We start from the raw sequence: 44,595 nt of genomic DNA, 5'->3' as shown, positions 1-44,595 counted from the left end.
GAGGACCGCCCGTCGTACCCGCGCCGCGACGACCGCGGTGAGCGTCCGTCCTTCCGCCGCGACGACCGCGGTGAGCGGCCCTCGTACCCGCGCCGCGACGACGAGCGCGGTGGCTTCCGCCGCGACGACCGTGGCGAGCGTCCCTCGTACCCGCGTCGTGACGACCGTGGCGAGCGTCCGTCCTTCCGCCGCGACGACCGCGGTGAGCGGCCCTCGTACCCGCGCCGCGACGACCGTGGCGAGCGTCCCTCGTACGGGCGTCGGGACGACGAGCGCGGTGGGTTCCGGCGTGACGACCGCGGTGACCGCGGCGAGCGTGGCGGCTACCGCCGTGACGACCGCGGTGAGCGTCCCTCGTACGGGCGTCGTGACGACCGCGACCGTGGCGGGTACCGCGGGCGCGACGACCGCGGCGGCTACCGCGGCGACCGCGACCGCGACGGCGGCCGGCCGGACCGCGACCGGGACCGCGACCGTGAGCCCGTCAAGCGGCTGCCGATCGACGAGGACGTCACCGGCATGGAGATCGACGCCGACGTCCGCCAGGAACTCCTGAGCCTGCCCAAGGGACTGGCCGAAGAGGTCGCCCGGAACCTGGTCATGGTCGCCCGCCTGATCGACGAGGAGCCGGAGCGGGCGTACGCGTACTCGCGGATCGCCCTGCGGCTGGCCTCCCGCGTCGCCGCCGTCCGCGAGGCCGCCGGCTTCGCCGCGTACGCCGTGCAGAAGTACAGCGAGGCGCTCGCGGAGTTCCGTGCCGCCCGGCGCATGACCGGCTCCGTCGAACTGTGGCCGATCATGGCCGACTGCGAGCGCGGCCTCGGCCGTCCGGAGCGGGCGCTGGCCATGGCCGGCGAGCCCGAGGTGCAGAAGCTCGACAAGGCCGGCCAGGTCGAGATGCGCCTGGTCGCCGCCGGCGCGCGGCGTGACATGGGGCAGCTCGAAGCCGCCATCGTCACCCTGCAGAGCCCGGAGCTGGCCTCGAACGCCGTGCACCCGTGGACCGCGCGCCTGCGGTACGCGTACGCCGACGCCCTGCTCGCCGCCGGCCGTGAGGACGAGGCCCGCGAGTGGTTCGCCAAGGCGCTGGAGTCGGACCGGGACGGGGCCACGGACGCCTCCGACCGGCTCGCCGAGCTGGACGGCGTCGAGTTCGTCGACGCGATGGACTCCGACGAGGACGGCGCCCGGGACGAGGACGAGTTCGACGGGCAGGACCCCGCCGAGGTGGCCCGCGCCGAGCGCGCCTCCGACCAGACCGAGTACTACGACGAGGACGACGACGAGTACGAGCCGATCGAGCAGTCCGAGGCGGACGCGGACGCGGACGTCGACGTCGCTGACGAAGGCGACGACGTCGTCGACGTCGCTGACGAAGCCGTGGCCGTCGAGGACGAGGACCGGGACGGCGACAAAGCCTGAGCGGTGAAGTGAAGGAGGGCGGCACCCCCGAGGGGGTGCCGCCCTCCGCCGTGTCCGGCGTCAGCCCGTGCCAGGCGTTCAGCCCAGGCTGCGCAGGACCAGGCCCGTCGCCGGCTTCGGTCCGAACGAGGTCGACTTGCGGGGCATCGTCACGCCCTGGCGGGCCAGCTCCCGCACGACCTCCTCGCGTACGGGGTGCAGCAGGACCGCGGTGCCGCCGTGCCGCTCGGCCATGGCGACGGTGGCCGCCGCGTCGTGGATGTACGTGATCTGGTCGGGGGTGTCCGGGATCCGCCACAGCGCGTCGAGGAGCGTCGCGTGCAACACGGTCGCGTCCAGCCGGCGCCAGGCCTCGGGACGGTCGCGGCGCACGGTCCGGTGCAGGAGCTCCGGGTCAGGGTCCGTGACCAGGTGGAAGGTGCCGTCCCCGGTCAGGAGGAAGGCGTTGCCGCGCTCCGCGGCGTCCGCCAGGGCCTCCAGGGCCAGCGGCAGCGGGCCCTCGACCGGGCGGACCCGGAAGGTCCCCTCGACGGCGGCCAGGGCGTCGGCGAGCGGAAGGCGGTGCAGCATGCGGTGGATGGCCCGGACCTGGAGCGGGTAGCGGGCCGTGTCCACGAGGAGCACGAGGCCGAAGTCCCACGGCGTCGGCGACTGGTGCTCCTGCAGGGACCGGTGCTCCTGCTGGAGGCGCAGGTAGGTCGCCCAGCGGTGGTGGCCGTCGGCGATCAGTGCCTGGCGGTGGTGGAGGTCGGAGGTGATGGCGGCCTGGTCGGCGGGGTCGGTGACGGCCCACAGCCGGTGCTGGACGCCGTCCTCGGTCGTCGTCGCCAACAGGGGGGCGCGCCCGGCGGTCCGCTCGACGACCGCGGCTGCGCCGGCCGCGGCGTCGCCGCCCCGGTAGGTGAGGAGGAGCGGCTCCAGGTTCGCGGACGTGGCCCGCATCAGCCCCGCCCGGTCCGTGACCACGTGCGGCATGACGTCCTCGTGCGGGAGCACGATGCCGGCGTCCGCCGCCGAGAGGGCCAGTGCCCCGATGATGCCGCGCTGGATCAGGCGTCCCTTGCGCTGCTCGTAGACGTACAGCGCAGGTTCCGGGTCCGTGCTCAGGACGCCCTTGGCCAGCCAGTCCTGCAGGGTCTGCGCGGCCTGCTCGTTGCGGGCGTCCGGCGTTTCGGCCTGGGGGAGGATCAGGCGGACGATGTTGTGCGGGTCGGCGGACTCCAGGTAGTCGACGCCGTCGGGACGCACCACCACGTCGTACGGCGGTGATGTGACGGCGGCAAGGCTGCCGACGCGCTCCGGGACGTAGCGCAGGCCATGGAAGGGGATCAGGCGCAGCCCGTCGTGCGTGGTGCCAATAGTGGTCATTGGTGCATGGTAAGGCGCGTCTCGCGATGCGGGATGATCGAGTGAAGAAGACCTCGGCGGGCAATTGGTTGAGATCGTTCGAAGATCGAGTGGATCGGGCCGACAGGGAGTGCACAGGATGACCCGGCAGAGCAGGACCAGTCCGGCGGGCAGCGATCTCGCCCTGCACCAGGCGTACGACACGGCCCTGCTGGATCTCGACGGCGTCGTGTACGCGGGCGGCGCGGCCATCGGGCACGCCGTGGAGTCGCTGGCCGCCGCCCGGGCCGGGGGCATGCACCTGGCGTACGTCACGAACAACGCGCTGCGGACGCCGGACGCCGTCGCCGCCCACCTGGGCGAGCTGGGCATCCCCACCGAGGCCGCCGAGGTGATCACCTCGGCGCAGGCGGTGGCCCGGCTGATCTCGGAGCAGGTGGCGCTGGGTTCGAAGGTGCTGGTGATCGGCGGGGAGGGACTGCGGGTCGCGCTGCGCGAGCGCGGACTGGTGCCGGTCGACTCGGCCGACGAGGAGGGCCTCGCCGCGGTCGTCCAGGGGTACGGGGGACCCGACCTGCCGTGGGGGCGGCTCACGGAGGCCTCGTACGCGGTCAACCGGGGGGTGCCGTGGTACGCGTCCAACACCGATCTGACCATCCCGACCGGGCGGGGCATCGGCCCCGGCAACGGGGCGGCGGTGGAGGTCGTACGGATCGCCACGGGTGCCGAGCCGCAGGTGGCGGGCAAGCCGCTGCCCCCGATGCACCGGGAGACGGTGCTGCGGACCGGAGCACGGCGGCCGCTGGTGGTCGGGGACCGGCTGGACACCGACATCGAGGGGGCGTTCCACGGCGAGGTGGACTCGCTGCTGGTGCTGACCGGCATCGCGGACGGGGCGCAGCTGCTGCGCGCCGAGCCCCGGCACCGGCCGACGTACGTGGACCGGGACCTGCGCGGGCTGCTGACCGGGCAGCCGGAGGTCGAGCCGGCCGGGGAGGGCTTCCGCTGCGGCGGCTGGACCGCGGCCGCCGGGGACGGCGTACTCGAACTGCGCGGTGCGGGCGACCAGGTCGACGGGCTGCGGGCGCTGTGCGCGGCCGCGTGGACCTGGGCGGGGGAAGGGGCCTGCACGCTGGACGCGGGGAAGGCGCTGGCCAGGACCGGGTTGTAGGCGTCAGAATCGGGGAACGCAGGATCAAGGAAACGCCCAGGGTAGGCTAACCTAACCTCCGTGTTGGTCGAGAGTCCCCCTGAACAGAGCGCTGCGCCGGTCGCCGCCCCGCGCGCGCGACACGCGGCGCGCGCCGCCGGCCTGCTGGGCGCCTTCGTGTTGCTGGCCCTCGTCGTGGTGGCTAGCATCGCGGTCGGCGCCAAGCAGATGCCCCTCGACGAGGTCTGGCACGGCCTGTTCCACTACGCGGGGACGCCCTCCGACGTGGTGGTGCGCGATCTGCGCATCCCGCGCACCCTCCTCGGGCTGATGGTGGGCATCGGGCTCGGGCTGTCCGGCGCCGTGATGCAGGCGCTGACCCGTAACCCGCTCGCGGAGCCCGGCATCCTCGGCGTCAACGCCGGGGCGGCCGCCGCCGTGGTGTCGGCCATCAGCTTCCTCGGGGCCTCCAGCCTGACCGCGTTCGTGTGGTGGGCCCTGCTCGGGGCCGCCGTCGTCTCGGTCGTCGTGTACGTGCTCGGCGGCAGCCGCAGCGCGACGCCGGTGCGCCTCGCGCTCGCGGGTACGGCGGCCAGTGCCGCCCTCGTCGGCTACATCAACGCCGTACAGCTGATGGACAGCAAGGCGCTGGACAAGCTCCGTTTCTGGACGGTGGGCTCGCTGGCCTCGGCCAACATGGACACCGTCCGGCAAGTGGCCCCGTTCCTGGTCGTCGGCGCGGTCCTCGCGCTGGCCCTGGGGCGGCCGCTCAACGCGATGGCCATGGGCGACGACACGGCGCGGGCGCTCGGCGCGCACCTGACGCGGACCCGGACCGGGGCCATGCTCGCCGTCACCCTGTTGTGCGGGGCCGCGACCGCCGCCTGCGGGCCGATCGTCTTCCTCGGGCTGATGATCCCGCACCTGGCCCGCATCATCACCGGGCCCGACATGCGGTGGGTGCTCGCCTACTCGGCGGTCCTGTCGCCCGTCCTGCTGCTCGGCGCGGACGTCATCGGCCGGGTCGTCACCCGGCCCGCCGAGCTCCAGGTCGGCATCGTCACCGCCCTCATCGGCGGACCCGTCTTCATCTACCTCGTCCGGCGCAAGAGGATGGCCCAGCTGTGACCGTCGAACTCCGAGCGGGCCGAACCCGGTTCGGCTCCCCGACCCGGACGCTGCGCGGCCCCGCCGGGCTGTCGCTGCGCGTGGAACCGCGGGCGCTGGCGGTCGGCCTGGTGCTCACCGCCGCCGTGGCGGGGCTGGCCGTCCTCCTGATCGGCACCGGCGACTTCGAGATCGCGCCGGGGGACGTCGTACGCACCCTGCTGGGCAACGGCTCGCCCGCGCACGACTTCATCGTCAACGACCTGCGGCTGCCCCGGGTCCTCGTCGCCCTGCTCGTCGGCGCAGCCCTCGGCATGGCCGGGTCGGTCTTCCAGTCCCTGTCCCGCAACCCGCTCGGCTCCCCGGACCTCCTCGGCTTCCACTACGGCTCGGCGGTCGGCGCGCTCCTCGTGATCGTCCTGTTCAAGGGTGACGCGAACGCGGTGGCGGCGGGGGCACTCGCCGGCGGCTTGCTGACGGGCGTCTTCGTCTACCTGGTCTCGTACAAGCGCGGCATCAACGGCTACCGGCTGGTCCTCGTCGGCATCGGCACCTCCGCCATGCTCGTCGCGGCGATCCAGTACCTCCTGACCAAGGCCCAGCTCGTCGACGCCACCCGGGCCATGGTTTGGCTGACCGGCTCGCTGGCCGGTCGGGACTGGAGCCAGGTGTGGCCGCTGCTGGCGACCTGCGCGGTGCTGTTCCCCCTGGTCCTCGGGCAGGGCCGGGCCCTGCGGATGACCGAGATGGGCGACGACGCCGCGTACGCCCTCGGGGTGCGGGTCGAGCGCGTGCGGATGCTGCTCATGCTGGCGGCGGTCCTGCTCACCACCGCGTCCGCCGCCGCGGCCGGACCGATCACCTTCGTCGCGCTCGCCGCGCCCCAGCTGGCCCGGCGCCTGACCCGCTCGCCCGGGTCGAACCTGCTCACCGGCGCCCTGATGGGCTCCGTCCTGCTGCTGCTGTCCGACTGGGCCTCGCAGCGGGCGTTCGGCGCCGACCAGCTGCCCGTGGGCGTGCTGACCGGGCTCGTCGGCGGTGTCTATCTGCTCTGGCTGCTCGTCACGGAGCGCAGGGCGGGACGTATATGAACGACTCAAGGAGTACGCAGGTGCAGCAGCGGCTGACCGCGCAGAACGTGACCCTCGGCTACGAGCAGCGGGTCATCGCCGAGAACCTGTCCGTGGAGATCCCCGACAACTCCTTCACGGTGATCGTCGGACCCAACGCGTGCGGCAAGTCCACGCTGCTGCGCGCCCTCTCCCGGATGCTGAAGCCGGCCGCCGGACAGGTGCTGCTCGACGGGCAGGCCATCGGCTCCATGCCGGCGAAGAAGGTCGCGAAGACCCTGGGCCTGCTGCCGCAGTCCTCGGTCGCCCCGGACGGGATCACCGTCGCCGACCTCGTCGCCCGCGGCCGGTACCCCCACCAGGGGCTGCTGCGGCAGTGGTCGAAGGAGGACGAACGGATCGTTGGGGAGTCGATGGCCTCCACCGGGGTCGCCGAGCTCGCCGACCGGAGCGTGGACGAGCTGTCGGGCGGACAGCGCCAGCGCGTGTGGATCGCCATGGCGCTGGCCCAGCAGACGCCGCTGTTGCTGCTGGACGAGCCGACCACCTACCTGGACATCCAGCACCAGATCGACGTGCTGGACCTGTGCGCCGAGCTCCACGAGAACCAGGGGCGGACCCTGGTCGCCGTCCTGCACGACCTCAACCACGCGGCACGGTACGCCACGCACCTGATCGCCATGCGGGGCGGGAAGGTCGTCGCGGAGGGGCCGCCGGCCGAGGTGGTCACCGCCGAGCTGGTGCAGGAGGTCTTCGGACTGCGCTGCCGGATCATCGACGACCCCGAGACGGGGACCCCGCTGGTGATCCCGGCCGCGCGCACCTCCGCACGCACGGGCCGGGCCGAGGCCGTCACCGCCTGAGGGCCGCGGGCGCACGGCGCCGCCGCCTGAGGGCCGCGGGCGCCGTGCGGGGGCGCCCTGGACCCGGGCTACAGGAGGTTCCGGAGCCGGAACAGGTCCCGTACCCCCGCCTCCAGCCGGACCCGACCGGCGGCCCAGGCCTTGGCGAACGCGAGCTCGCCCGTGACCAGAGCGACCAGGTCGTCGCCGGTCATCGCGAGCCGGATCTGCGCCTTGGCGGCGGGCGGGCCCGGGGCGACCGCGTCGACCCTGATCCGGCCGCCGTCGAGGCGGCCCGTGAAGGTCCGGTCGAGATCGGTGATGTGGCAGCTCAGGGAGCGGTCGAGGGCGGCCGCGCCGCGCACGTCGCCGTCGGCCCGCGCCAGGTTGTCGGAGAGTCGGTCCAGTGCCGCTCGGCACTCCGCGATCGTAGCCATCGTGATCTCGACCGTACCGCAGAGCCAAGGGTGGCCGCTCGCGCGCTTCGGGGTAGCGTCGGGGCATGAGCGACCGAGCGCCCGACGCCTCCGAAACCTCCGCGGTGCCCGAGCCCTCCGCGGGGACCGGGACCTCCACCGGACCTGACGGACTCGACGTGGCCCCCGGCGACGCGCCCGCGGAGGCTGAGCGGGCCGCGAGCGCCGGCGTGCAGGCCGCCGACGAAGCCGCAGCCGGGCCCGTCGGGGCCGCGCCGCTGGACCTCGTCCGCACCCCCACCGGGCACGCCGCGGTCGACGCGCACTTGGAGCGGCTGGCCGAAGCCGACCACCTCACGGCGGACCGGCACGTCGCGGTGTACGAGGATGTGCACAGGGGCTTGCGCGAGGTGCTGACCGCGCTGGACGCACCGCCCCTCCCCGGACCGTACGAAAACAGGAGCTGAACCGAACGTGGCAGGAGTGGCACGCCGCCGCCTGGACGCCGAACTGGTACGCCGCAGCATGGCCCGCTCGCGGGAGCACGCCGCGCAGCTGATCGCCGCGGGTCGGGTCACCGTCGGCGGGACCACCGCGACCAAGCCGGCCACCCAGGTCGAGACCAGCGCGGCGCTCGTCGTCCTCAAGGACGACACCGACCCCGACTACGTCTCCCGGGGCGGCCACAAGCTGGCGGGCGCGCTCGCCGCCTTCCAGCCGCGGGGCCTCGTCGTCGAGGGCCGGCGCGCACTGGACGCCGGCGCCTCGACCGGCGGCTTCACGGACGTGCTGCTGCGCGCCGGCGCTGACCACGTGATGGCCGTCGACGTCGGCTACGGGCAGCTCGCCTGGTCGCTGCAGAGCGACGACCGGGTCACCGTGAAGGACCGCACGAACGTCCGCGAGCTCACCCTGGAGCAGATCGACGGGATCCCCGTCGACCTCGTCGTCGGTGACCTGTCCTTCATCTCGATCGGCCTGGTGCTGCCGGCGCTCGTCGCCTGCTGCGCGCCGGACGCGGACCTGGTGCTGATGGTGAAGCCGCAGTTCGAGGTGGGCAAGGAGAGGCTCGGCAGCGGCGGCGTGGTGCGCAGCCCCGAGCTGCGGGCGGAGGCCGTGCGGGGGGTCGCCGCGCAGGCTGCGGCGCTGGGGCTGGGGGTGCTCGGGGTGACGGCGAGTCCGCTTCCCGGTCCGTCGGGCAACGTCGAGTACTTTCTGTGGCTGAGGGCGGGGGCTCCGGCACTCGACCCGGAGGATGTCGACCGTGCAGTGGCGGAGGGGCCGCAGTGACAGATTCAGCGGGATCGAACGGTTCAACAGCTTCAACGGGTTACACGGGTTACACGGGCTACACGGGTTCGGGGGGCGCGGCGGCTGCGACCGCCGCGGAGCGCGGAGCGCGCCCGGCGATCGGGCGGACCGTGTTCCTGGTCGCGCACACCGGGCGGCCCGCGGCCATCCGCAGCGCCGAGCTGGTCGTGCAGGGGCTGCTCAGGAGCGGACTGGGCGTACGGGTCCTGGAGCACGAGGCGCGGGACCTTCCGCTGCCGCCCGAGGTGGAGCTCGTGGCCGAGGGCACCCCGGAGGCGCTGGAGGGCTGTGAACTGCTGGTCGTCCTGGGCGGCGACGGGACCCTGCTGCGCGGCGCGGAGTTCGCGCGCGGGTCGGGGGTGCCGATGCTGGGCGTCAACCTGGGGCACGTGGGGTTCCTCGCCGAGGCCGAGCGGGACGACCTGGACAAGGTCGTCGACCGGGTGGTGACGCGGGCGTACGAGGTCGAGGACCGGATGACCCTCGACGTGCTGGTGCGGACCAACGGCGACGTGGTCCACCGCGACTGGGCGCTGAACGAGGCCGCGGTCCAGAAGGCGGCCCCCGAGCGGATGCTGGAGGTGGTCCTGGAGATCGACGGGCGCCCGGTGTCCGGCTTCGGTTGCGACGGGATCGTCTGCGCGACCCCGACGGGTTCGACGGCGTACGCCTTCTCGGCGGGCGGGCCGGTGGTCTGGCCGGAGGTGGAGGCGCTGCTGATGGTGCCGATCAGCGCGCACGCGCTGTTCGCGAAGCCGCTGGTGACCTCGCCGGACTCGGTGCTGGCCGTGGAGGTGCAGGCCGGCGTCCCGCACGGGGTGCTGTGGTGCGACGGCCGGCGCATGATGGAGCTGCCTGCCGGGGCCCGCGTGGAGGTCCGCCGCGGGGCGGTGCCGGTACGACTCGCGCGGCTGCACCACGCGTCCTTCACCGACCGGCTCGTCGCCAAGTTCGCGCTGCCCGTGGCGGGTTGGCGCGGCGCCCCGCACTAGTGCCGGAGGGGCACCCGGCGCGTGAGCCCGCCGGGTGTCGTTAATAGCACATCCGTTCGGAGAACTCTCGACGGGTGACGTCACATGCCACCGGTCAAACCTCGGTATGGTCGTCCCGTGCTTGAGGAGATGCGGATACGGTCGCTCGGGGTCATCGACGACGCTGTGGTCGAGCTGTCGCCCGGTTTCACCGCGGTGACCGGCGAGACCGGCGCGGGCAAGACGATGGTCGTCACCAGCCTCGGGCTGCTGCTCGGCGGGCGCGCGGACCCGGCCCTCGTACGGATCGGCGCCAAGGCGGCGGTCGTGGAGGGCCGGATCGTCATGCGCCCCGGCGCGCCCGCGGCCGTACGGGCCGAGGAGGCCGGAGCCGAGCTCGACGACGGCACCCTGCTGATCAGCCGGACCGTGTCCGCCGAAGGGCGCTCCCGCGCCCACGTCGGCGGCCGGGCCGTGCCCGTCGGCCTGCTCGGCGAGCTCGCCGACGACCTGATCGCCGTCCACGGCCAGACCGACCAGCAGGGGCTGCTGCGGCCCGCCCGGCAGCGGCAGGCCCTCGACCGGTACGCCGGGGACGCCGTCGCGGTCCCCCTGGAGAAGTACGCGGCCGCGTACCGGCGGCTGCGCGCCGTCGCCGCCGAGCTCGACGAGATCACCACCCGGGCCCGGGAGCGGGCCCAGGAAGCCGATCTGCTCCGGTTCGGGCTGGAGGAGATCGCGGCCGTGGAGCCGCTGGCCGGTGAGGACGCGGAGCTGGCCGCGGAGGCCGAACGGCTCGGCCACGCCGAAGCGCTGGCCTCGGCGGCCCAGATCGCGCACGCGGCGCTGGCCGGCGACGTTGAGGACCCGGAGGGCGTCGACGCGAACACGCTCGTCGCGGGCGCGCACCGGGCCCTGGAGGTCGTACGGTCCCACGACCCGGTGCTCGGGTCGCTCGCCGAACGGATCGGGGAGATCCAGATCCTGCTGTCCGACGTGGCCGGCGAGCTCGCCGGTTACGCCGACGACCTGGACGCCGATCCCCTGCGGCTCGCCGCGGTGGAGGAGCGCCGGGCGGCCCTGACCCAGCTGACGCGCAAGTACGGCGACTCCGTCGACGCCGTGCTGGACTGGGCCGAGAAGGGCTCCGCCCGCCTGCTGGAGCTCGACGGCGACGACGAGCGGATCACGGAGCTCACCGCCGAGCGGGACGGGCTCGCCGCCGAACTCTCCCAGCTCGCGCAGGCCCTGACGGACGCCCGGACGGAGGCGGCGACGCGGTTCGCCTCCGCCGTGACGGAGGAGCTGGCCTCGCTGGCGATGCCGCACGCCCGGGTGACCATCGACGTCCGCCAGGTGGAGGACGCGGACGGTGTCGAGGTCGGCGGCCGGCGCGTCGCCTACGGGCCCTCCGGCGCCGACGAGGTCGAGCTGCTGCTCGCGCCGCACCCGGGTGCGCAGCCGCGACCGATCGCCAAGGGCGCGTCCGGCGGTGAGCTGTCGCGCGTCATGCTGGCCGTGGAGGTCGTCTTCGCGGGCTCCGACCCCGTGCCGACGTACCTCTTCGACGAGGTCGACGCGGGCGTCGGCGGCAAGGCGGCCGTCGAGATCGGCCGGCGCCTGGCGAAGCTCGCCAAGTCGGCGCAGGTCGTCGTCGTCACCCACCTGCCGCAGGTGGCGGCCTTCGCGGACCGGCAGCTGCTGGTCGAGAAGACCAACGACGGCTCGGTGACCCGCAGCGGCGTCACCGTCCTGGAGGGCGAGGACCGCGTCCGCGAGCTGTCGCGCATGCTGGCGGGCCACGAGGACTCGGTCTCCGCGCGGGCGCACGCCGAGGAACTGCTGGCGGCGGCACGCGCCGACGCGTAGCGGAGCGGCCGCGAGGGCCCGGGGCGCACGGCGCTCCGGGCCCTCGGCATGGGTACCCCTGTCCCTCAGCCCCGTAAGCCCCCGTGCGCTCGCGCGCTCCCCCTCCGCTCGGGCGCGCACGCGGGCGCCGCCGGGAAGGCGTCGGCGCAGGCGGTGGCGCAGGGCGGCGGGGGTGGCGAGGGGGGAGGCGTGGGGTGGCGCGAAGGTGGCGCCGGGATGACGAGGCGCTACGCCGTGTGGGTGAGGCTCGGGGGCGTGTGACGGTATCTCGTGCGGGATCCGCACCCGTATGGTCCCGGTACGCGCGTGCGGGCTGGCATCCTGGGCGGCGTCCTCTGCCCCCTCATCCAGGAGCCGGCCCGTGAGCAGCTCCCCGGTCCCGTTCCCGGCCCCCGCACAGCCGTACGGTCGGCCGCCCCTGCGCACCGTCCAGGTGCTCGACGGTGCCGGCGCGGACAGCAGCGCGCACGTACGGTCCCTCGCGACCGGACTCGCCGCACGCGGGGTGCGCGTCACGGTGTGCGCCCCCGTCGAGGCGGAGGGAGAGTACGACTTCACCGGCGCCGGAGCACAGTTCGCGCCCGACGCGGTGAGCGCGATGCGGGCCGCCTGCGCCGGGGCGGACGTCGTGCACGCTCACGGCGTACGGGCGGCCGTACGGGCCCTGCTCGCACTGCGCGGGCGCCGCGTACCGCTGGTGGTGACCTGGCAGAGCGGGGGGCCGGCGGCCGAAGGCCCGCTCGGGCGGCTGGGCCGGCTGCTGGAACGGCAGGTCGCCCGGGCCGCGGCCGTGGTGCTGGGCGCCTCCTCCGACCAGGTGGACCTGGCGCGGGCCCGCGGCGCCCGGGACGCCCGGCTGGCCCGGCCCGCCGCCCCGACGGGACCCGACGGCGCCGCCCCGGGCGCCGACCCGGGCAAGGCGCGGGCCGAGCTCGGCGCGGTCGGGCGGCCGCTCGTGATCGCGATCGGGAGCCTCGTCCCGCACCGGGGCTACTCCGTCCTGCTGGACGCGGCCCGCGCCTGGCGGGAGCTGGAACCGGTACCGCTGGTGGTGGTCGCGGGGGAGGGGCCGCAGCGGGCCGAACTGTCCCGCCGGATCGAGGCCGAGGGGCTGCCGGTACGGCTGCTGGGGCGGCGCCGGGACGCCGTGCAGCTGCTCGCCGCGGCCGATGTGGCGGTGTTGCCCAGCCGGTGGGAGGCACGGTCGCTGCTGGCGCAGGAGGCGCTGCGGCTCGGCGTGCCGCTGGTGGCGACCGCGGTCGGGGGCGTGCCGGAGCTGGTCGGGGACGCGGGGGTGCTGGTCCCCTACGGCGACGCGGCCGCCCTGGCGACGGCGGTGTCACGGCTCCTGGCGGACCCGGACCGCCGGTCGGAGCTGGCGGCGGCGGGCCGGGCCCAGGCGGCGACGTGGCCGTCGGAGGACGACACGGTCGCCCAGGTCCTGTCCGTCTACGACGAACTGACGGAACGCCGCCGCTGAGCGGAGGAAGCGTGCCGGTCGGCGCGCCCTGGTGAACGGCGCGGGCGGAGTCCCACACCGCGTGTCCGAAGGCCCTCGAACGGTTCGACGCCGCCCACCCCGGGACGACGACGCCCAGCACCGCCGGCTGCGGCCTGCGGCAGCTCCCGCGACGCTTCGACCGAGCCCCGGCAGCGGCGACCCCGCGGGCGCGGCTCCTCGCCGGGCGGGCCGCCGCGGTGGAAGCGGCCCCCTCGATCCGGGGACCGGACCACCGCGCGGACCCGGAGCGCGTCAGGAAGGCCCGGCGTGGCGGCGGGCGCGCAGGGCCAGACTGAGGGAGAGGACCGTCTCCGGGTCGTCGAGGTCCGTGCCCAGGAGTTCCGAGATGCGGGCCAGGCGGTTGTACAGCGTCTGCCGGTTCAGGTGCAGCTCCCGCGCCGTCTCCGCCTTCCGCCCCGCATGCGCCAGGTACGTCTCCAGCGTGGGCAGCAGCGGAGGCCGGGACGTGGCGTCGTGGGCCCTCAGCGCCCCAATCGCCCGGTCCACGAAGGCCGCCAGGTCGGGATGCTCCCGCAGCCGCCACAGCAGCAGGTCGATGTCGAGGCGCCGGGCGTCGTACCAGGGCCGGGCGGGCAGCCCGTGGGCGGCGGTGGCGGTCTCGGCCGCGTGCCGCAGCCCGGCGGAGACGGCCGCCCAGCCGCCCGCGACGCCGACCACCACGGCCGGCGGGGCCGCGGCCCGGCCCAGGCCGGCCCGTTCCACCCCGGCCCGCAGGGCGGCGGCGACCCGGTCCGCGACGGCGGTCCGCTCGGACTCGGCCCGCAGCGACACCAGCAGCGGCACCCGGCCCTCGACCGGCCGGACCCCGAGCAGCACCGGCACGCCGACCGCGGACAGCTCCTCCAGGACGGCACGGGCCAGCACGGCCCAGTTCCCCGCCGGGCCCAGGTCGGCCGACAGGCGCATCACGACGGGCAGCAGCGGCCCGGGTCCCGGCCGGAAGCCGAGGACACGGGCCTGCGCGGGGGCGTCCTCGGCGGAGATCCGCCCTTCGGCCAGGTCGGTGAGGAAGTCGCCGCGGCCGCGGGCGGCGAGTTCCTCCTCCTGCCGGGCCTGCATCAGGACGACGGCCAGCACGCCGGCCGTCCGCTCGGCCGCCATGCGGTGCACGGGCATCAGCGGCGCCGAGACCCCGAGGAGCACGAGCCGCGCCCGTACCGAGCCGGCGCCGTGGCCGCCGCCGGGCACGTCGACGACGACGGTGTGGCCGGAGGGCCCGGCCTCCCGCTGGCCGCGCAGCCCCTCCCAGACCTGGAGCGGATCCGCGGCGGCCTCCCCGGACCCCGGTCCGGCCCCGTAGAGGAGTTGGCCGTCGACGGTCTCCAGGAACACCGGGTTCGCGGTGAAGTCGGCCAGGACGTGCAGCACCTGGGGGATTCCGCCGCTGCTGAGCAGGGCCTCCGTGCACCGGCGGTGCACTTCTTCGGCGCGCTGGAGCAGTGCGTAGTGGCCGTTGACGATCTCGGTGTGGACCTCCTCCGTCACCGCCACGAACGGGACCTCGCGGTGCAGTTGGACCAGCGGCAGCCCGGCGGCCCGCGCCGTGTCCACGAGGGTCGCCGGGAGCCGGGTGAAGCGCGGGCCGAGCTCGACCACCAGGGCGGCGATGCCGCGTTCCGCGAGGCGGCGGACGAAGGCCCGCTGCTCGGCGGGCCGGGTGCCCAGGCCCAGACCCGTGGTCAGCAGCAACTCCCCGCCCTTGAGCAGGGACGCGATGTTGGGCACCTCGCCCGCGTGCACCCAGCGCACGGTCCGGCCGAGGCGGTCGGCGCAGGCGACCACCTCCGGCAGTCCGCTGCGCAGCCCGGGCAGCTCCAGTGCCCGCTGAACGGTGATCCCGCCCTGGTCGTCCATAGCGCGGGACGCTACCGTCCGGCCCGGGCCGTCGCTACAGCGGCTTGATGTTGTGGTTGAAGCGGAAGACGTTGTCCGGGTCGTACTGCCGCTTCACCTCGCCCAGCCTGCGCAGGTTCTCCGTGCCGAGGCCCGCCGCGACCCGCTCCGGGCCCTCGTCGCCGGTGAAGTTCAGGTACACCGCGCCCGTGCTCCACGGCTGTGCGTCGGCCCGTACGTTCCTGACCCACCGCACGGCGCGCTCGTCGTCCGCGGGGTCCTCCCAGATCCCGAACGGGTGCACCACCCACGGCGCGTCCCGGTACGGCACCGGCCACTGGGGCGGGCCGGAGGCGATCGCACCGCCCTGCGGGAACAGCACGTGCTGGCAGCCCGACGGCACCGGCATGTCGTACGCGCGGGCGCAGAACACGTCGAGCATCTCGTCCGGGAAGCCGGTCAGGTACTCGGCGGACCAGTAGTTGCGCAGGTCCGGCGGGTCGTCGAGCAGGCACTGGAAGTCGGCGTACGGGGTCGCCGTCACGATCTCCACCTCGTGAGGGACCGCCAGCAGCGGCGCCGCGACCTTGCGGATCCCCTCCTCGGGGCCCGCGTACGTCACCACCGCGGCGGCCAGCAGCGTGCCGACGAGGTGCGGCGGCATGAACTCGTCCGGCGATCCCGTCAGGTAGAGGATGCCGCCGCCCACCTCGTCGGGGCCGCCCTCGATGACCTCCCGGAAGGCGCGGGTCAGGGCCGGCCCGTGCTCCGGCAGGGCCAGCAGCAGGGCGAAGGAGAACGCCGGCAGCTCGTGCAGCCGCAGGGTGAGGGAGGTGGCGATGCCGAAGTTCCCGCCGCCGCCGTGCAGCGCCCAGAACAGCTCCGGGTTCTCCTGGGCCGTGGCCTCCACCACCATGCCGTCGGCGGTCACCAGCTCCACGCCCAGCAGGTTGTCGACGGCCAGCCCGAACTTCCGGTCCAGCCAGCCGCTGCCGCCGCCCAGCACGTAGCCGCCGAGGCCCGTGGTGGAGGCCCGGCCGCCCGTCGTGGCCAGGCCGTACGGCTGGCAGGCCCGGTCCAGGTGGCTCATGGTGGCCCCGCCCTCCACGCGGACCGCCCGGGCCGCCGGGTGCACGGTCGCCTCGTGCATGCGGCGCAGGTCCACGACCACCCCGCCGTCGTTGAGGGCCATCCCGGCGACGCTGTGGCCGCCGCCGCGCACCCCGACGTGGAGGTCCAGGTCCCGGGCGAAACGCACGGCGGTGACCACGTCGGCGACGCTCTCGCACTGCGCGATGACGGCCGGCCTGCGGTCGATCATCGCGTTGAAGACGCGCCGGGCCTCGTCGTAGCCCGAGTCGCCGGGTGCGAACACGTCGCCGGCCAGATCCTCGCGGAGCGCGGCAAGCGCCGTGCCCGCCTTCGACAGGGGAGCCATGGCCGCCCCTTTCCGCCGGGGGGCAAAGGACCCTTCCAGCGTAGGCGGGCCCCCAGGGCCCCACCTCCCGGGCGCGGCGGACCCCGCCGCCGGCGGGTCAGCCGCCGTACGCGCCGCTCGCCGTCAGGCGCAGGGCCGTGTCGATCAGGGGAACGTGGCTGAAGGCCTGCGGGAAGTTGCCGACCTGCCGCTGCAGTCGGGGGTCCCACTCCTCGGCCAGCAGCCCCAGGTCGTTGCGCAGGGCCAGCAGTTTCTCGAACAGGTGGCGGGCCTCGTCGACCCGTCCGATCATCGCCAGGTCGTCGGCCATCCAGAACGAGCAGGCCAGGAAGGCCCCCTCGTCGCCCTCCAGGCCGTCCACGCCGGCCTCCTCGCCGGCGGTGGGGTAGCGCAGGATGAACCCGTCGGGCGTGGACAGCTCGCGCTGGATCGCCTCGATGGTGCCGATGACCCGCTTGTCGTCCGGCGGGAGGAAGCCCATCTGCGGGATCAGCAGCAGGGAGGCGTCCAGTTCCTTCGACCCGTACGACTGGGTGAACGTGTTGCGCTCCTTGTCGTAGCCCTTCTCGCACACGTCCTGGTGGATCTCGTCGCGCAGTTCGCGCCACCGCTCCAGCGGGCCGTCCGCGTCCCCGCTCTCGATCAGCTTGATCGTCCGGTCCACGGCCACCCAGGCCATCACCTTCGAGTGCACGAAGTGCCGGCGCGGTCCGCGCACCTCCCAGATGCCCTCGTCCGGCTGGTCCCAGTGCGTCTCCAGGTAGCGGATCAGCTTCAGCTGGAGCCCCTGGGCGTAGTCGCTGCGGGCCAGGCCGGTCATGTGGCCCAGGTGCAGGGCCTCGGTGACCTCGCCGTAGACGTCCAGCTGGAGCTGGTGCGCGGCCCCGTTGCCGACCCGGACCGGGCGGGAGTCCTCGTAGCCCGGCAGCCAGTCCAGCTCGGTCTCGCCGAGCTCCCGCTCGCCCGCGATCCCGTACATGATCTGCAGGTTCTCCGGGTCCCCGGCCACCGCGCGGAGCAGCCACTCGCGCCAGGCCTGGGCTTCCTCGCGGTAGCCGGTGCGCAGCAGCGAGGAGAGGGTGATCGCCGCGTCCCGGAGCCAGGTGTAGCGGTAGTCCCAGTTCCGGACGCCGCCGATCTCCTCGGGCAGCGAGGTGGTGGGCGCGGCGACGATGCCGCCGGTGGGCCCGTACGTCAGCGCCTTGAGCGTGATCAGGGAGCGGATCACGGCCTCCCGGTAGGGGCCGTGGTACGTGCAGTGGTCGACCCACTCGCGCCAGAACGCGGTGGTGGCCGTCAGTGCCGCCGGGGCGTCGGGGACCTCCGGTGCGCCGCGGTGCGAGGCCTGCCAGCTGATGCAGAAGGCCACCCGGTCGCCGGGGCCGACGGCGAAGTCGGAGTACGTCGTCAGATCCTCGCCGTACGTCTGCACGTCGCTGTCCAGCCAGACCGAGTCGGGGCCGGCGACGGCGACGGTCCGGCCGTCCACCTTGTGCACCCACGGCACGACCCGCCCGTAGCTGAAGCGCATCCGCAGCGCCGAGCGCATCTGCACCCGCCCGCTGACGCCCTCGACGATGCGGATCAGCTGCGGGGCGTGGTCCTCGCGGGGCGGCATGAAGTCGATCACGCGGACGGTGCCGTCCGGGGTGTCCCACTCCGACTCCAGGACCAGCGAGTCGCCCTGGTAGCGGCGCCGGTCGGCGTACGGAGCCCCGGAGCCCGCCGGGCCGATCCGCCAGAACCCGTGGTCCTCCGTGCCCAGAAGGCTCGCGAAGACGGCGTGGGAGTCGAACCGTGGCAGGCACAGCCAGTCCACCGATCCGTCCCGGCAGACCAGTGCGGCGGTCTGCGTGTCTCCGATCAGTGCGTAATCCTCGATGCGCCCGGACACGTTGCTTCTCCAGTCGAAACGGCCACGTCCGCCCCGAAGGGCGCTTGCATTGCGCGGTTGCGCGGTCTTCCGTGTGTGGATCCCCGCACTGAGCTCATGATTCCGGATGCGGCCGGGTTACGCCGTCTGCCGGACTGCTCGGCGGCGATGTGCAGCGATATCCGAGCAGGATATGACGGCACCCTAGTGATCTCTTCGAGTCAGGCGACAGTGCCGCTCGTCCGAACGGGTGACCAGGACGGATGTCGCCCGATCGGCGGTAGGCCATGCGGTAGCGGGCGGTCGGACCGCCGGCGCGGCGCGCGGCCGGAGGCGGAGCGCGCCGGGCGCTGATAGGCTGGTACCCCGTGGATCGGTGGTCCGCCTGTGTGCATCAGGCACCCCGAAACCGCAGCTTCGGCGCCCCCTGAGACCTTCCGGTTCGACGGTGGCCGGCGCCGGACGCACTTCACTTCGCGACCACGGGAGCCCCCTCTTGGCGATGCCGCCCAAATCCACGACGACCAAGCACATCTTCGTCACCGGGGGTGTCGCTTCGTCCCTCGGCAAGGGCCTGACGGCCTCCAGCCTGGGTGCGCTGCTGAAGGCGCGCGGTCTGCGGGTCACGATGCAGAAGCTCGACCCGTACCTGAACGTCGACCCGGGCACGATGAACCCGTTCCAGCACGGCGAGGTGTTCGTCACCAACGACGGCGCCGAGACCGACCTGGACATCGGCCACTACGAGCGCTTCCTCGACGTCGACCTCGACGGCTCGGCCAACGTCACGACCGGCCAGGTCTACTCCACCGTCATCGCCAAGGAGCGGCGCGGCGAGTACCTCGGTGACACCGTGCAGGTCATCCCGCACATCACCAACGAGATCAAGCACCGCATCCGCCGGATGGCGACCGAGGACGTCGACGTCGTCATCACCGAGGTCGGCGGCACCGTCGGTGACATCGAGTCCCTGCCGTTCCTGGAGACCGTCCGCCAGGTCCGCCACGAGGTCGGCCGCGACAACGTCTTCGTCGTGCACATCTCTCTGCTGCCCTACATCGGCCCCTCCGGCGAGCTGAAGACCAAGCCGACCCAGCACTCGGTCGCCGCCCTGCGCAACATCGGCATCCAGCCCGACGCGATCGTGCTGCGCGCCGACCGCGACGTCCCCACCTCCATCAAGCGCAAGATCTCGCTGATGTGCGACGTGGACGAGGCGGCCGTGGTCGCGGCCATCGACGCCAAGTCGATCTACGACATCCCCAAGGTCCTGCACACCGAGGGCCTCGACGCGTACGTCGTGCGCAAGCTCGACCTGCCGTTCCGCGTCGTGGACTGGACGGTCTGGGAGGACCTCCTCGACCGCGTCCACAACCCCGACCACGAGGTCAAGGTCGCGCTCGTCGGCAAGTACATCGACCTGCCGGACGCCTACCTGTCGGTCACCGAGGCGCTGCGCGCCGGCGGCTTCGCCAACCGCGCCCGCGTCCAGATCAAGTGGGTCACCTCCGACGACTGCAAGACGCCGGCCGGCGCCGCCGCCCAGCTGTCCGACGTCGACGCGATCTGCGTCCCCGGCGGCTTCGGCGACCGCGGTGTCGACGGCAAGGTCGGCGCGATCACCTACGCCCGCGAGAACAAGGTCCCGCTGCTCGGCCTGTGCCTGGGCCTGCAGTGCGTGGTCATCGAGGCCGCCCGCAACCTGGCCGGCATCCCCGAGGCCAACTCCACCGAGTTCGACTCCTCCACCCCGCACCCGGTCATCTCGACCATGGAGGAGCAGCTCGCCTTCGTCGAGGGCGCCGGCGACCTGGGCGGCACCATGCGCCTGGGCATGTACCCGGCCAAGCTGGCCGAGGGCTCGATCGTCCGCGAGGTCTACGGCGACCAGGCGTACGTGGACGAGCGCCACCGCCACCGCTACGAGGTCAACAACGCCTACCGCGGCGAGCTGGAGAAGAAGGCGGGCGTCGTCTTCTCCGGAACCTCCCCGGACAACAAGCTCGTCGAGTACGTCGAGTACCCGCGCGAGGTGCACCCCTACCTGGTGGCCACCCAGGCCCACCCGGAGCTGCGCTCGCGCCCGACGCGTCCGCACCCGCTCTTCGCCGGCCTGGTGAAGGCCGCGGTGGAGCGCAAGCAGTCGGGCGAGTGACGACCGCATAACGTAGACGGCCGGGGTGCGGGCATCCGCACCCCGGCCGTCGCGCGTGTGGAGGGTTTCGGGGAATGAACATCAAGGACACGGCCGAGTCGTGGGAGACGCTGTCGAGCCGCCGGCCTTTCGAGGGCCGCAAGACGGCGGTGGTGACGGACGAGGTGCGGATGCCCGACGGCTCCGTGGCCACCCGTGACTACCAGGCGCACCCGGGCTCCGTGTGCGTCCTCGCCCTCGACGAGGAGGAGCGGGTCCTGGTCCTCAAGCAGTACCGGCACCCGGTGCGGTGGAAGCTGTGGGAGCTGCCCGCGGGCCTGCTCGACGTGCCCGGCGAGAACCCGCTGCGCGCCGCGCAGCGTGAGCTGTACGAGGAGGCGCACGTCACGGCGGGGGAGTGGCGGGTGCTGGTGGACTTCTTCTCCTCGCCCGGCGGGTCGGACGAGGCGGTGCGGGTCTTCCTCGCGCGCGACCTCGCCGAGGCCGACGGCGAGCGCTTCGAGGCGTCCGAGGAAGAGGCGGACATGGAGCTGTCCCGCGTCCCGCTCGCCGACCTGGTCCGGGCCGTCCTGGCGGGCGAACTGGGCAACCCGGGCCTGGTGAGCGGCGTCCTGGCGCTTCGGGCCGCCCTGGCCGCGGAGGGCGGACTGGACTGCCTGCGCGACCCGCAGGCGCCCTGGCCGGCCCGCCCGTACGAGGCCTGAGCCGTCGCCGTCGCCGGGCGCGGGCCGTCGTAGGGCGGGCCGGATGGGCCGGATGGAGGGCGGTGTGACCATCGGCTGATCCGATCGGGCGATGTGCCCGCCGCGCTCCCCACGGGTCGTCGCTCAGCGTGAACTACGCTCGCACCCCGAAGGCAGGGAGAGGAGCGGATCCGTGGCGGATTTCGTCGGGCGGCGGCGTGAGCTGAAGGAGCTGCGCGAGGACATCGCGCGCACGGGTCTCGACACCCTCTCCGGCCGCAAGGCCAAGGCCCCCCGGGCGCGCCTGCTGCTGATCGCCGGGCGCCCCGGCTCCGGCCGCACCGCCCTCGCCGAGGCCTTCGTCCGCGAGATCGCCGCCGACTACCCCGACGGGCTGCTCCGGGTCCGGCTGACCTCGCCCGGCGGCCGGGCCATCGCCACCGAACGCGCCCTGCGCACCCTCCTTGAGGGACTCGGGGAACCCACCCCGCCCGGCGCCGCCGAGGACGAGCTCAGCTCCGCCCTGCGCACCGCCCTGACCGGGCGGCGGGCCGTCCTCCTCGTCGACGACGCCTCCGACCCCTACCAGGTCGACGCGCTGCTGCCCGACAACCCGGACTGCCTGGTCGTCCTCACCGCCGAAGGGCCCCTGACCGGGATCCCGGACGTCCGCCCCTGCACCCTCGGAGGCCTGGACACCGCCTCCGCCGTCGAGATGCTCGCCCAGCGCATCGGCACCACCCGCATCGCCGTCGACCCGCGCTCCGCCGACAAGCTCGCCGAGGTGTGCGACAGACAGCCGGCCGTGCTCGCCCTCGTCGGAGGATGGCTCGCCGCGCACCCCAAGGCCTCCGTCTCCGACACCGCCAAGCAGCTGCACGACATGCCGTCCGACGGCGAGGGCCCGCTCGGCCGAGGCTTCCGGCTCGTCTACGAGTCGCTGCCGCAGCCCGCCCAGCGGACCCTGCGACTGCTGCCGCTCGCGCCCGCCGGCATCGTCGACTCGCACACCGCCTCCGCCCTCGCCGGCTGCTCCGTGGCCGCCGCCCAGTCCGTCCTGGAGGAGTTCGCCGGGCTGGGCCTGCTGCGGCACGGCTCCGACGGGCTGTTCCTGCTGCCCGGCTGCCTCGTCCCGCTGATCCGCCCGTTGCTGGAGACCCGGGAGCGGCCCGCCGAGGTCCAGCTGGCCCGGGCGAGGATGCTGGAGCGCACCGTACGCCTGCTGCACTCGTGCGGGGTCATGGCCACTGCGGAGGGCGAGGACGTACGGGAACTGCTGGAGGGGCTGCCCCGCGCGCTCCGCTTCCCCGACCGGCGGTCCGCCGCCACCTGGCTCGACACCCGGCTTCCCGCCCTGTCCGCGGCCGCCCAGCTGGCCGTGGCCGACGGGGGACTGGACACCCTGGCCCGCCGGCTCGTCGCCGGACTCGTCCGGGCCCTCGCCGAGCACCGCGGCACCGCGGAGGCCGCACCCGAGCTGTACGGGCTGCACCGGCTGGTCCTGGACGTGGCCGAGCGCCGGAGCCTGCACCGCGAGCAGGCCGCGGCCCTGCTGAACCTCGCCGACCTGGACGCCGAGACCGGGCGGACCCGGGAGGCGCTGGAGCGCTACCGGGCCGCACTGGACGCCGGGCGGGCGGCGAACGACCCGTACGCCACCGGCCGGGCGATGGAATCCGTGGGCGGCGCCTACCAGGAGCTCACCGACTGGCAGCGGGCGGCCGACTGGTTCGGCCGGGCCCTGGCCCAGGCCCTGGCGCGGGGCGAACGCGCGGACGAGGCCAGGCTGTACGGGCGGCTCGGCAACGCCTACACCCACGCGGGCCGGTACGGGGACGCGCTGCGCAGCTGGCGCGCCGCCGCCGCGGGCTACCGGAGGCTGGCGGACGTGCCGGGGCAGGCGAAGGCGTTGAGCGAGATGGCGCGGATCCAGGAGTACGCCGGACGGTCCGAGGAGTCGCTGCACACCTGCCGCGAGGCGGTCGATCTCGCGCGGCGGGCCGGAGACCTGCGCCTTCAGGCGGCGCTCCAGGTGCGCCTGGCCGACACCCTCGACCGGCTGGGCGATCCGGCGGCCGCGCGCCTGCACCGTTCGGCAGCCGACAAGTTGCTGGGAGACGACCCCGCGGCCTGCGAAATCCGCAGTGGTAACGACTGAGATTATTGGTTTGCAAGGCTAGACAGGGCCTCATCCTTCATTAGACTGGCTCCACCACGTCATCTCGTGGTGCATCCCGTTGCGCACCTTGTGGACGGGTATGTATGGAAGTGCCCCGTAGTTTCCCCTGAGCCAAGGACCGTGATCGACGATGAAGGTCGGCATCCCCCGCGAGGTCAAGAACAACGAGTTCCGGGTCGCCATCACGCCCGCCGGCGTGCATGAGCTGGTCCGCAACGGCCACCAGGTCTTCATCGAGCAGAACGCCGGTGTCGGCTCCTCGATCTCCGACGCCGAGTACGTGGCCGCCGGCGCCGAGATCCTCGCGACCGCCGACGAGGTGTGGGCGACCGCGGACCTGCTGCTGAAGGTCAAGGAGCCCATCGCGGAGGAGTACCACCGCCTCCGCAAGGACCAGACCGTCTTCACCTACCTGCACCTGGCGGCCTCCCGTGAGTGCACGGACGCCCTGCTGGAGTCCGGCACCACCGCCATCGCCTACGAGACGGTCGAGCTCGCCAACCGCGCGCTCCCGCTGCTCGCCCCGATGTCCGAGGTCGCGGGCCGCCTGGCCCCGCAGGTCGGCGCCTACCACCTGATGCGCTCGGCCGGCGGCCGCGGCGTGCTCCCCGGCGGCGTCCCCGGCACCCACGCCGGCGAGTGCGTCGTCATCGGCGGCGGCGTCTCCGGCTGGAACGCCGTGCAGATCGCCATCGGCATGGGCTTCCACGTGACCCTGCTCGACAGGGACATCAACAAGCTCCGCGAGGCCGACAAGGTCTTCGGCACCAAGGTCAAGACGATCGTCTCCAACGCGTTCGAGCTGGAGAAGGCCGTCGTCGAGGCCGACCTCGTCATCGGCGCCGTGCTGATCCCGGGTGCGAAGGCCCCGAAGCTGGTCACCAACGAGCTCGTCGCCAAGATGAAGCCCGGAAGTGTACTTGTCGACATTGCCATCGACCAGGGCGGCTGCTTCGAGGACTCCCGTCCGACCACGCACGCCGAGCCGACCTTCCAGGTCCACGACTCGGTCTTCTACTGCGTGGCCAACATGCCGGGCGCGGTCCCGAACACCTCCACCTACGCGCTGACGAACGCCACGCTGCCGTACATCGTGCAGCTCGCGAACCTCGGCTGGGTCGAGGCGCTGCGCCGCGACCCCGCGCTGGCGCTGGGCCTCAACACCCATGACGGCAAGGTCGTTTACGGCCCGGTCGCCGAGGCCCACGGCCTGGAGTCCGTCGAGCTCAGCACGCTGCTCGGCTGACCCGACCACCCCGTCAACGATTGACGTCAATCTCACGTATCCGGCCGGACCTTGCCCGCAAGGTCCGGCCGGACGCATGTGCGGAGGCTGCGCGTCCGCTGTTCAACTCGCCTCGAACGTAACCCTTTAACCCTTTCGCACACCTGCGAAACTTCACAGAGGTGGGCCGGACACCCTTGACAGAGTGGTGTTCGGATGCCGACACATCGTTGCGGGTCCAGTGGATTGTGTTGCCGCTGAGCGGTGACACGCCATAGAGTCGCCAACCGTCGGCATGGTGCCACGCTGACCTATCGATAAGTGTCCTGGTCACGTCCGAGGAGGTAAGACGACTTGTGAATAAGTCGACATTTACTCCTGGGGGTGGTCGAGCAGGAACGCCCGATCGGGGCCAGGGCCCGGCCGGGCTCGAAGCTGTCGGCTCCGTCGCAGTCCGCACCTTCGCAAACCACCAGCACATGACGACGCCCCAAAAGAGCATGGACGGCCTAGACGTGAACTCCACGGCCGGCGACCACAGCGGCGATTTGCCCATTGGTTTCGCCGACTACGACCAGGTGCCCGAGGGGCACTTCTACGACCCCGACGCGGAGTACGAGCCCGACCCCGAGTACGCGGCCACTCTCGCCCCCGACGCTGCCCGCCAGCGCCGCGAGCGGATCGGCCCGACCGGGCGGCCACTGCCGTACTTCCCGATCCCGGGTCCGTTGACCGACCACGGTCCCGCGAAGATCATCGCGATGTGCAACCAGAAGGGCGGCGTCGGCAAGACGACGTCCACCATCAACCTGGGTGCCGCACTCGCCGAGTACGGGCGCCGCGTGCTGCTCGTCGACTTCGACCCGCAGGGCGCCCTGTCCGTGGGCCTCGGCGTGAACCCGATGGAACTCGACCTGACGGTCTACAACCTGCTCATGGAGCGGGGCATGTCGGCCGACGAGGTGCTGCTCAAGACGGCGGTCCCCAACATGGACCTGCTGCCGAGCAACATCGACCTGTCCGCAGCCGAGGTGCAGCTGGTCAGCGAGGTCGCGCGCGAGTCGACGCTGCAGCGGGCCCTGAAGCCGCTGATGCCCGACTACGACTACATCGTGATCGACTGTCAGCCCTCGCTCGGCCTGCTGACCGTGAACGCCCTCACGGCCGCCCACAAGGTCATCGTTCCGCTGGAGTGCGAGTTCTTCGCCCTGCGCGGCGTGGCCCTGTTGACCGAGACCATCGAGAAGGTGCAGGAGCGGCTCAACCCGGATCTGGAGCTCGACGGCATCCTCGCCACGATGTACGACTCCCGCACGGTGCACAGCCGCGAGGTCCTGGCGCGCGTCGTCGAGGCCTTCGACGACCACGTCTACCACACGGTCATCGGCCGTACGGTGCGCTTCCCGGAGACGACGGTCGCCGGTGAGCCCATCACCACGTACGCCTCGAACTCCGTCGGCGCCGCCGCCTACCGCCAGTTGGCCAGGGAGGTGCTCGCCCGGTGTCACGCCGAGTGAGTCTGCCCGGAGCCGACGAACTCTTCCGTACGACCGGGGGGACGGCGCTGCAGGCGTCCTCGCCGAAGCGGGGCGGCGAGGAGGCCCCGGAGGCCCAGCCGGAGCACTCGGCGGCCTCGGGGCAGGCCCCCGCGCCGTCCGCGGAGGGCCGCGGCCGGGAGGCGGCGGCCGGCACGGAGCGCACGGATCCCGTGGTGGGAGCCCCGAGGCGACCGCAGGAAGGTTCTGTCACCCCGCCCGCCCGACGCGGCAAGACCCCGGGCCGGACGGCGAGCCGCCGGCCCAGCGGGCGCGAGCGGCACGACGAGAAGATCACGGTCTACGTCTCCGCCGAGGAGCTGATGGACCTGGAGCACGCCCGCCTGGTGCTCCGCGGCGAACACGGCCTGGCGGTGGACCGCGGCCGCATCGTCCGCGAGGCGGTGGCGGTCGTCCTCGCGGACCTGGAATCCCGCGGCGACGCGAGCATCCTGGTCCGCCGCCTCCGCGGCCGCTGACCCCCGCCGCTCCCTCCCCGGGCCCTGAGCGCGACGGGCAGCCGGCCCTGCCCGGCCCCTCGGCCCGATCCCTGCCCGGCTCCTCGGCCCGATCCTGCCCGGCTCCTCGGCTGGATCCCCGCGCCCCGGTCGACTCCCCGTCCCACCGCCAGGACGCCGCCCGTGCGGCCATCCCCGGCCCGGCGGCCCGCGTCCTGGTGTGCGCCCGGGCTCCGGGGCCGTGGGGCGGGTCCGGGGAACGCGGGGGCCGTGGTTCGTGGGAGCCTTGGGGTGGCCGATCGGCCCCGCCATCCGTACCACCCTGGACTGCAATGCCCTCTCCCGCCGAACCCGGCCGCCCGCCCCGCCGGACCCTGGGCCGCGGGCCGGGTTTGCCCGGCGCACCCGCGCGGCCGCAGACGGCCGCCGAGCGGCCTGCGCCCGCGGGGGCGACCCCGGACGCCGGCGACGCCCCCGAGCCTTCTCAGGCGGCGCCTGAGGCGCCTGCGGCGGCACCGGAGGGCACGCGTGCGGCGCGTGGGGCACCGGGTCCCCGGGAGGCGTCCGCAGCGGCCCTTCCGGAGCCCGTGGGGACCCTCGCGTCGGCCGCAGCTCCCGGAACCTCCGAGGCGCCCGAGGCTGCGCAGGGCGGCGACGGGCGGTTCACGCTGCGGCTCGACAACTTCGAGGGCCCCTTCGACCTGCTGCTCCAGCTGATCTCCCGGCACAAGCTGGACGTCACCGAGATCGCCCTCTCCAAGGTCACCGACGAGTTCATGGCGCACATCCGCGCCCTGGGCCCGGAGTGGGACCTCGACCAGACGACCGAGTTCCTGGTCGTCGCGGCGACCCTGCTCGACCTCAAGGCCGCCCGGCTGCTGCCCGCCGCCGAGGTCGAGGACGAGGCCGACCTCGCCCTCCTCGAAGCCCGCGACCTGCTCTTCGCGCGACTGCTCCAGTACCGCGCGTACAAGCAGGTCGCCGCGATCCTGGAGGAGCGGAACGAGGCCGAGGGCAGGCGCTACGCCCGTACGGTCGGTCTGGAGCCCCACCACGCCGAGCTCCTGCCCGACGTGGTCATCAGCATCGGCGCCGAGGGGTTCGCCCGCCTCGCGGTCAAGGCCATGCAGCCCAAGGCCAAGCCCCAGGTCTACGTGGACCACATCCACGCGCCGCTGGTCAGCGTGCGCGAGCAGGCGGCCGTGGTGGTCGCCCTCCTCAAGGAGCGCGGCACGGCCACCTTCCAGGACCTCACCGAGGACACCGACGACACCCTCACCGTCGTCGCCCGCTTCCTCGCCCTCCTGGAGCTGTACCGCGAGAAGGCGGTGGTCCTCGACCAGGAGGAGGCCCTGCGGACCCTCACCGTCCGCTGGACCGGCGGGGACGGCGACGGCATGCCCGTCGTGACGGACGAGTTCGACCGGCCCGTGGACGTCACGGAATGAGTACGCGGAACGAGCACTGGAACGGGCACATGAGCGACGACGACAGCAGGGACGACGGCTGGGACGGCGGCGGGGACGGCGGCAGGGGCGGCGGAGTCGCCGGGATGCCGTTGAAGCCCGCCCTGGAGGCCGTCCTCATGGTGGTGGACGAGCCCGCGACCGAGGCGCACCTCGCGAAGGTGCTCGACCGCACCCCGCGCGAGGTGGCCGACGCCCTGCACGAGCTCGCCGACGAGTACACCGTCCAGCAGCGGGGCTTCGAGCTGCGGCTCGTCGCCGGCGGCTGGCGGTTCTACACGCGCCCCCGGTACGCGGCCGCCGTCGAGCGGTTCGTCCTGGACGGGCAGCAGGCCCGTCTGACCCAGGCCGCCCTGGAGACCCTGGCCGTGGTCGCGTACCGGCAGCCGGTCAGCCGTTCCCGGGTCTCCGCGGTGCGCGGAGTGAACTGCGACGGGGTCATGCGGACCCTGCTCCAGCGGGGTCTGGTGGCCGAGGCGGGCACGGAACCCGAAACAGGTGCGATCCTGTACAGGACGACGAACTACTTTCTGGAGCGGATGGGCCTGCGCGGCCTGGACGAGCTCCCGGAGCTCGCGCCCTTCCTCCCCGAGGCGGACGCGATCGAAGCCGAGACGCAAGAAGGTGTGCCGTCGTTCGATCCGGACGCACCGGACACCGAAGAAGACGACAAGACGACGGAACTTTGATGCGAAGCAGCGGCAACGGCAACGGCGGCAACCGGAACACGGGCGGCGGCGGCAGCCGCAAGGGCGGAGACGGACGCGGGCGCGGCAACTACCGCGGCGCCGGCAACGCGCGCGACGACCGGGCGGGCGGCGCGCCGCAGCGTCCGCGCCGCCCGCGTCCGGAGGAGCGCCGCTACGACGTCGGCCCCGAGGGCGAGCGCACCCGCGGCTCCCGCGGCGCGGCCGCGCGCGGCGGCGCCAAGGGCGGCCCGAAGAAGCCCACGGGCGGCCAGGGCGGACAGGGCGGCCAGGGCGGCCAGCGCGGCTACGGCGGCCAGGGCGGCTACGGCGGCGGCCAGGGCGGCGGTGCCCGGCGCGGTGAGGCCGGCTACGGCGGCCCCTCCCGGTCCCGCGAGTTCGAGGCCCGGATCGAGGAGCGCGTACGCGACCGGTACGCCGACAAGCCGGTGATCAGGACCCCGAAGACCTTCCCGGGCGCCGAGCAGGAGGGCGAGCGGCTTCAGAAGGTGCTCGCCCGGGCCGGCATGGGTTCGCGGCGCGCCTGCGAGGAGCTGATCGAGCAGGCACGCGTCGAGGTCAACGGCGAGATCGTCACGGAGCAGGGCAAGCGCGTCCTGCCCAAGGACGAGATCAAGGTGGACGGCCTGACCGTCGCCACCCAGTCGTACCTGTTCTTCGCCCTGAACAAGCCCGTCGGCGTCGTCTCCACCATGGAGGACCCGGACGGCCGGCAGTGCCTGGGTGACTACGTCACCAACCGCGAGACCCGGCTCTTCCACGTGGGCCGGCTCGACACGGAGACCGAGGGCGTCATCCTCCTCACCAACCACGGTGAGCTGGCCCACCGCCTCACGCACCCCAAGTACGGCGTGAAGAAGACGTACGTTGCCGCCATCACCGGCCCGCTGCCCCGCGACATCGGCAAGAAGCTCAAGGACGGCATCGAGCTGGAGGACGGCTGGGCGCGCGCCGACCACTTCCGCGTCCTCGACCAGGTCGGCAAGAACTACATGGTCGAGGTGACCCTCCACGAGGGCCGCAAGCACATCGTCCGCCGCATGCTCGCGGAGGCGGGCTTCCCGGTGGAGAAGCTCGTCCGGACCGCCTTCGGCCCGATCGAGCTGGGCGACCAGAAGTCGGGTTGGCTGCGCCGCCTGAGCAACACCGAGGTCGGCATGCTGATGCGCGAGGTCGGGCTGTAGGAGCCCCACCGCCGAAAGCCCGCAGTGCCCCACGGCACTGCGGGCTTTTTGCTTGCCCGACCCGCCCCCACTGTTTATAGTCAGGGTGACCATTAAGGGAGTGAGGGGGGCGATGCTCTCGTGAGCTGGACCGAAGTACTCGGGTTCGCCACCGGGGCCCTGTGCGTCTGGCTCGTGGCCCGGCAGCACATCGCCAACTGGCCGGTCGGCATCGCCAACAACGTCTTCTTCGCCGTGCTTTTCACCCAGGCCGGCCTGTACGCCGACGCCGGCCTGCAGATCGTCTTCATCGCCCTCGCCGCGTACGGCTGGTGGTCCTGGACCCACGGGGGTGGACCAGGAACCGCCGGGGCCCTGCCGGTGCGCCGCACCACGCCCACCGAATGGGCAGCACTGGCCGCGGCGGGGGCGGTGGGGGTGCTCGCCCTCACCCTGCTGCTGGACCGGGCCACGGACTCCACCGTCCCGTTCTGGGACGCGCTGACCACCGGGCTCTCCCTCACGGCCACGTACGGCCAGTGCCGCAAGCTCGTCGAATCGTGGTGGCTGTGGATCGCTGCGGACCTCGTCTACATCCCGCTGTACGCGTACAAGGGCCTGTACCTGACCGCCGCCCTCTACGTCGGCTTCCTCGCGCTCTGCGTGGCCGGGCTGGTCGGCTGGCGCCGCACGCTTCCGGGCGCCGGCGGTCGTACGACCGCGGAGGCGGCGGCATGAGCGGCGCGCGCAGGCCGTACGGCCACGGGCTGGTGCTGGGCAAGTTCTACCCGCCGCACGCGGGCCACCACCACCTCGTCGACACCGCCGCCGCACGGTGCGAGCGGCTCACGGTGCTGGTCTGCGCGGCCTCCGTCGAGTCGGTGCCGCTCGCCGACCGGGTCGCCTGGATGCGCGACGCGCACCGGCAGCCGGGCGTACGGGTCGTCGGCGCGGTCGACGACGTCCCGGTCGACCTGCACGACCCGGCGGTCTGGGACGCCCACATGGCGGTCTTCCGGGGCGCGGTGCCCGAGCCGGTGGACGCCGTCTTCACCTCGGAGGAGTACGGGACGGAACTCGCCCGGCGGTTCGGGGCGCAGGAAGTCCTCGTGGACCCCGGCCGGAGCCGCTTCCCGGTCTCCGGGACGGCGGTCCGCGCCGACCCGGTCCGCTGCTGGGAGTACCTGGGCCCGGCGGTCCGGGGCGCGCTGGCCCGGCGGGTCGTCGTCCTCGGCGCCGAGTCCACCGGGACCACGACCCTCTCGCAGGCGCTCGCCGCGCACTACCGGGGGCGCGGCGGGGTGTGGGCCGGAACGGGTTGGGTCGCCGAGTACGGGCGCCGCTACAGCGAGGACAAGCTCGCGTCCGCCCGCACCGCCGACCCGGCGGCAACCTGGGAGGACGTGGAGTTCACCCCCGAGGAGTTCCCGGTCATCGCCCGCCGCCAGGACGAGGACGAGGAACGGGCGGCCCGCGCGGGCTCACCCGTCCTCTTCTGCGACACCGACTCCTTCGCGACCGGCATCTGGCACGAGCGGTACACGGGCGGCCGCAACGAGGAGGTCGAGCGGATCGGGGCCCTGCGCCGGCGCGACCTGTACCTGCTGACGGACCACGCGGACGTCCCCTTCGAGGACGACGGCCTGCGCGACGGCCCGCACCTGCGCCCGTGGATGACGGACCGCTTCCGCGAGGAGCTGGACCGGACCGGGCGGCGCCACCTGGTCGTACGGGGGGACCGGGAGACGCGCCTGCGCACGGCGATCAGGGCGGTCGACGAACTCCTGGCCGAGGGCTGGCACTTCACCGATCCCCTCCCGGAAAGGCGCTGACCGGCGATGACGGACTACGACCCGCACGCCTTCGCACCCTTCGCGGTGACCGTCGACCTGGCCGTCTTCACCGTCCGCGACGGCGCCCTCCACGTCTTGCTGATCCGGCGCGGGCAGGAACCGTACGCGGGCGCCTGGGCGCTCCCCGGCGGCTTCGTCCTGCCCCGCGAGTCCGCCGAGACGGCGGCCCGCCGCGAACTGGCCGAGGAGACCGGCCTGCCGGGGGCCGTGGTCGCCGCGCTCCACCTGGAACAGCTGCGCACGTACAGCGACCCGGACCGCGACCCCCGGATGAGGGTGGTGTCGGTGGCCTTCACCGCCCTCGTCCCGGACATGCCCGAACCGGCGGCGGAGGGCGGCGGCGACGCCGACCGGGCACGGTGGGTGCCGGTGGGGGAGGCCGAGACCTCCCCGGCCCCCGGCCCGGGGGACCCCCCGCCCGCTCCGCTCGCCTTCGATCATGCGGTGATCCTCGCGGACGCCCGGTCCCGGATCGGCGCCAAGCTGGAGTACACCTGCCTGGCCACCGCCTTCTGCCCGCCCGAGTTCACCCTCGGGGAGCTCCAGGCCGTCTACGAAACCGTCTGGGACACCGCCCTGGACCGGCCCAACTTCCGCCGCAAGGTCCTGGCCACCCCCGGCTTCGTCGAGGCCGTCCCGGGAGCCGCCCGGCTGACCGGAGGCCGCGGCAAGCCGGCCGCCGTCTACCGGGCCGGTCCGGCCACCACCCTGCACCCCCCGCTGCTCCGCCCCACGCCCCCCACACCCACGTCCACGCCCACGGAAGGAACCCCGACGACATGACCACGACGGCGACGAAACGCGCGGCGACCGGATCCCTCCTGGGCCTGGCCCTCGGGGACGCGCTCGGCTTCCCCACGGAGTTCAACGACGTCCCCACGATCCTGGCGAAGACCGGCCCGTGGCGGCAGATGCGCCTGCCCCGCCCGGCGATCGTCACGGACGACACCCAGATGACCCTGGCCCTCGCCCGCGGCATCCGCACCGCCACGGACCGCGGCCCGGTGACCCCGCTCCGCCTCACCCGGCCGGTCCGCGAGGAGTTCGTGGACTGGTACCAGTCGCCGGAGAACAACCGGGCCCCCGGCAACACCTGCCTGCGGGCGTGCAGCCTCCTGAAGGACCCGGCCCGGGACTGGCGGGACGCCAGCCAGATCGGCTCCAAGGGCTGCGGGGCGAACATGCGCGTGGCTCCGATAGGCCTCGTCCCCGGCTGGACGGAGGAGGAGCGCGCCGGCGCGGCCCAGCTCCAGTCGGCCCTGACCCACGGCCACCCCACCGCCCTGGCGGCCTCGGACCTGACCGCCCGCGCCGTCTGGTTGCTGGCCCGGGGCACGGAGGTCACGGGCCTGGTCGGGCTGCTCCGCTCGTACGCCCTGGACAACCGCACCCGCTACCACGAGCGCTGGCTCGGCGACCTCTGGATGCGCACCGCCTCGGACGCCACTGCGGAGTCCTTCATCGCCCGCGGCTGGGACGAGTGCCTGGCCGTCCTGGACCGCCTGACCGCGGCCCTGCGCACCCCCTCCCCGGAAACGGACCCCTGCCTCACCACGGGCGAGGGCTGGATCGCGGAGGAGGCCCTGGCGACGGCCCTCCAGTGCTTCCTCCTCTTCCCGGACGAGCCGCTGACCGCCCTGCGCCGCGCCGCCTGCACGGCCGGCGACTCGGACTCCATCGCCTGCCTGGCCGGAGCCTTCGCCGGCGCCCACCTCGGCCCGGACGCCTGGCCGCAGGACTGGACGTCCGGCATCGAATACCGCGAGGACCTCCTCACCTTCGGCACCCTCTGGGACGCGTGACCGTGCTCGACGCCATGACCGCGGACCTGGCCCCCGTCATCGCGGGCCAGCCCGACCCGCTCGTGTTCGCCACGGTGTCCGGCGCCCACCTGTACGGCTTCCCCTCCCGTGACTCCGACGTCGACCTGCGCGGCGTGCACGTACTGCCGGCGGCAGCCCTCCTCGGGCTCGGCGAGCCGGAGGAGACCAGGACCCGCATGTGGGACCGGGACGGGGTGGAGATGGACCTCGTCACGCACGACCTGCGCAAGTTCGTACGCCTGATGCTGGGCCGCAACGGGTACGTCCTGGAGCAGCTGCTCTCGCCCCTGGTCGTGCACACGACCCCGGCGCACGCCGAGCTCGTGGCCCTCGCGCCGGGCGTGCTCACCACGCACCACGCGCACCACTACCGGGGGTTCGCGAACACCCAGTGGCGGCTCTTCGGCAAGACCGGCGAACTCAAACCGCTGCTCTACGCCTTCCGCGCGCTGCTGACCGGCATCCACCTGATGCGCTCCGGCGAGGTCCAGGCCCATCTGCCGACCCTGCTGGGCGAGGTGACCGGTGCCCCGCCGTACCTGGCCGAGCTCATCGAGGCCAAGGTCGCCGCCGAACACGGTCCGGCCGTCGGCGCCGACGGAGCACGCACCGGGCGGGACTTCCAGGCCCTGCACGCCCTCCTGGACGCCGCCCAGGCCGGGTCAGCCCTGCCCGACCGGGCCACCGCGCACGCCGCGCTGGACGACTTCGTCGTCCGCCACCGCCCACCGCACCGCTGACGCCCGGCGGGCGTGGGCGAGGAAGGACTCGACCCGGGCGTGGTCCGGGGATTCCGGGAGGGGGGTGGTCGTCAGGGCGGCTTCTGACTCCTCCGTGAGGCGGGTCATCCACGACTCCACCTCCGACCAGGCCAGTTCGCCGCGTTTCAGGGCGAGGAGGCGGTCGCGGTGCGGGGTGGCGTCGATCGTCAGGCGGCCCGTGCGGAGCAGGTCGCGGCAGGACAGCAGCAGCCGCACCAGGTGCATGGCGTGCTTCCAGCGCGGGGCGCCGTGGATGCGGACGTCCGCCCGGAGCTTCGCGTGCTGCGAGGCCGCGTACCGGGTGAAGGTGGCGTGGGCCCGGCGGGAGAGGAACGCCTCGCGGAGCGAGAGGAGCTCCTCCCCGACCGGGGTGAGGGTCTCCACCAGGGGGGAGTGCAGGGTCTCCAGGATGTTCGGGTTGGCGCGCAGGGCGAGCTCGCAGAAACGCTCCAGCTCCCAGCTGAACTCCTCGTCCCGCGGACCCTCCACATGGGTCGGCGGCTTCTCGAAGCGCCAGAACAGCGGCGTCGGGGCGAGGAACACGCCGCGCCGGTCCGTGTCGCTCGCCTCCGTGGCCAGGCCGAACGCCCGGGAGCCCATCACGCACGCGTAGACCGTGTGGTCGCGTACCAGGGCGTGGTGGTCCGGGGCTGTGGCGGCGGGCTTCGGTGCGGCGGTCATTCCGGGAGCTTACGTAGCCGCTCGGCCCCCTCGCGAAGGGAATACGGGGCAGGTCGGCCCGCCCGGTCGGAGCAGCGGGTCAGGCCAGCGAGATGTCGCCCGACGGGGAGACCGTGATGTTCTCCTGCGCCAGCGGGCGGGTCGCCGGGCCGCGCACGACGGCCCCGTCCGACATGTTGTACTTGCTGCCGTGGCAGGGGCAGTCGATCGTGCCGTTCCCCACCTTGTTGACCAGGCAGCCCTGGTGCGTGCACACCGCCGTGAAGCAGCGGAAGGTCCCGGCCGACGGCTGGGTGACCACCAGCTTCTCGGCCTTGAGGACGGTACCGCCGCCCACCGGCACCGCCGATGCCTGCACGAGCGTCTTCGACGCGTCGCCACCCGTCGGCGACGCCGCGGATGTGCCCGTGGGCGTGGCGGAACCGGCCGGCGGGGACTCGCCCTTCGGCGGGGTCTTCGCCGACTCCTCGCCGTCGCCGCCGCAGCCGGTCAGTGCCCCGCCGGACAGGGCGGCGACGGCTCCTGCCGCCAGTACGGTGCGGCGGGCGGTGTGCTGGGGGTTGCTCATGCGCTGCTCCTCGTTCAAGGCCGCGGCGTGGGCGCCCGGTCCCCGGGGGCCGGGGCCGGGGCGTGCGGGGCCGGGGCCGCTGGGTGCGGGGTTTCGCGAGGAGCATCCTGGCGTGCGGCGGGCCCGGGTGCAGCCCGCCGCGCCGCCCCGTCAGGCACCCGGCTCCCACGGGGCCAGCTCCGCCGCGGCCCCGGCCCGGCGGACCACCTCCCAGACGCGGATCACGGCCGCCCGGTCCAGAGGGCCGTGGACGTGCGGGTAGCGGCCGCCCGATTCACCCTCCCGGCTCACCTCAGAGGTCAGGGCCCGTTCGTCCAGCTCGACCGCCAGGAGCGGCCCGGGGACGTCCCGGTAGTGCGCGTCCGCGATCCCGAGCGCCGTCGGACGGTCCGCGGAGCAGTGCACGAACCCCTCGGAGTCGAGGGACGGCGGGGCGTACGGGAGGTCGGGTGCGGCCGTCCAGTCCGAGAGCGGCACGATGTGGAAGATCATGCCGACGGTTGTACCGCAGCCCGTCCGTCCCGTCGGTGAGGCGGAACCGCCCGGCGTGGGAGCCCACCGACCCTCCCCCGTCGCGCGTCGCCCGCGGCCCGTCGCCCGCCGTCCCCTTCCGTTTTCACGGTCCGCCGCAGCCGCTGGCTAGGCTGGCCCTGACGTGCCGTAACGCAACACCCGCGAACCCTGGAGCGCCCGTGAGAACCGCCGTCGTCATCGGAACCGGACTGATCGGCACCTCCGTGGCGCTCGCCCTGTCCGCCCGCGGGATCGCCGTCCACCTGGCCGACCACGACCCGGCCCAGGCCCGTACCGCCGCCTCCCTCGGCGCCGGCACCGACAAGGCGCCCGACGTCCCGGTCGACCTCGCGGTCGTCGCGGTCCCGCCGGCCCACGTGGCCACGACCCTGGCCGAGGCGATCGGACGGGGCCTGGCCCGGGCGTACGTGGACGTCGCCAGCGTCAAGGGCGGGCCGCGGCGGGAGCTGGCGGCCCTCGGCGTGGACACCACCGCCTACATCGGCACCCACCCCATGGCCGGCAAGGAGCAGTCCGGGCCGCTCGCCGCGACCGCGGACCTCTTCGAGGGCCGTCCGTGGGTGCTGACCCCGACCCGGGACACCGACCACGAGGTGCTGAACCTGGCGCTGGAGCTGGTCGCCCTGTGCAAGGCCGTCCCCGTCGTCATGGACGCCGACGCGCACGACCGGGCGGTCGCGCTCGTCTCGCACACCCCCCAGCTGGTGTCCAGCATGGTCGCCGCCCGCCTGGAGGAGGCGGACGAGACCGCCGTACGGCTCTGCGGCCAGGGGATCCGGGACGTGACCCGGATCGCCGCGTCCGACCCGCGGATGTGGGTGGAGATCCTCTCCGCGAACCCGGGGCCGGTCGCCGACGTCCTCGCCGGCATCGCCGCCGACCTCGACGCGACGGTCGGGGCGTTGCGGGCCCTGGAATCGGCCGACGTGGAGGAGCGGCGCGGCGGGGCGTCCGGCATCGAGGACGTGCTGCGCCGCGGCAACGCGGGCCGGGGCCGGGTGCCGGGCAAGCACGGCACGGCGCCGATGGCGTACGAGACGGTGGCCGTCCTGATCAGCGACCAGCCGGGCGAGCTCGCCCGGATCTTCGCCGACGCGGGCCGGGCCGGGGTCAACATCGAGGACGTGCGGATCGAGCACGCGACCGGGCAGCAGGCGGGCCTGGTGCAGCTGATGGTCGAGCCGAGGGCCGTGGCCGCACTGACCGCCGAGCTCCGCGACCGCGGCTGGGCCCTGCGCAAGCAGTAGGCGCCCGCCGCTGCCGCGAGCCGCGTTCCCGGCCGGTCCCGCACCCGGTCAGGACCTGGTCCGGGACCGCGCGGGCGGTGATCGTGGCGCGGGCCGGTAACCTTGGACAGGGGTGCTTTGTCGCGCCCTGACACGCCCGCGCAACCAGGAAGGTGCCCGCACCGTGGAAACCGCAGCTCCGTCCGCCGTGATCGTCGCCATCGACGGTCCCTCCGGCACGGGCAAGTCCAGCACCTCCAAGGCCGTGGCCGCCAAGCTAGGGCTGCGCTACCTGGACACCGGTGCCCAGTACCGGGCCATCACCTGGTGGATGATCAGCAACGGCGTCGACACCGACGACCCGCAGGCCGTGGCCGTGGCCGCCGGCAAGCCGACCATCGTCTCCGGTACGGACCCGGCCGCTCCGACGATCACCGTCGACGGGCTGGACGCCTCCGGCCCGATCCGGACCCGGGAGGTCACCTCCAAGGTCAGCGCCGTCAGCGCCGTCCCCGAGGTCCGCACCCTGATCACCGAGCTGCAGCGCACCATCGCCGTGTCCGCCGCGGCCGAGGGCGGGATCGTCGTCGAGGGCCGGGACATCGGCACCACCGTCCTCCCCGACGCGGACCTCAAGATCTTCCTCACCGCCTCGGCCGAGGCCCGCGCCGCCCGCCGCAGCGGCGAGCTGCGCGGCAAGGAGGCCACCGACCTGGCGGCCACCAGGGAAGCCCTGATCAAGCGGGACGCGGCCGACTCGGGCCGCAAGACCTCGCCGCTGGCCAAGGCCGACGACGCCGTCGAGGTGGACACCACCGAGCTGACCCTGGAGCAGGTCATCGAGTGCGTCGTGACCCTGGTCGAGGAGAAGAGGGCGGGGGCGGGCCGCAAGTGAGCGACACGCCCTCCCTCAAGGGTGCGGCGGTCGGCCGGCGGATCGGCGTCGGGCTCATGTACGGGCTGTGGAAGCCCCGCGTACTGGGAGCCTGGCGCGTGCCCGCCTCGGGCCCCGTCATCCTCGCCGTCAACCACGCCCACAACATCGACGGGCCCATGGTCATGGGCACGGCGCCCCGGCCACTGCACTTCCTGATCAAGAAGGAGGCGTACGTCGGCCCGCTCGGGACCTTCCTCGACGGCATCGGCCAGGTCAAGGTCGACCGCTCGGGCACCGACCGCACCGCGATCGCGAAGGCGCTGGCCGTCCTGGAGAACGGCGGCGCCCTGGGGATCTTCCCCGAGGGCACCCGCGGCGAGGGCGATTTCGCCTCGCTGCGCGCCGGCCTCGCCTACTTCGCGGTCCGCAGCGGTGCGCCCGTCGTGCCCGTCGCCGTCCTGGGCAGCGCCGAGCGCCAGGGGCGGCTGATACGGGGCCTGCCGCCGTTCAAGAGCCGGGTCGACATCGTCTTCGGCTCCCCCTTCGACGCGGGCGACGGCTCCGGCCGCCGTACCCGTACTGCCCTGGACGAGGCCACCGTCCGCATCCAGAGCAGGCTCACCGCACACCTGGCCGACGCCAAGCGCCTCACCGGACGCTGAGCGAGACTTGACCCAGTAGTGGCAGCCGCCGCGGGCACCGCCCCGCGGAGGCCGCGGGAATCCCGCCCGGCTGCCACCGATCACCACGAACGACGAGGAACGGACTTCATGAACGACCAGCACGACCACGGAGCGCTCGGCGACGCCGAGTACGCGGAGTTCATGGAGCTCGCCGCGGAGGAAGGCTTCGACCTGGAGGACGTCGAGGACGCGATCGAGGAGGCCGGACACGGCCCCCTCCCCGTCCTCGCCGTCGTCGGCCGCCCCAACGTCGGCAAGTCGACCCTGGTGAACCGCATCATCGGCCGCCGCGAGGCGGTCGTCGAGGACAAGCCGGGCGTCACCCGCGACCGCGTCACCTACGAGGCCGAATGGGCCGGCCGCCGCTTCAAGGTCGTCGACACCGGCGGCTGGGAGCAGGACGTCCTCGGCATCGACGCCTCCGTCGCCGCCCAGGCCGAGTACGCCATCGAGACCGCCGACGCGGTCGTCTTCGTCGTCGACTCCAAGGTCGGCGCCACCGACAGCGACGAGGCCGTCGTCAAGCTGCTGCGCCGCGCCGGCAAGCCCGTCGTCCTGTGCGCGAACAAGGTCGACGGCCAGGCCGGCGAGGCCGACGCGGCCATGCTCTGGTCCCTCGGCCTCGGCATGCCCTACCCGGTCTCCTCGCTGCACGGCCGCGGGACGGGTGACCTGCTCGACGCCGTCCTGGAGGCGCTGCCGGAGGCCCCGGCGCAGTCCTTCGGCGGCGGCCAGCTCGGTGGCCCGCGCCGCATCGCGCTGATCGGCCGCCCGAACGTCGGCAAGTCCTCCCTCCTGAACAAGGTCGCCAAGGAGGAGCGGGTCGTCGTCAACGAGCTGGCCGGCACCACCCGTGACCCGGTCGACGAGTTGATCGAACTCGGCGGCGTCACCTGGAAGTTCGTCGACACCGCCGGCATCCGCAAGCGCGTCCACCTCCAGCAGGGCGCCGACTACTACGCCTCGCTGCGCACCGCCGCCGCCGTCGAGAAGGCGGAGGTCGCGGTCATCCTGATCGACGCGAGCGAGAACATCAGCGTCCAGGACCAGCGCATCATCACCATGGCCGTCGAGGCCGGCCGCGCCGTCGTGATCGCCTACAACAAGTGGGACCAGCTCGACGAGGAGCGCCGCTACTACCTCGAGCGCGAGATCGAGACCGAGATGCAGCAGGTCTCCTGGGCGCCGCGGGTCAACGTGTCGGCGAAGACCGGCCGCCACATGGAGAAGCTGGTCCCGGCGATCGAGACCGCCCTCGCGGGCTGGGAGACGCGCGTCCCGACCGGCCGGCTGAACGCCTTCCTCGGTGAGATCGTCGCGGCTCACCCGCACCCCATCCGCGGCGGCAAGCAGCCCCGCATCCTGTTCGGCACCCAGGCGGGCAGCAAGCCGCCGCGGTTCGTGCTCTTCGCCTCCGGCTTCCTGGAGCACGGCTACCGGCGCTTCGTCGAGCGCCGTCTGCGCGAGGAGTTCGGCTTCGAGGGCACCCCGATCCACATTTCCGTGCGGGTGCGCGAGAAGCGCGGCGCCCAGCACAAGAAGAAGTAGCAGAAGGGGCAGCGGCAGCGGCAGCTGGCGGGTCCGGGGTCTTCCCGGTCAGTAGCCCCGGCGCGGAGCGGGCGGCAGGGCCGCCGGGATGTGGTGCATCCCGGTCTGGTGCTGCCGCCCGCTGCCGTACGTGCCGGTCGCGGTGCCGGTGGCGGCGTACGCGTACGGGGTCTGCGGCGCCGGCGGGTACGCGGGCTGCCAGGTGTCGGGCTGCCACCCGGAACCGCTCCAGCCGCTGCCGTACGTGCCGGTGCCGGTGGAGCCGGTGTAGGAGCCGCCGTACGAGAACGAGGTGAAGGCGAGGTCCTCCTCGCCGCTCCGGTCGCCCGGCAGGGCCCGGAAGGCACGCAGGTACTCCGAGTACAACGTGTCGTAGATGGGGGTGTGCGAGGGGGCGGCCGGTACGCCGTCCCGGTCCCGTACGGGGCGCATCGGGGAGACGGCGCTCGGATGGGCAGAGGCGCGGGAGGGGTCGTATGAATGCACGTATCAGCAAACGACCCCGGGGCCCCGCGGATGCGGTCCGAAGGGCAGAAAACGCAGATCGCCGGGGGTGTGCGGGACGGACCGCACACCCCCGGCGCACGCCGACCCGCCCCCTCGTGAGGGGCGGGCCGGCCGTTTCGGGGTCCCTCGGCGTCAGGCGCCCGGGGTGCCTGCCAGCGGCATCGAGGCGGCCACGAGCCGGCCGGCGGCGGCAGCCCGGTCGAGGGCCTCGCGCAACAGGTCCTCGCGGGGCTGCTGGCCGATGGAACCGACGGGGGCGGCGTACACGAGCACGCGCTGGTTCTTGTTGACGGCGGTCCGCCAGCCGTCGGTGACCGACAGGGCCTGGTGCGCCTGCCACCAGGCGACCGGCTTGCCGCCCTTGGGGTCCGGCTGGAGCACGGCGTGCAGCTGGCCCGCGGCGAGCAGCACCGACCACCCGGCGAGCGGGGAGGGCACCTCGCCGGTGTCGGTGACGAAGTGGAAGCCCTGCTCGATGAGGAGCGGCAGGAAGTCGTCGCCGGGTCCGTCGCTGCCCGGGCGCGCGATCGGCGCGGTCGGCTCGACGACGAGCGCGGGGTGCAGTTCGCCGCCGATGAGGACCAGGCCGCTGGTGATGCCGAGGACCGCCTGGCCGCCGGGAACGCTCTGCGGCACGGAGCCGGCCGGTGCGGGGGCTGCGGCCTGCGGGGCGGGGCCGTCCCCGGTGATGCTGCGGACGGCGCCCTGCAGCTGCTCCTCGGAGACGTTCACGACCTGGGAGGGGATGCAGCCGGCGTGGGCGAAGGCGAGGACGGCGGTCTCCTCTCCGACGAACAGCACGGTGCTGGTGCGGTCGGTCTCCGGGTCCCCGGGGGTGCGGCAGGAGGTGCAGTCGTAACTGCGCGGTGCGTCGTCGCCGGTGAGCAGCCTCTCGGCTTCTTCGTCACCGATCTCGGCACGTACCTCATCACTGACGTCGAGCATGCGGGGCACGGGGTGGCTCCTCGGACTAGGCGAGCAGGGGCGGGCCGAGCGGTTCCCGGCCTGCTGGATCAACGGGGGAGCGGCGGCCGGGGTCACGCCGTCGGCGGGAACGGAATCGAACCCGCCCCCCGGAGGGGTGAACGGTTCGATCACGGCGTTGTTTTCGGGTCAACTGTTGCCCTTTCGTGTGCAGTTGCTGGCCGGAGCTGCGCGTTCGGGCGGTGGTTCCACGGGGATGCCGGGGGCCGAGAGGCTCCGCCGACCGGGTGGGGTTCGGGCGCGGTGCGGGGCGGGCCGCGTGGCGCGACGGGTGCGGGGCCGCGGGCTGCGTAGCGTGACCGGATGCCCGACCCCCGGATCCGGCGGGCCGCTCCGGCGGCTGCGGCCGCTGCCGCGCTGGCTCTCGTCCTCGTACTCCCGTCGGGAGCCGGCGCGGCCCCTCCACCTCCGGTGCCCGGGCCCGCGGGGGCGGCCTACCCCGGCTCGTCCGGGACCCTCGGCAGTGGACCGGGGGACTGCGGGCCGGGAGCCGAATGGCCCTGGGACTGCGTGGCCCACTGCGAGAGCAGCGGTCGCTGGGCGATCAACACCGGCAACGGCTTCTACGGCGGGCTTCAGTTCCGCCAGCCGACCTGGGAGGAGTACGGGGGGCTGGCCTTCGCGGTGCGCGCCGACCTGGCCGGGCGGGAGCAGCAGATCCTGGTGGCGGAGGAAGTGGTGGCCCGGCAGGGCTGGGAGGCCTGGCCGGTGTGCGCGAAGCGGTACGGGCTGGCGGGGCGGGTGCACGTGGTGCGGGCCGGGGACACGCTCGACGGGATCGCCCGCCGCCGGCAGGTGGTGGGCGGGTGGCAGGCCCTGTACGAGGCGAACCGCACGCTGATCGGCCCGGAACCGCAGGCGATCGTCCCCGGCATGCTCCTGATCCTGCCCCCGTCGCTGCCGCCCGCGCCGTCGCCGAGGCCGTCCGCGCCGTCCGCGCCGTCCGCGGCGCCCGCGAAGCCGTCCGCGGCGCCCGCGAAGCCGTCCGTCCCGTCGTCGAAGCCGTCGGCCCCGCCACCGGAGCCGGTGGGGTCGAGCGGGGGGCCGGCGGGGCCGGCCAAGCCCGTGTCGCCGAGCCGGACTTCGCCGCGGTGGTCCACGGTCCGGTGGCCGGGGATTCCGCGGGAGGCCTCCGACGGGGTACGGACGGCCGTGCCGGTGGCCGCGGGTCCGTTCCCCGGCTCCGCCGCCGAACTCCCGTCCGCGCCGCCTTCCGTGGACGCGCACCCGGATGCGGGCCGGCGCCTCCGACCGCTCTGATCGGCGGGCACGCCGCGGCGCAGGCACGGTTGCGGACGACGCCGTACCTCACTCGTCCGTGTGTCGAACGGTTCCCGTGGGGCCGGGAGGCGGTCGACCGGGCGGGGCGAACGCGCCCTTGCTGTGTGCCCCCGCGGCTCCGCGGCCCCGTCCGGCGGTGGGCGGGCGTCGGCCGGGGCGACGGCGCTGGCACACTGCTCCGCATGCTGGAGACCTCCGCACGACTGTTGCGCCTGCTGTCCCTGTTGCAGGCCCACCGCGAATGGACCGGCGCCGACCTCGCGGAGCGCCTCGGCGTGACCCCGCGGACGGTGCGACGCGACGTGGAACGGCTGCGGGAGCTCGGCTACCCCGTGAACGCCACCCCCGGGACCGGCGGTGGCTACCAGCTGGGCGCGGGGGCCGAGCTGCCGCCGCTGCTGCTCGACGACGACGAGGCGGTGGCCGTCGCGGTGGGGCTGCGCACCGCCGCGGGGAACGGGGTCGAGGGGATCGGCGAGGCCTCCGTGCGGGCGCTGGCCAAGCTGGAGCAGGTCCTGCCGACCCGGCTGCGGCGGCGGGTGTCGGCCATCGACGAGTTCACCGTGCCCATGCTGCGCGCACCGGAGCGGACCGCCGTCGACCCCTCCGTGCTGGCCGAGCTGGCCGCCGCGTGCCGGGACGGCGAGCGGCTGCGCTTCGCCTACCGGGACCACGAGGGCAGCGCCTCGCGGCGGGTGGTGGAGCCGCACCGGCTGGTGTGCAGCGAGCGGCGCTGGTACCTGGTGGCCTGGGACGTGGAGCGGGAGGACTGGCGGACCTTCCGCGCCGACCGGATCGAGCCTAGACCGCCGCACGGTCCGCGGTTCGTCCCCCGTCCGGGCCCCGCGGAGGACCTCGCCGCGTACGTCTCCCGGGGGGTGGCCCAAGCCGCGTACGCCGCCCGTGCGGTGCTGCGGCTCGGGATGCCGGCCGAGGACGCGGCGCGGGTGATCGGGCCGAGCGACGGGGCGTTGGAACCGGTCGACGACAAGAGCTGCCTGTTGCGCACCGGGGCCGTCAACCTCGACGTGCTCGTCATCCACGTCATGTTGCTCGGCTGCGAGTTCGAGGTGGTCGAGCCGCCGGAGCTGATCGACCGGATCCGGGCGGCCCGGGAGCTCCTGGGGCGGGCAGTGGACCGGGCGGGAGGGACCGGGGCCGTCGAGAAGGGGCAATGAAACGGGGGAGCGCGGGGGCCGTCCGCCGCTCCTGATCGCGGGCAATCGTCCCGCCGAATTCGGGCGTTCTCGAACGGAATGCGAATGGGCTCGGGTAGCTGTCCGGGGCCCGATCCGCGGTGCTTCCCCGGCCGTGCGGCGGTGGTTCGGACACGGCCCGGATAAACAAAGCGGCGAGGGGAGTTGCCCGCGGCTCGCGCGCCACTTCCGGGTAACTCGGCGGGCCCGGAGAACTGTCGACATTCCGTGACAGAAGCGTGACCCGGTACGGACGAACCTCCGGGCGCGCCGCTGACGTTCGGGAGAATCCGACGGCGAAGGCGGGCCGGGCGGATGCCCCGCCCCCCTT

General features: G+C 73.8%; 40 protein-coding genes. 30 read left to right on the top strand and 10 right to left on the bottom strand.

Features of this window, described 5'->3' with window-relative positions:
* Positions 1–519 precede the first annotated feature (519 nt).
* Positions 520–1,422 (top strand): tetratricopeptide repeat protein, encoded by a 903-nt coding sequence (locus ACFV7Q_RS20230; protein ID WP_385430180.1) that lies wholly within the window; start codon positions 520–522, stop codon positions 1,420–1,422.
* Positions 1,423–1,500: 78 nt separating this feature from the next.
* On the opposite strand, the gene ACFV7Q_RS20225 is transcribed toward ACFV7Q_RS20230, so the two are convergent.
* Positions 1,501–2,790, bottom strand: coding sequence for a DUF1015 family protein (locus tag ACFV7Q_RS20225; RefSeq protein ID WP_385430171.1), 1,290 nt, complete (start codon positions 2,788–2,790; stop codon positions 1,501–1,503).
* A 118-nt stretch (positions 2,791–2,908) separates the two neighbouring features.
* Here ACFV7Q_RS20225 and ACFV7Q_RS20220 point away from each other — a divergent pair, with 118 nt between their 5' ends.
* The 4 genes from ACFV7Q_RS20220 to ACFV7Q_RS20205 are packed head-to-tail and all read left to right on the top strand — an operon-like array spanning position 2,909 to position 6,959.
* Positions 2,909–3,940, top strand: coding sequence for an HAD hydrolase-like protein (locus ACFV7Q_RS20220; protein WP_385430169.1), 1,032 nt, complete (start codon positions 2,909–2,911; stop codon positions 3,938–3,940).
* A gap of 60 nt (positions 3,941–4,000) precedes the next feature.
* A complete protein-coding gene (locus tag ACFV7Q_RS20215; RefSeq protein WP_385430167.1) occupies positions 4,001–5,047 on the top strand; it encodes a FecCD family ABC transporter permease in 1,047 nt (348 codons plus the stop codon).
* Entirely contained in the window at positions 5,044–6,117 is a 1,074-nt protein-coding gene (locus ACFV7Q_RS20210; protein ID WP_385430165.1) for a FecCD family ABC transporter permease, read from the top strand. Before ACFV7Q_RS20215 ends, ACFV7Q_RS20210 begins: the two co-directional genes overlap by 4 nt.
* The gene (locus tag ACFV7Q_RS20205; protein ID WP_385430163.1) at positions 6,114–6,959 is read left to right on the top strand and encodes an ABC transporter ATP-binding protein; all 846 of its coding nucleotides are present in this window, start codon (positions 6,114–6,116) and stop codon (positions 6,957–6,959) included. Before ACFV7Q_RS20210 ends, ACFV7Q_RS20205 begins: the two co-directional genes overlap by 4 nt.
* A gap of 68 nt (positions 6,960–7,027) precedes the next feature.
* Here ACFV7Q_RS20205 and ACFV7Q_RS20200 read toward each other — a convergent pair whose 3' ends face one another.
* Positions 7,028–7,375 carry an SCP2 sterol-binding domain-containing protein gene (locus tag ACFV7Q_RS20200; protein ID WP_385430161.1) on the bottom strand — a complete coding sequence of 116 codons (348 nt, stop codon included), beginning with the start codon at positions 7,373–7,375 and terminating at the stop codon, positions 7,028–7,030.
* Positions 7,376–7,440: 65 nt separating this feature from the next.
* Between ACFV7Q_RS20200 and ACFV7Q_RS20195 the strand changes: the two genes are divergently transcribed.
* The 5 genes from ACFV7Q_RS20195 to ACFV7Q_RS20175 all read left to right on the top strand — a co-directional run bounded on the left by ACFV7Q_RS20195 (position 7,441) and on the right by ACFV7Q_RS20175 (position 12,985).
* Positions 7,441–7,821 carry a hypothetical protein gene (locus tag ACFV7Q_RS20195; protein ID WP_385430159.1) on the top strand — a complete coding sequence of 127 codons (381 nt, stop codon included), beginning with the start codon at positions 7,441–7,443 and terminating at the stop codon, positions 7,819–7,821.
* Positions 7,822–7,828: 7 nt separating this feature from the next.
* Positions 7,829–8,644, top strand: a complete 816-nt coding sequence (locus ACFV7Q_RS20190; protein ID WP_385430157.1) for a TlyA family RNA methyltransferase — start codon at positions 7,829–7,831, stop codon at positions 8,642–8,644.
* Between the two features lie 119 nt (positions 8,645–8,763).
* On the top strand, positions 8,764–9,657 hold the full coding sequence (locus tag ACFV7Q_RS20185; RefSeq protein WP_385430178.1) for an NAD kinase: 894 nt from the start codon (positions 8,764–8,766) through the stop codon (positions 9,655–9,657).
* Between the two features lie 129 nt (positions 9,658–9,786).
* Positions 9,787–11,505 carry a DNA repair protein RecN gene (gene recN, locus ACFV7Q_RS20180; RefSeq protein WP_385430177.1) on the top strand — a complete coding sequence of 573 codons (1,719 nt, stop codon included), beginning with the start codon at positions 9,787–9,789 and terminating at the stop codon, positions 11,503–11,505.
* Positions 11,506–11,866: 361 nt separating this feature from the next.
* Positions 11,867–12,985 (top strand): glycosyltransferase family 4 protein, encoded by a 1,119-nt coding sequence (locus ACFV7Q_RS20175; protein WP_385430155.1) that lies wholly within the window; start codon positions 11,867–11,869, stop codon positions 12,983–12,985.
* A gap of 273 nt (positions 12,986–13,258) precedes the next feature.
* Here ACFV7Q_RS20175 and ACFV7Q_RS20170 read toward each other — a convergent pair whose 3' ends face one another.
* The 3 genes from ACFV7Q_RS20170 to ACFV7Q_RS20160 form a co-directional block, all read right to left on the bottom strand.
* On the bottom strand, positions 13,259–14,881 hold the full coding sequence (locus tag ACFV7Q_RS20170) for a PucR family transcriptional regulator (protein WP_385430153.1): 1,623 nt from the start codon (positions 14,879–14,881) through the stop codon (positions 13,259–13,261).
* 34 nt (positions 14,882–14,915) lie between these two features.
* On the bottom strand, positions 14,916–16,298 hold the full coding sequence (locus ACFV7Q_RS20165; RefSeq protein ID WP_385430151.1) for an FAD-binding oxidoreductase: 1,383 nt from the start codon (positions 16,296–16,298) through the stop codon (positions 14,916–14,918).
* 97 nt (positions 16,299–16,395) lie between these two features.
* On the bottom strand, positions 16,396–18,192 hold the full coding sequence (locus tag ACFV7Q_RS20160; RefSeq protein ID WP_385430150.1) for a glycoside hydrolase family 15 protein: 1,797 nt from the start codon (positions 18,190–18,192) through the stop codon (positions 16,396–16,398).
* 481 nt (positions 18,193–18,673) lie between these two features.
* On the opposite strand from ACFV7Q_RS20160, the gene ACFV7Q_RS20155 reads away from it, so the two are divergent.
* From ACFV7Q_RS20155 to ACFV7Q_RS20090, 14 genes are all read left to right on the top strand, one after another.
* The gene (locus ACFV7Q_RS20155; RefSeq protein ID WP_385430148.1) at positions 18,674–20,326 is read left to right on the top strand and encodes a CTP synthase; all 1,653 of its coding nucleotides are present in this window, start codon (positions 18,674–18,676) and stop codon (positions 20,324–20,326) included.
* 74 nt (positions 20,327–20,400) lie between these two features.
* Entirely contained in the window at positions 20,401–21,030 is a 630-nt protein-coding gene (locus ACFV7Q_RS20150; RefSeq protein WP_385430147.1) for an NUDIX domain-containing protein, read from the top strand.
* Positions 21,031–21,121: 91 nt separating this feature from the next.
* On the top strand, positions 21,122–23,167 hold the full coding sequence (locus tag ACFV7Q_RS20145; RefSeq protein ID WP_385430145.1) for a tetratricopeptide repeat protein: 2,046 nt from the start codon (positions 21,122–21,124) through the stop codon (positions 23,165–23,167).
* Positions 23,168–23,318: 151 nt separating this feature from the next.
* Positions 23,319–24,434 (top strand): alanine dehydrogenase, encoded by a 1,116-nt coding sequence (gene ald / locus ACFV7Q_RS20140; protein WP_385430143.1) that lies wholly within the window; start codon positions 23,319–23,321, stop codon positions 24,432–24,434.
* A 335-nt stretch (positions 24,435–24,769) separates the two neighbouring features.
* Complete coding sequence (locus ACFV7Q_RS20135; protein WP_385430141.1) at positions 24,770–25,930, top strand: ParA family protein; 1,161 nt, start codon at positions 24,770–24,772, stop codon at positions 25,928–25,930.
* Positions 25,915–26,427, top strand: coding sequence for a hypothetical protein (locus ACFV7Q_RS20130; protein ID WP_385430139.1), 513 nt, complete (start codon positions 25,915–25,917; stop codon positions 26,425–26,427). Before ACFV7Q_RS20135 ends, ACFV7Q_RS20130 begins: the two co-directional genes overlap by 16 nt.
* A 311-nt stretch (positions 26,428–26,738) precedes the next feature.
* Positions 26,739–27,854: a segregation/condensation protein A gene (locus ACFV7Q_RS20125; RefSeq protein ID WP_385430138.1), complete on the top strand. Its 1,116-nt coding sequence runs from the start codon at positions 26,739–26,741 to the stop codon at positions 27,852–27,854.
* 104 nt (positions 27,855–27,958) lie between these two features.
* The gene (scpB, locus tag ACFV7Q_RS20120) at positions 27,959–28,561 is read left to right on the top strand and encodes an SMC-Scp complex subunit ScpB (RefSeq protein ID WP_385430175.1); all 603 of its coding nucleotides are present in this window, start codon (positions 27,959–27,961) and stop codon (positions 28,559–28,561) included.
* A complete protein-coding gene (locus ACFV7Q_RS20115) occupies positions 28,561–29,763 on the top strand; it encodes a pseudouridine synthase (RefSeq protein ID WP_385430136.1) in 1,203 nt (400 codons plus the stop codon). Before scpB ends, ACFV7Q_RS20115 begins: the two co-directional genes overlap by 1 nt.
* Before the next feature lie 120 nt (positions 29,764–29,883).
* Complete coding sequence (gene pnuC / locus ACFV7Q_RS20110; protein ID WP_385430134.1) at positions 29,884–30,480, top strand: nicotinamide riboside transporter PnuC; 597 nt, start codon at positions 29,884–29,886, stop codon at positions 30,478–30,480.
* The gene (locus ACFV7Q_RS20105) at positions 30,477–31,574 is read left to right on the top strand and encodes an AAA family ATPase (RefSeq protein WP_385430132.1); all 1,098 of its coding nucleotides are present in this window, start codon (positions 30,477–30,479) and stop codon (positions 31,572–31,574) included. Before pnuC ends, ACFV7Q_RS20105 begins: the two co-directional genes overlap by 4 nt.
* 6 nt (positions 31,575–31,580) lie before the next feature.
* Complete coding sequence (locus ACFV7Q_RS20100) at positions 31,581–32,378, top strand: NUDIX domain-containing protein (RefSeq protein WP_385430130.1); 798 nt, start codon at positions 31,581–31,583, stop codon at positions 32,376–32,378.
* Positions 32,375–33,397, top strand: a complete 1,023-nt coding sequence (locus tag ACFV7Q_RS20095) for an ADP-ribosylglycohydrolase family protein (protein WP_385430128.1) — start codon at positions 32,375–32,377, stop codon at positions 33,395–33,397. The genes ACFV7Q_RS20100 and ACFV7Q_RS20095 overlap by 4 nt, the downstream gene beginning before the upstream one ends.
* Positions 33,398–33,411: 14 nt before the next feature.
* Positions 33,412–34,158, top strand: coding sequence for a DNA polymerase beta superfamily protein (locus ACFV7Q_RS20090; RefSeq protein ID WP_385430173.1), 747 nt, complete (start codon positions 33,412–33,414; stop codon positions 34,156–34,158).
* On the opposite strand, the gene ACFV7Q_RS20085 is transcribed toward ACFV7Q_RS20090, so the two are convergent.
* The 3 genes from ACFV7Q_RS20085 to ACFV7Q_RS20075 form a co-directional block, all read right to left on the bottom strand.
* Complete coding sequence (locus ACFV7Q_RS20085; RefSeq protein ID WP_385430126.1) at positions 34,081–34,860, bottom strand: DNA polymerase beta superfamily protein; 780 nt, start codon at positions 34,858–34,860, stop codon at positions 34,081–34,083. The two genes, ACFV7Q_RS20090 and ACFV7Q_RS20085, sit on opposite strands and share 78 nt — an antisense overlap.
* Positions 34,861–34,939: 79 nt before the next feature.
* Positions 34,940–35,428 carry a Rieske (2Fe-2S) protein gene (locus tag ACFV7Q_RS20080; RefSeq protein WP_385430124.1) on the bottom strand — a complete coding sequence of 163 codons (489 nt, stop codon included), beginning with the start codon at positions 35,426–35,428 and terminating at the stop codon, positions 34,940–34,942.
* 150 nt (positions 35,429–35,578) lie between these two features.
* Positions 35,579–35,920 carry a DUF952 domain-containing protein gene (locus tag ACFV7Q_RS20075; RefSeq protein ID WP_385430122.1) on the bottom strand — a complete coding sequence of 114 codons (342 nt, stop codon included), beginning with the start codon at positions 35,918–35,920 and terminating at the stop codon, positions 35,579–35,581.
* 200 nt (positions 35,921–36,120) lie between these two features.
* On the opposite strand from ACFV7Q_RS20075, the gene ACFV7Q_RS20070 reads away from it, so the two are divergent.
* The 4 genes from ACFV7Q_RS20070 to der all read left to right on the top strand — a co-directional run bounded on the left by ACFV7Q_RS20070 (position 36,121) and on the right by der (position 40,296).
* Positions 36,121–37,209, top strand: coding sequence for a prephenate dehydrogenase (locus tag ACFV7Q_RS20070; RefSeq protein ID WP_385430120.1), 1,089 nt, complete (start codon positions 36,121–36,123; stop codon positions 37,207–37,209).
* 163 nt (positions 37,210–37,372) lie between these two features.
* On the top strand, positions 37,373–38,083 hold the full coding sequence (gene cmk, locus ACFV7Q_RS20065) for a (d)CMP kinase (protein WP_385430118.1): 711 nt from the start codon (positions 37,373–37,375) through the stop codon (positions 38,081–38,083).
* Complete coding sequence (locus ACFV7Q_RS20060; protein ID WP_385430116.1) at positions 38,080–38,727, top strand: lysophospholipid acyltransferase family protein; 648 nt, start codon at positions 38,080–38,082, stop codon at positions 38,725–38,727. Before cmk ends, ACFV7Q_RS20060 begins: the two co-directional genes overlap by 4 nt.
* 108 nt (positions 38,728–38,835) lie before the next feature.
* Positions 38,836–40,296: a ribosome biogenesis GTPase Der gene (gene der / locus ACFV7Q_RS20055; RefSeq protein ID WP_385430114.1), complete on the top strand. Its 1,461-nt coding sequence runs from the start codon at positions 38,836–38,838 to the stop codon at positions 40,294–40,296.
* A gap of 48 nt (positions 40,297–40,344) precedes the next feature.
* Here the strand turns inward: der and ACFV7Q_RS20050 are convergent, their stop codons facing one another.
* Complete coding sequence (locus ACFV7Q_RS20050) at positions 40,345–40,728, bottom strand: hypothetical protein (protein WP_385430112.1); 384 nt, start codon at positions 40,726–40,728, stop codon at positions 40,345–40,347.
* Between the two features lie 207 nt (positions 40,729–40,935).
* Positions 40,936–41,757 (bottom strand): hypothetical protein, encoded by an 822-nt coding sequence (locus ACFV7Q_RS20045; protein WP_385430110.1) that lies wholly within the window; start codon positions 41,755–41,757, stop codon positions 40,936–40,938.
* A gap of 333 nt (positions 41,758–42,090) precedes the next feature.
* On the opposite strand from ACFV7Q_RS20045, the gene ACFV7Q_RS20040 reads away from it, so the two are divergent.
* Together ACFV7Q_RS20040 and ACFV7Q_RS20035 are read left to right on the top strand one after the other, a co-directional pair.
* A complete protein-coding gene (locus ACFV7Q_RS20040; RefSeq protein WP_385430108.1) occupies positions 42,091–43,047 on the top strand; it encodes a transglycosylase family protein in 957 nt (318 codons plus the stop codon).
* Between the two features lie 203 nt (positions 43,048–43,250).
* Positions 43,251–44,246, top strand: coding sequence for a helix-turn-helix transcriptional regulator (locus ACFV7Q_RS20035; protein ID WP_385430106.1), 996 nt, complete (start codon positions 43,251–43,253; stop codon positions 44,244–44,246).
* Positions 44,247–44,595: the final 349 nt, after the last annotated feature.

Source organism: Streptomyces sp. NPDC059851, assembly GCF_042732005.1.
Classification (GTDB): domain Bacteria; phylum Actinomycetota; class Actinomycetes; order Streptomycetales; family Streptomycetaceae; genus Streptomyces.
This window is presented reverse-complemented; position numbering and strand designations above follow the sequence as displayed.

Excerpts from the sequence above, each read along its gene's own strand:
- ACFV7Q_RS20155 (WP_385430148.1), top strand. The coding sequence starts at position 18,674 with ATGCCGCCCAAATCCACGACGACCAAGCACATCTTCGTCACCGGGGGT.
- ACFV7Q_RS20075 (WP_385430122.1), bottom strand. The coding sequence starts at position 35,920 with ATGATCTTCCACATCGTGCCGCTCTCGGACTGGACGGCCGCACCCGAC.
- ACFV7Q_RS20170 (WP_385430153.1), bottom strand. The coding sequence starts at position 14,881 with ATGGACGACCAGGGCGGGATCACCGTTCAGCGGGCACTGGAGCTGCCC.
- ACFV7Q_RS20040 (WP_385430108.1), top strand. The coding sequence starts at position 42,091 with ATGCCCGACCCCCGGATCCGGCGGGCCGCTCCGGCGGCTGCGGCCGCT.
- ACFV7Q_RS20080 (WP_385430124.1), bottom strand. The coding sequence starts at position 35,428 with ATGAGCAACCCCCAGCACACCGCCCGCCGCACCGTACTGGCGGCAGGA.
- ACFV7Q_RS20165 (WP_385430151.1), bottom strand. The coding sequence starts at position 16,298 with ATGGCTCCCCTGTCGAAGGCGGGCACGGCGCTTGCCGCGCTCCGCGAG.
- ACFV7Q_RS20220 (WP_385430169.1), top strand. The coding sequence starts at position 2,909 with ATGACCCGGCAGAGCAGGACCAGTCCGGCGGGCAGCGATCTCGCCCTG.
- recN (WP_385430177.1), top strand. The coding sequence starts at position 9,787 with ATGCGGATACGGTCGCTCGGGGTCATCGACGACGCTGTGGTCGAGCTG.
- ACFV7Q_RS20200 (WP_385430161.1), bottom strand. The coding sequence starts at position 7,375 with ATGGCTACGATCGCGGAGTGCCGAGCGGCACTGGACCGACTCTCCGAC.
- ACFV7Q_RS20095 (WP_385430128.1), top strand. The coding sequence starts at position 32,375 with ATGACCACGACGGCGACGAAACGCGCGGCGACCGGATCCCTCCTGGGC.
- der (WP_385430114.1), top strand. The coding sequence starts at position 38,836 with ATGAACGACCAGCACGACCACGGAGCGCTCGGCGACGCCGAGTACGCG.
- ald (WP_385430143.1), top strand. The coding sequence starts at position 23,319 with ATGAAGGTCGGCATCCCCCGCGAGGTCAAGAACAACGAGTTCCGGGTC.
- ACFV7Q_RS20100 (WP_385430130.1), top strand. The coding sequence starts at position 31,581 with ATGACGGACTACGACCCGCACGCCTTCGCACCCTTCGCGGTGACCGTC.
- ACFV7Q_RS20090 (WP_385430173.1), top strand. The coding sequence starts at position 33,412 with ATGACCGCGGACCTGGCCCCCGTCATCGCGGGCCAGCCCGACCCGCTC.
- ACFV7Q_RS20115 (WP_385430136.1), top strand. The coding sequence starts at position 28,561 with ATGCGAAGCAGCGGCAACGGCAACGGCGGCAACCGGAACACGGGCGGC.
- ACFV7Q_RS20105 (WP_385430132.1), top strand. The coding sequence starts at position 30,477 with ATGAGCGGCGCGCGCAGGCCGTACGGCCACGGGCTGGTGCTGGGCAAG.
- ACFV7Q_RS20035 (WP_385430106.1), top strand. The coding sequence starts at position 43,251 with ATGCTGGAGACCTCCGCACGACTGTTGCGCCTGCTGTCCCTGTTGCAG.
- scpB (WP_385430175.1), top strand. The coding sequence starts at position 27,959 with ATGCCGTTGAAGCCCGCCCTGGAGGCCGTCCTCATGGTGGTGGACGAG.
- ACFV7Q_RS20125 (WP_385430138.1), top strand. The coding sequence starts at position 26,739 with ATGCCCTCTCCCGCCGAACCCGGCCGCCCGCCCCGCCGGACCCTGGGC.
- ACFV7Q_RS20195 (WP_385430159.1), top strand. The coding sequence starts at position 7,441 with ATGAGCGACCGAGCGCCCGACGCCTCCGAAACCTCCGCGGTGCCCGAG.
- ACFV7Q_RS20050 (WP_385430112.1), bottom strand. The coding sequence starts at position 40,728 with ATGCGCCCCGTACGGGACCGGGACGGCGTACCGGCCGCCCCCTCGCAC.
- ACFV7Q_RS20150 (WP_385430147.1), top strand. The coding sequence starts at position 20,401 with ATGAACATCAAGGACACGGCCGAGTCGTGGGAGACGCTGTCGAGCCGC.
- ACFV7Q_RS20230 (WP_385430180.1), top strand. The coding sequence starts at position 520 with ATGGAGATCGACGCCGACGTCCGCCAGGAACTCCTGAGCCTGCCCAAG.
- ACFV7Q_RS20205 (WP_385430163.1), top strand. The coding sequence starts at position 6,114 with ATGAACGACTCAAGGAGTACGCAGGTGCAGCAGCGGCTGACCGCGCAG.
- ACFV7Q_RS20225 (WP_385430171.1), bottom strand. The coding sequence starts at position 2,790 with ATGACCACTATTGGCACCACGCACGACGGGCTGCGCCTGATCCCCTTC.
- ACFV7Q_RS20145 (WP_385430145.1), top strand. The coding sequence starts at position 21,122 with ATGTGCCCGCCGCGCTCCCCACGGGTCGTCGCTCAGCGTGAACTACGC.
- ACFV7Q_RS20085 (WP_385430126.1), bottom strand. The coding sequence starts at position 34,860 with ATGACCGCCGCACCGAAGCCCGCCGCCACAGCCCCGGACCACCACGCC.